Below are 54424 nucleotides of genomic sequence, written 5' to 3' on the forward strand. Positions count from 1 at the left end.
CCCTCGGTCCTTCGGACCACTCCCCCCGCAAGCAGGGGGAGAAAGTGGTTTTGTGAGCCTCGAAGGGCGGAGCAGAAATTGGAGACGGCGGACTTATGTTCGACGCACTGACAGAACGGCTTTCCGGGGTTTTCGACAAGCTCACCGGACGCGGCGCCCTCTCGGAGAAGGACGTCGATGCAGCCCTGCGCGAGATCCGCGTGGCGCTGCTGGAAGCCGATGTCGCGCTGCCCGTGGTCAAGGACTTCGTCAAAACGGTGAAGGAACGCGCCGTCGGCGAGGACGTGATCCGCGCTGTCGCCCCGGGCCAGCAGGTCATCAAGATCGTTCATGATGCGCTGGTCGGCCTGCTCGGTGGCGAAGGCGAGCCGGAAGGCCTGTCGCTGACCGGCGAACCGCCAATCGTTATCCTGATGGCCGGTTTGCAGGGCTCGGGTAAAACCACGACCTCGGCCAAGCTGGCGCGCCGGATCCAGACCCGCGACAAGAAAAAGGTCCTGCTGGCCTCGCTCGATACGCGGCGCCCGGCGGCGATGGAACAGCTGCAGCAGATGGCCGAGCAGGCCGAAGCCGGCTTCCTGCCGATCGTTCAGGGCCAGGGCGCGGTCGATATCGCCAAGCGCGCCGTGCAGGCGGGCCGCCTGCAGGGCTATGACGTGGTGATCCTGGATACCGCTGGCCGGACCTCGATCGATGAAGACCTGATGGCCGAGGCGAAGGCCATTTCCGATGTCTCCAATCCGCGCGAGACGCTACTGGTCGCCGATGCGCTGACCGGTCAGGACGCGGTCGAGACCGCAAGGCGCTTCAACGAGCGCCTTCCGCTGACCGGCCTGGTACTGACCCGGATGGATGGTGATGGCCGCGGCGGTGCGGCGCTCTCCATGCGCCATGTCACCGGCCTGCCGATCAAGTTTGTCGGTGTCTCTGAAAAGGTCGACGGGCTGGATGCGTTTGATGCCAAGCGCATGGCCGGGCGCATCCTTGGCCGCGGCGATATTGTCGCGCTGGTCGAGAAGGCCGCCGAAGAGGTTGATCAGGAAAAGGCCGAACGCCTCGCCCGCAAGATGGCGAAGGGCAAGTTCGACATGGACGACCTCGCCGACCAGCTGAACCAGCTGAAGAAGATGGGCGGTCTGGGCGGCATTATGGGCCTGCTGCCGGGCATGAATAAAAAGATGCAGGCGCAGGCCGCGGCTGCCGGCATGGACGACAATCTGCTGAAACAGCAGACTGCGATCATCTCCTCGATGACGAAGGAAGAGCGCAGGAAGCCGGAACTGATCAAGGCTTCGCGCCGCAAGCGGATTGCCGCCGGTGCCGGGGTCGGCGTGCCCGAGGTCAACAAGCTTCTGAAAATGCACCGCCAGATGGCGGACATGATGAAAAAGGTCGGCAAGAAGGGTCCGAAAGGCCTCCTGTCCGGCTTCACCCCGCCCGGTGGCGGCGGTGGCCCCGATCCGGCGCTGGTCCAGCGCATGAAGGGCGGAAATGCCGGCGGCCTTCCCGGCCTGACCGACAACCAGCAATCTTCTTCCGGCGGATCATCGCTGCCGGGCCTTGGCGGCGGTGCGCTGCAACTGGGTCCGGACGGGCTGCCGATCGGATTTGGCAAGAAATAACTCACGATATCAACTGACTAACTCTCAAGGAAAACCACAATGTCCCTGAAAATCCGTTTGTCGCGTGGCGGCTCCAAGAAACGCCCGTATTACCGCATCGTCGTCGCTGACTCGCGCATGCCGCGCGATGGCCGCTTCATCGAGAAGATCGGGTCCTACAATCCGATGCTCCCGAAGGATGGCGAGCGCGTCCAGATCGACCTGGAAAAGGCCAAGGCCTGGTATGCCAAGGGCGCCCGCCCGACCGATCGCGTTGCCCGCTTCCTGCATGAAGCCGATGGCGAAGCCTTCAAGTGGGAACACGGCAACAACCCGCAAAAAGCCAAGCCGGGTGCCAAGGCCCAGGAACGCCTGGCCGAAAAGGCCGAGAAGGAAGCCGAGCTGAAGGCGGCAGCCGAGGAAGCTGAAGCGGCTGCCAACGCTCCGGCCGAAGAAGAAGCACCGGCCGAGGAAGCCGCTGCTGAAGAGGCTCCGGCCGAGGACGCTGCTGCCGAGGAAGCCCCGGCTGAAGAAGCGGCTGCCGAAGAAGAAAAGACCGAAGGCTAGGGCTGACCCCTGGCCAGATCCGCGCTTTCCCTCCCCCATTGTGGGGAGGGGCAGTTCGGCCCGGCCCTTCGAGGCTGACTGCGTCAGCACCTCAGGGTGACGTGTTTGTTAGACGTATTCTCACCTCATGCTGAGGTGCGAGCGCAAGCGAGCCTCGAAGCACGTGGCAGGACCACACTGATGAAGCCCCAACTCATCACCATTGCCCGCATCAAGGGTGCGCATGGCGTGAAGGGCGAGGCCCGTGTCCAGTCCTTCACCGCTGACCCTGCCGCCTGCTTTACCTACGGCCCCTTCCTGGACCGGGATGGCAAGCCCTTCCTGACACCCGTCAAATGGCGGCCCCAGAAAGACGACTTCATCGTGACCTTCCGCGAGGCGTTGACCCGCGAAGAGGTGGCGGCGCTGCGCGGCCGCGAATTCTGTGTTCCCCGGAATGCCTTGCCCGAGGCCGGGAAGGACGAGTTCTACATTACCGACCTGATCGGGCTGAGGGCGGTCACCTCTGACGGGCAAGCGGCCGGGCGCGTCGTGGCGGTCGAGAATTTCGGGGCGGGAGACCTGCTCGAGATCGAAGGTGATGAGGGGCGTTTCTATGTCGCCTTCACCCGCGCTGACGTGCCGGATGTCGACCTGGCGGGCGGCATTGTCACCATTGTGATGCCGGATACAGACGATACGCCGGAAAACGGCTGACAAGCCTTCCTTTTGCCTGCTAGGGTTGCAGGAGAGGGGAGACACAACATGCTGGCATTGATGATGGCGGCGCTGTTGCAGGCGCAAGCACAGGACGTGATCTGCGAGACCGATCTGAACATCCCGACGGGAAGGCGGCGGCACGATCCGAAAACCTTTACCGTGGAATGCCCGGACTATGGCCTGCGCTATGAGGGGATGCAGGAACAGATCGAGGCCCATTTCGATGCGCTGGACCTCGACTTCCGGCATGCCGACTGGACGCGCTGGCCAACCCGTGTGCGTTTTCGGCTGGATCCCGAGCGGGGCTGGATACCCGACGGGCCGCAAATGATGATCATTTCTCCACCGGAGATGCCGCGCAGTATCACCAATAGCGGATATCGCGACCTGGAATGCATCTGGATGGCCTATCCGGAAGCCGACGGGGTGGTCGAGGTCGAGGACTATCGCTGCCTGCTGGATGGAGAGGCTGTGCCCGAGCGCATGGAACGCCGTGTCCGGCGGGTGTTCGAACAGGCGATGGAAACCTCGCGCATCATGCCGGAAACGCCCGGCGCCTGTGTCCAGGATGTTGTGCGCGTGTCGGCTTTTGTGTTCGACTATCACTATGCTTTCGGCTGGGATGGCGACGGGCCGAGGCGCTCGGCCAATAGCCGGTTCGATCCCCTCTGTCCGCCCGGGGGTATTGACGCCGCGCCGGACAGTGATGACGGAAAACAGGGTTGAGGAGCGTATCAGGTGTTGAGTTTTCTTCCGGTCTTGTTGCTGGCGGTCTCGCTGGATACGCCAGCCATGGCGGACAGTGATGGCAGCGTCTATTGCGATGCGGTCTATCAGACCCGCAATGGACGCACTTTCCGCGTCAGTGTTACCTGCCCCGATGTCGAGCACCGCGAGAGCCTGCAGCGGCAGGCCGAACAGCAGGTGGAAGAGGCCCGTTCCGTGCTGCGCGATGTGTCGATCCGCGATCTGCCGGGCCGGGTTCATTTCCGGCGGGTGGAAACCGCCAACGGGGTGGACTGGCAGGTGCAGCCCGGCGTCATCTCGCGCATCAATGCCTATTATCCGCGCAATCCGGTCCGCGCCAATGTCAGCGCTGCCTGCACGGCGCGCTATGACATCGTCGAGGGTGAGCCGGAGAATATCTGTATTGTCTGCCGCGCGACGGATTTCCGCGGTGATTATATCCGTGAGATGCGGCGGGCGATCCGCCGCTCCTTCTTCGTTGATACAAGCGAGCCGGTGGAACAGGTCTTCAGCGTCGAATTCCCGTTGCCGGACGCGCCGTCGCCCGGCATTCCGCCCGCGCCTGATTGCAGTGAGGACAGTGAATGATCGAAATTGCGCTTGCCCTTCTGATTCAGACCGCGCCGCTGGAGACAGTTTGTGACCTTGATATCAAGACGGCCGGCCTGTCGCGCGCGCGGCGCGTGGTCGAGGCGGATGTGGCCTGTCATGAAAACGTGCCCGGCCGCGATGAGCTGAACCAGCTGGCCGAACGATATGCCGGGCGGCTGAATACACGGCGGTTGCGTTCGGAAAACCTTCTGACATCGCACACGGCCCTGTTCAGCCGCGGCGAGGCGGGTGGCTGGGAGCCCGTACCGGGCCAGGTGGTGATTACCGTGCCCTATGTCTTCCCGCGAGAGCTGATCGATGCGGCGGTTGATACCGTGTCCTGTTCCTGGTCGGCCTATCCCGACCGGACGGGTGCGCCGCGCAATGTGCGCGCGACCTGTTATGTCGACGGGCGGGTGCGGCCGCGCAACCATATCCGGCAGGCTGAGCGCGCCGTTGAGGACATGGTGCGCCAGACCCGATTCTTCCCGGCGGATGTCGATTATTGCTTCCAGGACGAGGTGCGCGTGGTCGCCCCGGTGATCGAGGTGACCGGCGGGCGCTACAATAATGACAATGATATCGAACCCGACATGCGGCCGCTGCCGCAATTGTGCGGGTAGGGGTTGATCACGGCGCTTCTGGTTTCGCTGGCTTTGCAGAGTGTGGCGACAGATGCACGAGAAGTCGAAACCTGCCGCCTGATCCGGACAATTTTGACTGAAGTGGAGCAGCAAAACCCGGGCCGGGATATCGTCATCGATACTCACTTCCGCGGCGCATCGATTGAGATCGATCTCGATGAATTTGTTTTTGGGCGCCATACGCGTTGCGTCGGACGATGTGATCTGCGCGCAATTATTGCCTGGCATGAAGCCTTCAACGCCGCACCGATCCATCAAATCCGTGACGCATTCGGTTCGATTGTCGAAGCCGGTTCTGAGATTGAATGTGAAAGACGCGACGGCGAGCAATGGTCGGACGCCGAGCGGACGATCGCCCGGTATGACATGGTGATGGAATTGGCAGACATGGATAATCATGCAGTCGTTACCGACCCGCCAATCATTATTTCGATCTCGCCGCCCGCGTTTGATTTTGACAGGCAAACGGCGCTGTTCATGGAGAGCTGCCGACTGGTGTTCTATTCGCGCAACGATGATGGTGCTTGGCAACCCTTGGCGCGTTCGATCATGCCGCTGTGCGAAATGCCCTTTTAACCCTCGACTCGCCAAGGCAATCCGGCTCTGCTAAAGGCCGCCACCATGTTTACGGCCAGCGTGCTCACCCTCTTTCCGGATGCGTTTCCGGGCCCTCTTGGCGTCTCCCTGATCGGGACTGCTAAAAACAAGGGCTTATGGGCGCTAGAAACGGTGGACATACGGGAATTTTCCCGTCATAAGCACGCCTCCGTTGACGACACGCCTGCTGGCGGCGGGGCCGGAATGGTCTTGCGCCCGGATGTGGCGGCGGCGGCGATTGATGCGGTGACAGCCTCTGATGAGGAGGAACGGCCGCTGATCTACATGACGCCCCGGGGCCGCCCGATCACCCAGACCCGCGTTCGGGAATGGGCGGATGGGCCCGGTGTCGTTGTGTTTTGTGGGCGTTTTGAAGGGCTCGATGAACGGGTCATCAAGGCGCGCAGGCTGGAAGAGGTCAGCGTCGGTGACGCGGTCCTCGCCGGCGGAGAAGCGGCAGCCATGTGCCTGATCGAGGCGTGTGTGCGGCTGATCCCCGGAGTGCTGGGTGATCCGGCATCGGCCGAGGAAGAAAGTTTCGAGGGCGATCTCCTCGAATACCCTCACTACACGCGGCCGCGTGAATGGGAGGGGGAGGAGATCCCGGAAGTGCTGTTATCCGGTGATCATGGGGCGGTGGCCCGATGGCGGCGGGAAATGGCGGAAAAGACGACGCAGGAACGCCGTCCGGATTTGTGGGAACGCTATATCCGCCGGCAAGGAGAAGACCGATGAACCTCATCGAGAAGATTGAAAACGCCGAAGCCGCCCGTGTGCTCGGTGACAAGGCCCACCCGGATTTCGATCAGGGTGACACGCTGAAAGTTCACGTCCGCATCAAGGAAGGTGAGCGCGAGCGTATCCAGGTGTTCGAAGGCGTTTGCCTCGGCCGCTCGGGTGCCGGCCTGCAGGAAAGCTTCACTGTCCGCAAGATATCCTTCGGTGAAGGCGTGGAGCGTGTCTTCCCGCTGCACTCGCCGAATGTCGAGAAGGTGGAAGTGGTCCGCCGCGGTAATGTCCGCCGCGCCAAGCTGTATTATCTGCGTGGCCGCCGCGGCAAGTCCGCCCGGATCGCCGAGCGCACCACCGGCCGCAATATGGAAAACGGCCGCGAGAAGAAGTCGTAAGACGGCTTTTCCGGGGAAGGCTGTTCCTTCCCGCGCAAAGGTTCGAAGAAGCCCGCCAGCGATGGCGGGCTTTTTTGTTTTTCGTTTCGGTCTTCCTCCCCCGTTCACGGGGGAGGTGGCAGCGAAGCTGACGGAGGGGGCCATCGCCCCCCTCGTCCGTATGGGACACTCCCCCGCAAGCAGGGGGAGAAAAGGCAAGCGCACCCCGCTGCCCCTGCCGGTTGGCCTCGGGACAGCTGCGCGGCACAGTGCGCGCCATGAAACCCTCCCTCCTCATTCTCACCGGGTCCGGCGTGTCGGCGGAAAGCGGACTTGGCACCTTCCGGGATACGGACGGGATCTGGGCGAAATTCGACTGGCAGAAACTGGCAACACCCGAAGGCTTTGCCGAAAGCCCGTCGGAAGTGCACGCCTTCTATAATGCGCGCCGGAAGGGCCTTCTGACGGCGGAACCCAATCCGGCGCACACCGCGTTGGCCCTGCTGGAAGCGGCCTGGGTGCGCTCGGGCGGGGATTTCCTGCTGGTCACCCAGAATATTGATGATCTGCACGAGCGTGCCGGGTCGGAACGCCTGATCCACATGCATGGCGAGCTGCTGCGCTCGCGCTGTGCGGGCTGCGGGGATTTGCGGGCGTGCCGCGAGGATCTGTCGATCATGATGAGCTGCGGGGCGTGCGGCCGGGAAGGCAGTTTGCGCCCGCATGTCGTCTGGTTCGGCGAGGTGCCGCTGGGGCTGGATGAAATCTTCGACCGCCTGTCGTCGGTCACCCATTTTGCCGCGATCGGCACATCGGGTGCGGTCTGGCCGGCCGCCGGCTTTGCCGAGGAGGCCGGGCGCGCCGGTGCCGAAACCTGGGAGCTTTCCCTCGATCCAGGCGAGAGCGGGCACAATTTCAGTCACAGCCAGTATGGCCAGGCGAGCGAGACCGTACCGGACTGGTGTGAGACGATATTGTCGCGGGCCTTTGCCTCATGAGCGAACTGATCCGGCAAGCCCAGTCCGCGCTCAATGCCGGCAATGCCACCGCCGCCCTGCAGGCGTCGCAGGCGGCGGTGCAGGCCAATCCGAATGATGCCAACGCCCATTACCTTGCCGCTGCCGCGCTGCGCATGGCGGGCCGGGCGGGCGAGGCGCTGCGCATCCTGGATTTCCTCAATCAGCGCCTGCCGGGCCAGCCGGACCTGATCAACATGACCGGGCTGTGCCGCCGCGATATGGGCGATGCCAAAGGCGCGATTGCCGACTTCGAACGCGTGATTGCGCTGAACCCCGCACATGCGCCAGCGATGGGCAATCTGGCCGGGCTGCTAGCCGAGACCGAACCGGAAAAGGCGGTGCCGGTGTTTGAAAAGCTGGCGGGGCTGCATCCGCAATCGGCCGAGCCTCTGGCGCTGGCGGCGTCTGTGTGTTTGCGCCTGCGCGACCCCGAGCGGGCAAAGGCCTTTGCTGCGCGCGCTGTGGCGCTGGCACCGGATGCGATGCTGGTGCGCTCGGTGGAAGCCGGAATTGCGCTGGCGGAAGATGATGCCGGGCGTGCGCGGGCCAGACTGGAAACCGTTTTGCCCGGAGCGGCCGGGCCGGTTTCCCAGCTGACGGTTGCCTGGGGCCGGCTGGCCGAAGCCTGTGACCGGCTGAAGGATTATCCTGCCGCATTCGCCGCCTGTCAGTCGGCCAATGAGATCCAGCGGCGCGACTGGGATATCCGCTTTGCCGGTTATGACGGGCCGCGCTCGCTGGCCTCGGCAGAACGGCTGGCGCAATGGTTTGACGCGAATGATCCGGCGCCCGTGGACGCCGCGCAACTGGAGGGGCCGGCACCGGTCTTCCAGGTGGGATTTCCGCGGTCCGGCACGACGCTGCTGGAACAGATGCTGGGTGCGCACCCTGATATCGAGACACTGGAAGAGCAGGATGCGATCGGTCCGGTTATCCGCGGCGTCGGGGACCGCCGCGAACAGCTGGAAAAACTCGGCGCGCTCACACCGGACGCGATCAATGCCATGCGCCGGGATTACTGGCGCCAGGCCCGGACGGAAGGGCCGCCGCAGGCCGGCAAGGTGTTTGTCGACAAATATCCGATGAATCTGGCCTGGCTCGGCCCGCTGATGCGGGTCTTCCCGGATGCGAAGATCATATTCTGCCTGCGCGATCCACGTGATTGCGTGCTCTCGGCGTTCCAGCAGCGTTTTGCCGTAAACCCGGAAATGTACCGGATGCTGAAGATCGACGAGTGTGCCCGGCTCTATGACACCGCTATGCGGGCCGGACAGGCGGCCCTGGCCTCGTCCCATGCCGTGCCGGTGCATCGTCTGCGCTATGAGGATCTGATCGAGGATTATCGCGGCCAGATGACGGCATTATTCGGCTTTCTCGGTCTGGACTGGCATGACGATGTGGCGGGCTATCGCGAGCGCGCAGCGGTGCAGACCATCAAGACGCCATCTGCGCCCCAGGTGGTGAAACCGCTTTACAAGGGCGCGATCGGCAAGTGGAAAAACTACCGGTTTGCGCTGGAGCCGGCCCTGCCGGCGCTGGCGCACTGGATCGAACGCTACGGATATGAGGTCTCATGAGCAGTGATCTTCAATCGGGCTTTGCTGCCCTGCAGACCGGGAATGCCCAGCGGGCGCTGGAGATTGCCCGGGCCGGGGGCGACGATCCCAATGCCCGCTATCTGGAAGGACTGGCGCTGCGCGCGCTGGGTGACAGTCAGGCCGCGCTGGACGTGTTTCGCGCACTCGGCAAGGCGCATCCGCAAGTCGCTGACTTCGCCAATCTGGAAGGATTGTGTGCCGGAGACCTGGATGATGTCGCGGGCGCAAGGGCGGCGTTTGGCCGGGCGGTCGATGCGCATGCGGGCTTTTACAATGCGCCCTTCAATCTGGGCCGCTTGCTGGCCGACAAGGGCGAGTTGGCCGAAGCGGCAGAGGCTTTCCACCAGGCGCTGGCGATCAAGCCGGATCATCTGCCGAGCCTGCGCAATCTGGCGCATGTGCTCGAGCAGGCCCATGCGTATGAGGCCGCAGAAGAGGCCGCCGATGCGGCGTTGAAACTGGCCGGCAGCGATCCGCTGGCGCTGGCGGTGAAGGCAGGAGCCCTGACCCGCAAGCAGGCCTATGGCGAGGCGGCGGATCTGATCACGCGCCAGCTGAAAGCCGATGCGCCGGCCATCAATGCGGCTCTGGCGTTGGGGCGGAAGGGTGAAGCGCTGGAAAAGGACGGCGCGTTCGATGCGGCGTTCGGCGCTTTCGCGGCGGCCAATCAGAAGCTGAAGCAGAAATATGCCGTCCAGTATAATGGCGTCACGAACGGGTTTGCGCTCGACCGCGTGAAGGCGCTGTCGCGCTGGCCGGGCGTGCCGGTCGAGGCGGAGACCGGCTGTGAGGGACCGGCACCGGTTTTCCTCGTCGGCTTTCCGCGCTCGGGCACGACGCTGGTCGAGAATGTGCTCGCCGCCCATCCCGATATCACTACGAGTGACGAGGCCGAACTGTCCGCCCCGCTGATCGAGGCGGCCGGTGATACGCCGGAAGACTGGCTGGCCTTCATGGAGGCCATGCCGGAAAAGCGCGCGGCACTCCGCGCGGCCTACTGGGAGGGCTGGACCGGTGCGAAACCGGGGGCCGGTCAGGTCTTCATAGACAAGCTGCCGCTGAATCTGGCCTATGTGGGCCTTCTGTCGGCGGTTTTCCCGGACGCGAAATTCATTCTCTCCATCCGCGATCCTCGCGATTGCGTCCTGTCAGCCTTCAAACAGCGTTTTGGCATGAATGCCGCCATGTTCCGCATGCTCACCATGCCCGGCGCGGCCTCCTATTACGACGCGGCGATGCTGGCGGGTACTCGGGCGCTGGACCGGGTGCCGCCCGGCCAGCAGCGCCAGGTCAAATACGAGGATTGCGTGGCTGATCTCGAAGGTCAGACCCGGCAGCTGGTGGAATTTCTCGGTCTCGCCTGGAGCGATGATGTGATGGCCTATCGCGAGAAGGCTAAAGCCCGCGCCATCTCCACCCCGTCTGCTTCGCAAGTAGTTCAGCCGGTCTATGACAGCTCGGCCGGCCGCTGGAAGGATTATGCCGGCCCGATGCAAGGCGTCAGGTCGGTACTGGACCCCTGGGCCCAGCGCTGGGGGTATGAGGTCTAGGCGGTTTCTGCCGCGTCCTCGATGGCGTGCATGTCCTCGTCGGAGAGGCCGAAATGATGGCCGATCTCATGGACCAGCACATGGGCGATCAGGAATTTCAGCGAGACATCGCCGCGCTCGGCCCATTCGGCCAGGATCGGCTTGCGGTAGAGCCAGACCTGGTCGGGGAAGGCCATCGGATCGCTGATCGATTTCTGCGTCAGGTCGACTCCCTGGTAGAGGCCCGACAGCTGGTACGGGTTGGTCATCCCGAAATGGTCGAGAATCTCGTGGTCGGCAAAGTCGGCGACACGGATCGAGACATTGCCGCACATGCGGCGGAAGCCTTCGGGCAATTCGTTGAAGGCCTCTTCGGCGAGGCCAGCGAATTCATCAATATCGGGGAGTCTTTGCATGGGTCTGATTTGGGGTGTCCGCCGCGATTTGCCAGAGCGGTGCTTGATTTTGGAACACAAGTGGAACATTGTCCCCGGCATGGACACGCACGCCCTGGCCTCGAACGATAATCCGGCGATTGATGATGCCCGCCTGCTGGCGCGCGGCGCGGCCCGCCTGCTTTATGATCTGGGCTATACGGCCATTCCCGAATTTTCGTTCAAGACCGGGCGGCGGGCAGATCTGTTTGCCATCGGGCCGAAGGGCGAGATGACCGTGGTCGAGATCAAGTCCGGCATGGCGGACTTCCGTGCCGACAATAAATGGATGGAATACTGGGGCTGGTGTGACCGTCTGTATTTCGCCGTCTCCGACCGCTTCCCCCATGATGTGATCCCGTCACAGGCCGGGCTGATCGTGGCCGACGGATTTGGCGCGGCGATTGTCCGCGAAAGCCCGCATGACCCGATCAATGCCGCCCGCCGCAAATCGGTGATGCTGCGGTTTGCCCGCACTGCTGCGGAACGGCTGGGCCGCCTGGGCGATAGCTAGCGCGGGGCGCGCTTGGCGAGGATGCGCTGCAGGGTACGACGGTGCATGTTCAGGCGGCGCGCCGTCTCCGAGACATTGTGATCGCACAATTCGAAAACGCGCTGGATATGCTCCCAGCGGATGCGGTCGGCCGACATCGGGTTTTCCGGCGGTGCCGGCTTGTCACCGGGTGAAAGCAGCGCCTTGACCACATCATCGGCATCGGCCGGCTTGGCCAGATAGTCGATGGCGCCGGATTTCACCGCGGCAACGGCGGTGGCGATATTGCCATAGCCGGTCAGCATGATGGCGCGGCAATCATCGCGCGACGCATGCAGGGCGCGGACAACGTCCAGACCGTCCCCGTCTTCCAGGCGCAAATCAACCACGGCGAAGGCCGGCGGATTGCCACGGGCAATCTCCATGGCCTCGGACACCGTGCCGACCGCCGACACGATGAAGCCACGGCTGGTCATGGCGCGGCCGAGACGGGTGCGGAAAGGCGCGTCGTCATCGACAATCAGCAGTGTCTTGTCTTCCGGCAGGTCGAGTTCGGTCTCGCTCATTTATGGGCCCCCGCTTGATGGTCCGTTTTCTGTTTAGTCCGCTTCTTCAGGGGCTTCCACCTGCTTGCGCGGCCATTCCACATGTATCAGCGCGCCGCCCAGCTCGCCGCCATTGGCAAATCGGGCCCGCCCTCCCAGGCGTTCGATCATGGTGATGGCGATAAAACTGCCCAGGCCAAGCCCGCCGCCCACTTCTCCATTGCGTCTGGATATATATGGCTCGCCGATCCGGCCCAGTACATCGGCGGCAAATCCCTTGCCATCATCATTGATGATGACGCCGATCCCGTCTTCGCTCCAACGGCCTTCAATGAGGACGCGGCCGGCGGCAAACTCGACGGCATTCTCGATCAGGTTGCCCAGCCCGTAGAGGAATTCCGGCTGGCGGGCGATGACCGGCGGTTCGCCTTCGCCCTGCATGCGGATGGTGATGGAGGCACCCAGACCCCGCATCGGGCCGCACACCTCGTCCAGCGCATCACGGAAGGCGATGCGGTCGTGAACCTTGTCGCGGGCTGTCCGCTGGGCCGATAATTGCTGAAGGATGTCGCGGCATCTCTTGGCCTGCGAGACCAGCAATTCGGCATCCTCCCTCAAGGTTTCATCCTTGATCTCGCGTGCCATTTCCTTGGCTGTCAGCTGGATGGTGGCCAAAGGCGTGCCCAGCTCGTGTGCGGCAGCAGCGGCCAGCGAGCCAACGGCCGACAGTTTCTGTTCGCGTGCGAGAATGGCCTGCGTCGCTGTCAGGGCGGCCCCCATGCGCTTGGCCTCATGTCCGATCCGCCAGGCATAGGCGGCGGTAAAGGATACGGCGATGACGAAAGCAACGCCCAGGCCGGCTTCATAAAGCGGCGGCAGGTTGAGGGTCTGTCCGGCAATCCAGGGCAGGGGCAGGGAATAAAGTGACATGGCGCCCATCCCCAGAAGCCCCAGAACCGCCAGGCCGACTGAAAAGCGCGGGGGCAGGGCAGCAACACCGATCGTCACCGGCGCCACCAGCATCACCACGAAGGGGTTTTGCAAACCACCGGTCAGCACCAGAAGCAGGGACAGCTGGATCACATCAAAGGCCAGCTGGGCGAAGGCCTCGTGCTGGGAGGTCAGCTTCTGGATGTCGCGGCTGATGATCAGGCCGAGATTGAGCACCGCACTGGCGGCGACCACAATACAGCACAGCAAAAGCGGCACCTCGAAGCCCAGCACCAGCGTTACGAAGAGCAGGGTGGCGGCCTGTCCGACGACCGCCATCCAGCGCAGAACGATGAGGGTTCGCAGGCGGACCCGGCCGAAGAAAGGGGCGACGCCGGGCGGCGGTGTCGGGCTGTCGAATTCGTAAGACGTCTGCATGTCAGACCTATATCCGCATTGCCCGGGGTCAGGCCAGACAGATTGCACCTTGCTGCATTGCACAATGACCGGTTTGGGGCCATCTTCCCGATCCCTTGAAGCAGGAGACGCGTTTGAATCGGGGTTCTGGCCTTCCGATCTGGGTGATTCCGCTCGCCGCCGGTATCGGCGCGCTGGTTCTCGTTTTTGCGATTCTGATGGTGATGGATGCGCGTCCGCAGCCGGTCTCCGGCGAGGTGGTCTCTACGGGCCGCGCAGATATTGGCGGCCCTTTCACCCTGGTGGATCAGACCGGCGCAACAGTGACCGAGGCCGACTTCCTTGGCCGGCCCATGCTGATCTATTTCGGCTTCACCTATTGCCCGGACATCTGCCCGTTCTCGCTGCAGGTAATGGCAGCAGCGCTGGACCAGCTGCCGGAAGACGAGCGCGCAGAGTTCCAGCCCATCCTGATCACCGTCGACCCGGAACGCGACACGCCCGAACAGCTGGCGCTCTATGTAACCAGTGACGCCTTCCCGGATAATCTGACGGGCCTGACCGGAACGCCGGAACAGATCGCTGCTGCTGCCGCGGAATACCGGGTCATCTACCGCCGCGCGCTGGAAGAAGGCGCTCCGGAAGATGCCTATACGATGGACCATACCTCGCTGATCTATCTGATGGACCGGCAGGGCGAGTTCCATTCCGTCTACGCGCACGGCACGCCGCCGGACGTCCTGGCCGAGGGATTACAAGACTTCCTTGAGGAAAATCCGGGATAATCCCCGGACGAAATAAGGATATTTCCATGCTCTACAGCATGTACGAACTCTCGAGACTGGCCCTGACGCCCTGGCGGGCGGCCGCCAATGCCACGCGCCGCACGCTGCGTGCCCCGTGGAACCCGATGGGCGAGACTCTGGCCGGGCGGACCATGGCCGCAGGCGCGGATCTGTTCGAATCGATGACCCGCAAATACGGCAAGCCGTCCTGGGATCTGCCGACCACGGAGATCAATGGCCAGACGGTGAAGGTGACGCCGGAAATCGCCTGGTCCTCGCCCTGGTGTGATCTGTTGCATTTCAAGCGTGAGGGCGCGCCGCCGGATCAGCCGAAAGTGCTGTTCGTGGCACCGATGTCGGGCCATTACGCGACCCTGCTGCGCGGTACCGTTCGAACCTTCCTGCCGGATGCCGAGGTCTACATCACCGATTGGGCGGATGCGGCCATGGTGCCGCTGACCGAAGGCCGGTTCGATCTCAATGATTATATCGATCATGTCGCCGACATGATCCGGGCGATTGGCGAGGGTGTGCACGTTGTCGCCGTTTGCCAGCCGGGCCCGCCGACACTGGCGGCGATCTCGCTGATGGCCGAGGACAAGGACCCGCTGCGCCCGGCCTCGATGATTTTCATGGGCTCGCCGATCGATGCGCGCTTGTCGCCGACCGTGCCGAACAAGCTGGCCGAGGAAAAACCCTTCGAATGGTTCGAGAACAACGCCATTCACACCGTGCCGGCGCCCTATCCGGGCACGCTGCGCCGGGTCTATCCGGGTTTCCTGCAATTGTCGGGCTTCATGCAGATGAACTGGGAACGTCATGTCGATGCGCACTGGCAATTCTTCAATCATCTGGTCGAGGGCGATGGTGACAGCGCGGAAAAGCACCGCAGCTTCTATGACGAATACCTCGCCGTGATGGATCTGACCGAGGAGTTTTACCTGCAGACCATCACCGACGTCTTCCAGGAACACAAGCTGCCGCGCGGTTTGATGGAGCATCGCGGCCGCAAGGTCGATCCGGGCGCGATCACCGATATCGCGCTGCTGACGGTTGAAGGCGAGAATGACGACATTTCCGGCATCGGCCAGACCCAGGCTGCGCATGATCTTTGCCGCAATCTGCCTGAGAGCCTGCGCATGGACTGGGTCCAGCCGCAGGTCGGCCATTATGGCGTCTTCAATGGCAGCCGGTTCGAGCGCGATATCGCCCCGCGGATGAAGGCCTTCATGGTCGAGACCGGCCGGAAGGCCTAGGGCTTGCGCGGCGACAGAACCGCAAACACCCATCCACCCGCTGCCCCGCCCAGGCCGATGACCGCCAGCCCCCAGACATCGCGCCCGGCAGCGATCGGTGTGATCGTGGAACCGAGAACCGTCTGGTAGAAAAGCTCGATGGCAAAGATCATCACGATGATCATGACATAGCCGGACAGCATGTAGCCGGTCGTCCGCAAGGCTCCGATCCGCCTGGAGATCAGGCGCGCCACCGGGAAGGCGATGGCATAGCCGATCGCCGAAAGCGCGATCAGGGTCGGAGCAAAGCCGTTCAGATCCAGCCAAATCGCCTGCGCCCTTGTGGCCAGCGGAAAGATGGCGCCCGCTGTCTCCAGATAGCGCAGGATAATCTGGGTGGAGAGAATGCTGGTCAGCACCCCGCCCATAAGGGCCGCCATGGCAAAGGCAAAAATGGTGCGGACATTGAAGGCCATGGGCAAACCGGATTTCATCACTATCTTCTTGCGCAGCCTATCCAAGTGAATCGAAGGTGCCAGCATGTTGTTCCGCCTGACCGCCCTTTTCCTGCTCGTCAGCGCCCCGGCTCTGGCCCAGCGCGACCGCCCGAATGAGGTCTTCGACGGGGAGATGGAGGTGATCGCCTCGGGCCTGGTTCATCCCTGGTCGCTGGCTTTCCTGCCGCATGGCGATCTGCTGGTCACCGAGCGCGATGGCCGGTTGCGCCTGATCACCGAAGGCGGTTTGCAGCCCGAAACCGTCAGCGGCGCGCCCGAACCCTATGTCGCCGGACAAGGCGGCATGCTGGACGTGGTGCTGCATCCCGCGTTCGAAACCAATGGCTGGATCTATCTGACCTATGCGAGCGGAAACCGCCGCGCCAATGCGCTGGAGATTGCCCGCGCCCGCTATGCCGATGGCGCGCTGAGGGATCTGGAAGTGATCTTCACGGCCAATATCAACAAGACAACCGATGCCCATTATGGCGGGCGCATGGCTTTTCTGCCGGATGGCACCTTCATCGTGACCATTGGCGAAGGGTTTGATTATCGCGAACAGGCGCAGGACCCGTCCAATCATCTGGGGACAACGGTCCGGCTGAATGATGACGGGTCGATCCCGGACGACAATCCGGTCATCGAAGACGGCGCGCCCGGCGTCTTCTCCTGGGGGCACCGCAATCCGCAGGCCATCCTGCATGATTCCCAAACCGGCCGCGTCATTTCGCACGAGCATGGCCCGCGTGGCGGTGACGAGCTGAACGTGATCGAGGGCGGGGTCAATTATGGCTGGCCGATTGCCACTTTCGGCGTCGATTATTCCGGCGCCATCATTTCGCCTTTCGAGACCTATCCGGGAATGCGCGATCCTTTGCTGGCATGGACGCCCTCCATCGCGCCAGCGGGCATGACGCTCTATCGCGGCGAGATGTTTCCCGAATGGGACGGGGGTCTGCTGATCGCCACCCTGCAGCCGGGCGATGCCGATACACGTTCAGGCCATATCCGCATCATCGACATGGAAGACGGCCTGCCCGTCGGGCAGACCGTCATACTGGGAGAGCTGCAATCACGCATGCGCGATGTCCGTACCGCGCCTGATGGCAGTGTCTATGTTCTGACCGATGCCTATGACGGTGCGGTCATCCGGCTGTTCCGCTAGTCGCCGCTGTCTTCCGGCGGAATGGCCGTGATCGAGATGCCGGCCGCATCATAATCGATATTGCCTTCACCGGCTTGCTCGATGAGGGTGGCCACACTCAGCGGTTCCGGTGGAGCGATCCGCAGTTCGACCGATCCGCCCTCGGCGATAAATGCACTCATTGCGGTGGAGAATTCAGCCAGCAATTCCCGCGGGATTTCCGCCGGCGCTCCCAGCGTTGCCAGAGCGATCAGGCCGCCGGCCTGCATGCGCAGGCTCTCCTTCGGCACACCCTGGGCGGCAGACGCAGCCGTCAGGGCACGGTCCAGCAAGGACTGGTCCTCCAGCCGGAAGACGAAATTATTGAGCACGAGCGGGCGCAGCATGTCCATCATCACGGCCGGATCGCTCTCATCCAGCATCGGACCGGCCCGAAGCGCTCCCAGCGTGTAGGCCATGATACCGGCAATATCGGTTTCCACATCGACGCGGAAGCCATCGCGCATCTCGAAATAATTCTCGCCCGTCGTGTAAGAGCGATCAGTGTCGCGCTCATAGACAGAAGCGCCTGCAGAAACGAACTCCAGCTGCTGGTAGCCCATCAGGCCCAGACCCAGTGCCAGCTGGGCGCCAAACGGGTAATTGGTGTCGGGGGCGATGACCAGCGGGGTCATTTCCCCCGTGCTGACGACCTCATTGCCATTATGGCTGACATCGGCGGTAAACGAGTCGAGGGTCACAACAACGCCGCCGACATTGGCATTGAGGCCGCGGATCTCAGCATGTTCATAGGTATTCAGCGGATCGAAGCCTTCCGGCATTTCCGGCATGTCGGCTGCAATGTCCTCATTCGGCGTGTCCGCCGAGAATGAGGATGACGCCATGGCGAACTGGGCCGCGAACGGATAGGTGATGGCCTCGCCGATATTGTCAGCCGACAATTCCGCCAGGCTGATATTGATGATGCCGACATCGGCACTGGATCCGGCAATGGACAGATTGGTGAGCTCGAACCGGCCAATGGTGTACTCACCGAGATCCTCGATCGCGAACCGGTCGAAGGCGGCGGTGAAATCGTCGGATTCGTCAGCGCCCGTGAAATTAAGACCTTCAATGGCGAACAGGCCATAGGTCCAGTCCTCGCCATTGATATCGTCCTCATCGCCCGTTTCGTTGGAGAATCCGCGGGCAAAGGCCTCGGCCATGGCGGCATTCGGCTGCTCGATCACAAAACGGGTGATCGTGCCTTCGCCTTCACCGTTCTCGTCGCGGATATCGATATTATCGATCGACAGAAGGTCGAAAATGACATTGCCGTCAGCATCAAACCTCGGTGCGGACAGCGTCATGGTTTCGGCATGGACTTCGCCGGCCTCGACCTCGATCTCCATTTCGCCTCCGGCGTCACCGTCCTCCCCGGCCTCGTCGTCACTGTCTTCCGGTGCGCCGTCTTCCATATCGAATGTCACACCGGTGAAGGTGAAAACGCCGTCGTTGAAGCTGCGGCTCTCCCAGCTCACCGCGCCCTGGCCGGATTCGGCGAGGTAAAGAGCGGCCAGAGCGCTTGTCGCTGTGGCCTCGTCGACCTGCGTGGTGACGTTATCGCCGTCCGGTTCCGATCCCTGTTCCGAGCCGCAGGCGGCCAGAGCGAGTGCAGAGACGGTGACGATCAAGGCATTTTTCATGGAGGTTCCCCGGTTTGATAAGGCTGTTCAGGGTCATTCAACCCGTTCGCTGCCCTGTCTGCCAGAGAAAAGTGACGCGGTTAAGGCTGTCCGCCCAGACCGATCCGGTCGAGCAGGCTGGAGATCGGATCGCGGCGATCCTCCTCTTCCGCCTCTTCGACGCGTTCCTGCCAGTTGGCGGGCACGCTGGCCTCGGCCGGCGCGGCGCCCATGAAGGCGCGGAAAATGGCGGCGGGCGGGCCAGACCCGGCGGCCCGGTCGGTCGGTGTGAAATCATCATTGCCGACCCAGACCGCGGCGGTCAGACCGCCGGTATAGCCGGCAATCCAGGCATCGCGATTATCATTGGTGGTGCCGGTCTTGGCTCCCGTGGTGGCGCCGGGAGTGGCGGCAAACCGGGCCGTGCCGCTGCGGGCCGTGGTTTCCAGAAGACGGCGCATCCAGGACAGGGTGCGCTGGTCCAGTACGCGCTCATCATCGGGAATATCACGCTCATACAGCACTTCGCCGTCGACGGTCTCGATCCGGTCGATGGCATGGCTGTAGGCGCGATAGCCGCCATTGGCGAAGGCGGTATAGGCGGTGGCCAGCTCGATCGGGGTGACCTCGAAGGAACCGAGTGCCATGGAACGATCGACACGGATCTCGCTTTCAATGCCCAGACGCCTGGCCAGCTGGGCGATAAAGCCGTGGCCGGTTTCCTCGGCCACCCGTGCCGCGACCACATTGGAGGAGCGGGCAAAGGCGGTTTCCAGCGTCATCGGCCCGGAATACTGGCCATTATAATTCTGCGGTGACCAGTCGCCCCAGGCGACCGGCATGTCATCGCGCACATCTTCGGGGCGCAGCCCGCCTTCGAAAGCGGCAGCATAGACAAAGGCCTTGAAGGCCGAACCGGGCTGGCGCCGGGCCAGAATGGCGCGGTTATAAGGGCTGGTGGCATAATCCACCCCCCCGACAAGCGCTCTTATCGACCCGTCGCCGGACATCGCCACAAGCGCTGCCTGGTCGGCACCGCGGGCTGTCTCCGGATTGGTCATGACGGTGCGGACGGCGTTTTCGGCGGCGCGCTGGGCATCAATGTCCAGCGTAGTGAAAACAACGATGTCGGCTTCGCGGTCACCGGCCAGTTCGCGCGCCTCTTCCTCGATCCAGTCAATGAAGTAGCCCGAGCCCGGTGTCGAAGCGGCGCGGGCGACACGGATCGGGGTTTGGGCCGCCTCGATGCGCTCTTCCTCGGTGATGCTGCCGGTTTCGAACATCAGATCGAGCACGACGGTGGCGCGGGCCGCAGCGCGCTCGAGATCATTCGCGGGAGAATAACGCGAGGGCGCTTTCAACAGGCCGGCCAGAAGCGCGGCTTCACCCAGCGTTACATCGCGCGCCGAGCGGCCGAAATAGCGCTGGGCGGCAGCCTCGACGCCATAGGCGCCGGCACCGAAATAGACCCGGTCGAGATAGAGGGCGAGAATTTCATCCTTGGTGAAACGCTGTTCCAGCTGCCAGGCCAGCACCATTTCCTGGATCTTGCGGACGAAGGTGCGGTCGGAGGTCAGGAAAAGATTCTTGGCCAGCTGCTGGGTGATGGTCGATCCGCCCTGAACCACACTGCCGGCGCGGATATTGGCCCACATGGCGCGGGCAATGCCGCGCAGATCAATTCCTGAATGATCATAGAAACGCCGGTCCTCGACCGAGAGCACGGCATCGATCAGATAGGGCGGCAATTCGTCGACGCTGAGGCTGGCTCCGCGGCTGGCGCCCCGGCGCGCAATGACCCGGCCATCACGATCAAGATAGACCTCACCACCCATGCGGGGCTGGGCAAATTCGATGTCGGAAACATTCGGCAGATCGCGGGTGATAGCGACGAGGAAGGCGGCAACGGCCAGGAAGCCGATCAGTGCCAATGAGAAAATCGCCCGCAGCCAGGAAAAGCGCGGCGCAGAGGATCGCGCCCGCCGCTGTCGCGGCGCGGAAGCCTGGCGTTTTCGCCAGGGGGCAGGCGGTCTTTGCGGGCTCACAGGGCTGATCCCCTCCGGTTCCAAGGTTCAGCGCTTATTCCAGACAAGCTTGATCGCCTGACGGCGTTAAGGCGGCGTGAATGTGGCGAAGACGGCTTGTCGCAGCCAGCCGGTAAACGGGTCAGTTTCCGGGCGCTGACTGGGATCCTTCGAGGCGCTGAATGGCCTGATGGACATGCCGGCGCCCGATCATCACCCGCATCATCAGATACAGAATGGCCAGCATGACGGCTCCCGCCAGAATGCGGTAACCGAGAATGATTCCGGAATATGTCAGATTGCCCGGATTGTTCTCGATTGGTGAGAAGCCGAGGCCGAAGACTTCAAAACTGTCGGCCAGCCCGCCGCGAAGCGCCTGATCAGCGAGGAATATGCCGAGATCGGCATAGCCGAGTTCCTCGACAGGAAGGGCCATTCCGTTCGTAGCGAGGGCTGACGGGCCCGGCAGGAACCAGTCCTGATGAAGGACGAGGGTTGCGATCACCGCTCCGGGAACAATCAGGCCGACAATGATCAATCCGATCGCGCGCATGGCAACGCTTGCCGCGGCCCGGTCGGCATGGCGCCGGAGTTCCGCAATCCGGCGGTCTACGGCTTCCGAGCGGACCGGTGGCGGGCCGGGAAAGCGTCGCAGCACGTCAGCTTCGCTGAAAGTCCGGGCAATCCGCAGCAAAAAGCGGGCGGAGACCAGCGAGACCATCAGCACGCCGGCCAGAACCATCCAGCTATAGACATAATAGGCGGACGTGCTGGTCAGACCCGCGCTGACCTGATCAATGAAGCTGGCGTCCATGTTTCCCCTCCCCAAAGGCCTGCCCTGTCTAGCACATCCCTAACGGGAGGAGGAGCGCCAGTTGCCAAGTTTCCTGACCTGCGCCAAGGTCATAACCGGTTCCCTGTATCGGAGCCGGAGGGGATGTCATGGTAAAGCGTTTAAGCGTACTGGTGCTGGCGATTGCGGGCGCTCTGGCCCTGTCGGGCTGCATCACGCCGTATGAGGGGCGGCCATCGACCTGTGAAGGCAACGGGCCCAGCGATCCGAACTGGCCCTACTGCACGGGCTGACCGTCTGCACGAAGATGAATGCCCGGTGAGTGCGGGCTTCAGTCTTTGCTCAAGCGGGTTTGTGTTCTCTTCCCCTGCAACACAGGGGAGGCCTGACATGAATTTGATACCCGCAGAACTCGACCTGGTGGCGGTGTCCGCCGGTTCCGCCCTCATCATGGGCAGTGTGGTCCGCATTTTCGGTGCACGCTGGCTGTTTTCCATTCTTCGTCATGTCGGCGGTTTTGCCATGCGCCGCCGGGCGGTTTCGACCGCTGTTCTCGGTGCCACGGCTTCGGCCGGCCTGGCGGCCGCCAGCGCATTCGGCCTGCAACCGCCGGAATTTGGCGATGCGGTTGGCTGGTTCCAGTCGCAATTTGCCGGTCTGGATGCGGCCGCCGAGATGTTCGAGGCGATGAACGACTAGACGTCGCCTTCATCCGAATGGATGAATTCGAAGCCCATCTCGCCGCCGCCATAACTGCCATTGGCATAATGGTCGGCGCGATCATTGAACCAGTCGGTCAGATATTCGAACAGCACGTCGTGGAATTCGGTCAGCCGGGCTTCCTCGACCGGAAGGCGGAAGGAGAAATCGCGTCCGCCAATGATGGAAACGTCGAGATCGGGGCCTTCCTTCTCGGCTGAAATCACCACACGTATCCAGTCTCCGCCATCGGATACGCGCACCGCCAGTCCGAAGCGGATCGGCCCCAACGGCAAGAAGCCCTGGCCGGAGACCGAGAAGGCACCCGAGCCATGATCGACGGGAGTAAACGGCCCTTCCGGCGGCACCAGATAGACGCATTTCCTGTCATCTCCGAGATAACGACAGAACCCCGTGGCAACGCGTTCGGCCAGAGACCGGACAAGCGCGTAATTGTCGAGGCTGGCATCGCCATAGCGCCCGGCCGCCTTGGCCAGAACATCAAACCTGGTCGCACTGCTCATCACCGTCTCCCATTCGTTACAAAGTCAGGCTAGCGTGCCGGAAAGGAATTGGGGAGGGCTTCGATGAAACGCTGGCTTGTCATGATCGGTCTGGGCCTTGCGGCCTGTTCCGCTTCGCCGCAGGGGAACTGGAACACGCTGTCGGGTGAGGCTCCGCTGGTGATTGCCCACCGCGGTGCCAGCGGCGAGCTGCCCGAGCACACGCTGGAAGCCTACACGCTGGCCATGGAGCAAGGCGCTGATGTGATCGAGCCGGATCTGGTGGTCACCTCTGACGGGGTGCTGGTCGCCCGGCACGATGCCTATCTGTCGACCACGACGGATGTCGCCAGCCATACTGAATTTGCGGCGCGGCGGCGGGAGATGTTCGGCCGTGATGACTGGTGGGTGTTCGATTTCACCGCCGAGGAATTGCGCTCGCTGCGGGCGGTGCAGCCCCAGGAAGGGCGCGATCCGTCCTATGACGGGCAGTTCCTGATCCCGACCTTTGAGGAAATCCTGACCCTGGTCAATCAGTTCGAGGCGGAGTGTGGCTGTGTCATCGGCATCGAGCCGGAAGTGAAGCATCCTGCCGAGTTTGCCGCTGCCAATCTCGACCCATTGCCGCTGCTGAACCAGGCCCTGCTTGATCATGGGCTCTATGCCGAGGATGCGCCGGTGGTGATCCAGTCCTTCGATGCCGGTTTCCTGGTACGGATGAATGCCGTCGCGCCGGTGCGTCTGGCCATGCTCTATTCCTCGCCGGACGAGGAAGACGGCAATATGAGTGGCTACACGCTGGAGGCCGTGGCCCAGTTTGCCGACGGGCTGGGCGCCAATAAGGCGCTCTTGCTGAACCCGGACGGGACGTCGACCGGGCTTCTGGAACAGGCCCATGCGCTGGGACTGGAAGTGCATGTCTGGACGGTGCGCGATGACCGCGAGCCGCTGGTGGGCGAAACTGTCGAGGATGAGCTGCGCGCGCTCTATGCGCTGGGCGTTGATGCCGTCTTCACCGATTTCCCGGTGACCGCTCTGCGGGTGCGCGACGAGATGTAGGCAAAAGAAAACGGCCGCCGGTTTCCCGGCGGCCGTGTCCTCGTCAGAGACGGTAGTCCGTGATTACTCTGCGTATTGCAGGTTCACAGCCTTCGGACCCTTGCCGCGCTTGTCCGGCTCGGTGTCGAAGGTGACCTTCTGGCCATCTTCCAGACCCGGCAGGCCCGAAGCGTTGACGGCAGAGATGTGAACGAACACGTCCGAGCCACCCTCGTCCGGGGTGATGAAGCCGAAGCCTTTGGAATGATTGAAAAATTTGACCGTACCTGTGGCCATGATAGAGGACCTTCCTCGAAGCGCCGCGCGTCCGCGACATTCGCAAAGGGTTCCGTCAGCGTCCTGTCGGAACAGCGCACTTGCAGTATCGGGGAAAGTCGGAAGTCTTACGTGCCTGATGGCTCAGGTATGCAAATAAAACAGTCTTGTATTTCCGCCGGGCCTGAACAGGCCGCCCGTGCCCGTGCTATATGCCTGAAAACACGGATTCACGCAATGAGAGAAAATGTGACCGCAAAAGGGATGGTTGAATGAACCGCCGCAGGGGATTTCTCGAACGCACCTACCGGGCCCGCGACCGCAAGGCGCGGCAGTCGCGCGATCTGATCAATCCGGCCGCGATGATGCGTCTGGCGGGGCTGGTCGCGGTCATTCTGATCGCGCTCGCCGTCTTCGTCGGCTTTGATGCCGAACGCATGGAAGGCAGCTGGGTGCAACAATTCGCCAGCCTGGAAGGGATCACCCGGCCGGTTCTGTTTGGCGGCTCTATCCTGGAGATTGCGATCATACTGGCGATCGTGGCTTATGCCGGCTTTGCGCTTTGGCGCCTGTCGCAGGCCCGGTCCCGGCCCGATGACGAACCCGGCGGGGACAGCTGATATCAGGGCAAGGCGTTTGCGGGGCTGGACGTTACCGCCTGCCGCTCCCTATATGCGCGTCAGATTGTCAGGAAGGACATTCCCATGGGTTTGAAAGTCGCGGTCTTCGGCGCTACGGGCGCGGTCGGCAAGGAAATGCTGACTATTCTGGATGAGCGCCTGTTTCCGGCAGACGAGATGCATGCGCTGGCGACCCGCAAATCGCTGGGCGTGGAGGTTTCCTATGGCGACCGTGATCTGAAGATCAGGGATGCCGAAACCTTTGACTATTCCAAGGTTGATCTGGTGCTGATGTCGGCGGGTGCCGAGGCTTCGCGCGAATGGGCGCCGAAGATTGCTGCCGCCGGTGCCATGGTGGTCGACAATTCCTCGGCCTGGCGGATGGATCCGGACGTGCCGCTCGTCGTGCCCGAAGTGAACCCCGAGGCGCTGGACGGTGCGGCGTCCAAACGCATCGTCGCCAACCCCAATTGCGCGGCCATCCAGATGCTGGTGGCGTTCAAACCCCTGCATGACAAGGCGAGGATCAGGCGCGCCGCGATTTCGACCTATCAATCGGTCTCCGGGGCCGGCAGCGCCGCCATGGACGAATTGTGGACCCAGACGCGCGGTATCTTCGTCAACGATCCGGTCGAGAAGAACGAATTTTCCAAGCAGATCGCCTTCAATGTGATCCCGCGCATCGGCGATCTCCTGAAAGGTGGCATCACGTCTGAAGAGCAGAAGATCGTCGAGGAAACCCAGAAAATCCTCGACCCGGATGTCCGTATCGCAGCGACCTGTGTGCGCGTTCCGGTCTTTGTCGGTCATGGCGTCTCGGCGCATGTCGAGTTCGAAAACCCGATTTCCGCCAAGGAAGCGCGCGATCTGCTCCGCGAGTCGCCGGGTCTGATGCTGGTCGACAATCGCGAGGATGACGGCTTCGTCACTCCGGTAGAAAGCGTTGGCGAGTTCGCAGTCTTTGTGTCCCGCGTGCGCGAGGATGCCAGCGTCGAGCACGGCCTGTCGATGTGGATCGTCTCCGATAATCTGCGCAAGGGCGCGGCGCTCAATGCGGTGCAGATCGCCGAAGCGCTGAACAATCGCGGCCTGATTGGTTAGAATTCACCGCTGAAACAGAGCGCATGCAATCGTGAAGGGCGCGCTGCAAATATCGGGTCGCGCCCGGGCGCCGCGCTAACTAAATGACCGTCTCTTCCTGGAGACGGTCCGCCATGACGACATCTGCCACATCCCCGGCTCGGGCCGGCCTCGCCGCCGTGGCGTCCTACACGATCTGGGGGCTGTCGCCGATCTTCTACAAGCTGCTGGGCTTTGCCTCGGCCTCGGAGATTGTCCTGCACCGGGCCGTCTGGTCGGTGCCGACCCTGGCCATTTTCATCTGGTTGGCGCGCAGCTGGACTCAGGTCGTTTCCGTCCTGACACGTCCAAAGACGCTGGGCCTTCTGGTCCTGTCCGCCATGCTGATCGCGGCGAACTGGTGGCTCTTCATCTTTGCCGTCAATGCAGACCGCGTTCTGGAAGTTTCGCTGGGCTATTACATCAACCCGCTGGTCAATGTGGCGGTGGGGATCATCGTTTTCCGCGAGGATTTCGGCTGGTGGCGGGCGGCGGCCATTGCGCTGGCCGCGATCGGTGTCATCAACCAGATCCTGACCGTTGGCACACTGCCGCTGATCGCGCTGGCGCTGGCCGGGTCGTTCACCATCTACGCCTATATCCGCAAGACGATCGCGGCGGACGGCCGGGTCGGCCTGTTCATCGAGACGCTGGTCATCTTCCTGCCGTCCATCATTGCGCTGTCCTTCATCGAGACCTCGCCGGAGGGGCATTTCTTCGACGGGCCGCTGCAAGCCTCGCTGCTGATCCTCTCCGGTCCGATGACGGTAGCGCCACTGCTGCTGTTCATCATCGGAGCGCGCGGCCTGCATTTCGCCACTGTCGGGCTTCTGCAATTCATCGCCCCCAGCCTGCAGTTTGCGGTCGGTGTCGCCTATGGCGAACCGTTCTCGCCGGGCCATGCCATCACATTCGGCTTTATCTGGGCGGGTCTGGCGTGCTTTGCTGTCTCCATGATCCGCCGCAGAAAGGCCCTGCCCGCATGACACTTCCCGATCCTGTCCGCCTCAAATCCCATGATATCGAGCTGGCCGTGCGCCTGGGCGGACCCGAGGACGGCATCCCGCTTTTGCTGATCCATGGCTGGCCGGAGCTGTCCTATTCCTGGAAGCCGATCTGGGATCACATGGTGAAGGCCGGTTTCCGGGTCATCGCGCCGGACCTGAAAGGGTTTGGTGACAGTGATGCGCCGGAGGATGTGAAGGCCTACGGCATTGACGAGATGACGGCCGACCTCACCGGCCTGCTCGATACGCTGGGCATCGAGAAGGCCGTCTGGTGCGGGCATGATTGGGGTGGCATCATCATGTGGCAGGCCGCCTGTCTGGTGCCGGAACGTTTCATGGGCGCGATTGGCGTGAACACGCCGCACCTGCCGCGGCCGTCCACCCCGCCGTCGGAAGCCTTCATGGCGATGGGCGGTGAGGATCATTATATCCTGCAATTCCAGGATCCCGAGACGGTGCGAGAAGCCTTTGAAGGCCAGGAGGCGGCCTTCTTCAACTATATCTTCGCGCCGCCCCCACCGCCGGAATTGCTCGACACGCTGTTTCCCGGCGTCACTCACATCATCAAGAATTTCAAGAAGCATCCCGGCCGCGCCGAGACAGATCTGATTGTCGGGCCGAAAGACCGCGCAGTCTATGCCGAAGCCTATGCGAAGACCGGCGCCGTGACGCCTACCCATGTCTACCGCAATTTCGACCGCAACTGGGAACGCATGGGCGGAGTGGACCACCGCCTGTCCATGCCCTGCCTGATGATCGGGGCGGACGCTGATTTCATGCTGCCCCCCATGCTGATGCAATGGATGCCCGCCCTGTGTTCGGATCTGGAAAAGCACGTCCTGGAGGGCTGTGGCCACTGGACGATGTGGGAAAAGCCGGACGAGCTGGCCGCCTATATCGAGGAATGGGCGGTCCGGCGGTTCGGGTGAACCTGTTCTATTTGATGTTCAGGCCCATCCGGGCCTTCACTCCTCGCTTCGCTGCGGACGCGCAGTCGCGCTTTGGGCAGGCTGCGCCTGCCAACCAAGCACCTCACTCTGAGGTGCTCGCGTAAGCGAGCCTCGAAGAAGGCCTCACAAACACCCGTAGACCGCATTGATCAGCGACACGGCGCGGGGATCACCGGCGAGAAACCGGCCCAGCCGATTGGGTGTGAAACTGCCCGAGATATGACGTTCCGGATCAGCAAAGCCACAGGATCCGCCCATTCCATATTGACCAACGGCCAGCGGTTCCGGCCCGAAATGACCTGATGTGCGGTTGCGGATGACACTGATCCCGAAGGACAGATCGAAGGGCAGGACGCGGTCCTGGCGGGCCACCTGCTCGGTCATCAATTCCCCGACCGTCCCTGGCTGAAGCAGGGTTTCGCCCTGCAAACGCCCTTCATTGGCGAAGACCCCCATCAGGGTCGCCAGTGCTGCGGCATTGGAATGGCCGTTGGCGGCCGGAAACTCGGCCTTGCGCCATTCTGTCGTGCCCCGGCGGCCCGGTGTCGACCAGGGCTTGAGGAAGGCCAGTGTATTGAATTCGTTGATTTCCCCGAGATGGGGAGGCTGAGACGGCAGGCGGTGCTCTGCGACCCGCGCATGTTCGCTTTCCGGTGTGCCGACAAAGAAGTCGATACCGCGCGGACCGGCGATCTCGTCCTTGAGAATCTGACCGATTGTGCGGCCATCCGTCCGGCGGGCAATGGCATCGGCAATGAAGCCCGCCGTGATCGGGTGATACCCGGAGCCGTTGCCCGGCGTCCACAGCGGCGCCTGGGCGGCCAGCTTGGCTTCGATGAGCTGGCGATCGAACCAGTCCGTGGCCTCGCCCGGTTCGGACAGGCCGCACAGTCCGCCCTGATAGGACAGGGCCTGGGCGATGCTGATGTCCGCCTTGCCGTTCCGGGCAAACTCCGGCCAGTAGCTGGCGACATTATCGCTGAAGCCGAAATGCCCCCGATCCTTCAGCCAGCCCATGGTGATCGCCGTGATCGGCTTGCTGGCGGAGAAGACGGGCACCAGCGTGTTGTTGGCCCATTCCGTCTCCCGCTTGATGGATGTCCAGCCGGCATGAAGATCAACGACCCGCTCGCCTCCGATTTCGATGGCAAATGCGGCGCCGATCTCGTCCGTGCCGTCCCAGAGGGAGGCAAACATATCGGCAACAGGTTCAAATCCGGGCGCGGTATGGCCCTTGATGTCAGGGGTGTCGGTCATGGGCGGGGAGCTAGGCGTTCAGCGGCAGAAAATCAATCATCGCATCAGGATGGGGCGCGGTCTGGCGGGCGAGAATGTCGGGCAGTTCCGCGCTCTCAACCAGGCGCGCCTTGAGCGCAGTATCCAGCGTGCGGACCATGGCCAGTTCGAAGGCGCTGCCGGGATCGGACCCGGACACCAGCGCGGCCATCAGTTCGGCTGTCAGAAGATCCCCCGTCCCGTTGGGCAAATGGTCGAGCTTCGCGTGCCGGGCAAGAATGGCGGTACCGCCGGAATGATAGGCGGTGCCGAAATCCTCCCCGAATTGGGCCGATGTCATGAAGGTGACCGGAGACAGTTCTTGCGCGGCCGCCATGAACCCTGCGAGCGTCGTGACATCGTTGCCACTCAACCAGCCCAGCTCGAACGCGTTAGGCGTGATCATATCCGCCAGCGGCACCAGATGATCACGGATAGCGGCCGCCACCTCTTCTCCGACATAGAGCTTGCCGTCATCGCCGATGATCGGATCGGCGACGATCAGCGGATTGGGTGACGCCTTGCGGATTTCCTCAATGGCGGCGGCGGCGATCTCCACCTGCCCGGCGCTGGCGAAATAGCCGGTCAGCACGCCGTCGAATTGTGCAAACAGGCCTTGCGCCGCGACACCTTCCAGCATGGCGCCGAACTGTTCATCCGGCACCGGCCCGCCGCCCGGTGTGCCATGGCCGGGATGGCGGCCCAGCAGGATGGTCGGCACGAAAACGGTTTCGATGCCGCGCGCCTCCATCGCGGTGACGCTGACGCGGCCGCCGACCCGGCTGGCTGCAACATGCGAGGAGAGAATCAGGACGCGCTTCATGCGGTCATGTTATAGGCGCGTTGATGACGAGCCCAAGCCCGATTCGACCCATCCGCTCCGCCCTCTTCGTACCGGGATCGCGTCCGCGTGCCATTGAAAAGGCGGCGGGGCTCGGCGCGGACATGCTGATCCTCGATCTGGAGGATGCGGCCGGGCCGGACGAGAAAGCCGATGCGCGCGGCCGTGTGTCCGACGCGCTGGCCCAATGGGCCGGCTGCGGCGCGGTGCGGGCGATTCGCGTCAATGCCATCGGGACGGGGCTGGAGGCGGACGATATCGCCGCAGCAATGGGCGCCGATGCGATTGTCATGCCCAAGGTGGAAGGCGTGGCCGACATCGAGGCCGCCCGCGCATTGATGCCGGATGGTCCGCCGCTCTGGGCGATGATCGAGACCCCGCTGGCCTTGTTCCATCTGCGCGAGATCGGCGAGGCGGCGGGTGCGCTAAATCTTTCCGGCGTGATCGCCGGGACGAATGATCTCTCGAAGGAATTGAAGGCTATGGGCCGGGGGGCGATGACACCGCACCTGGCGCAGATCGTGGCAGCGGGACGCGCTTACGGGCTGACTCCGCTGGATGGCGTCTTCAACGCCTACCAGGATGCGCACGGCTTTGCCGCCGAGGCATCTGAGGGCCGCGCGCTGGGCTTTGCCGGCAAGTCGCTGATCCATCCTTCGCAGGTTCAAGCCGCCAATAAGGCCTTCGGTCCGTTGAATGACGAGATCGATGCGGCGCGCCGGCTGGTGGCGGCTTTTGCCCTTCCGGAGAATGCCGGCAAGGGCGCCATTCCCTTTGAGGGCCGGATGGCCGAACGGCTTCACCTCGCCGAGGCAGAAGCCCTTCTGAAACTGAGTGAGGACTAATCGAATGAGCCTTGTGATCTGGCACAATCCGCGTTGCACGAAATCCCGCGAGACGCTGAAGCTCCTGCAGGAGAATGGCTATGCCCCCGAGGTGCGCGAATATCTGAGCGATGTGCCGGACGTGGCCGAGATGAAAGCGGTGTTGAAGAAGCTGGGCTTTGCCTCGGTGCGCGACTGGATGCGCACCAAGGAGGCCGATTATCGCGCGCTGGGACTCAAGGATGAGAGCGATGAGGACAAGCTGATCGCCGCCATGATCGACAATCCGAAGCTGATCGAGCGCCCGGTGGTCATCAAGGGTGACAAGGCGGCTCTGGGCCGCCCGCCGGAAAGTGTATTGCGCATTCTTTAGCACTTTCACAGCCGTCATCCCTGCGAAAGCAGGGCTGACGATTAATTCAGCTCCCCCGCGGCCCAATCCGCTGCCTCAGCCACCACCGGATCAGGGTCCGAACGCAAGCCCTCCACCAGCGGCAAGAGTCCGGCATCTCCCGAATTCCCCGCCGCGATCAGGCAGTTGCGGATGAAGCGATTGCGGCCGATGCGCTTGACGGGAGAGCCGGAAAACAGCGCGCGGAACGCTTTATCGTCGAGCGCGAGCAGATCGGCGAGCGGCGGGCGTTTCAGATCCTCGCGCGCCACCAGCTTGGCCTCGGACGCGGATTTCGCGAACTTGTTCCATGGACACACGGCCAGACAGTCATCGCAGCCATAGATGCGGTTGCCCATCGGCTTGCGGAATTCTTCCGGGATCGGGCCGGCATGTTCGATGGTGAGATAGGAGATGCAGCGCCGCGCATCGAGCTGATAGGGCGCGGGGAAGGCGCTGGTCGGGCAGATGTCGATACAGGCCGTACAGGCGCCGCAATGATCGTGGCCCGGCGTATCCGGCTCCAGTTCCGCATTGGTCAGCATCACACCGAGGAAGAGCCAGGAGCCATGCTCGCGGCTGACCAGATTGGTGTGCTTGCCCTGCCAGCCCAGCCCGGCCTTTTCCGCCAGCGGCTTTTCCATCAAAGGCGCGGTATCGACGAAAACCTTCACCTCCGCGCCGGTCTCGCGGGCGAAGCGCTGGGCCAGCTGTTTCAGCTTGCCTTTCATCACATCATGATAATCGCGATGGCGGGCATAGACCGAGATATTGCCGGTCGAGGTGTGTTGGAGGTCTTCGAGCGGATCGCTATCCGGCCCGTAATTCAAGGCGACCACCAGCGCGGAGTTCGCCTCTGGCCACATGTTTGTGGGCTGCTTGCGCCGCTCCAGCGTGTCTTCCATCCAGCCCATCGTGCCGTGACGCCCGGCCGCGACGAATTCCTCCAGCCGCCCGGCCGCCGCCCAGGCCTCATCGGCACGGCAAATCCGGACGGCATCAAAGCCGAGGGCGGTGGCGATCTCGTCCGGAGATTTTCTAGAAGTCCAGGTCATCATAATGCTTTGCCGGGGGCAGGCCGGGCAAGCGGTCGGCGAGCAGGCCGCGGAAGGCCGGTCGGCACTTGATCCGCGAATACCAGGTTTTCACCGCCGGAAACTCGTCAAAGGGGAGATCACCGAGATAGTCCGCGCAGGACAGATGCGCCGCGCCGATAATGTCGGCGAGGGTGAAGCGCGGGCCGGCCAGCCCGTCGCGCTCGTCCAGCAGGCCGGCGAGATAATCGAGATGCCAGCGCAGATGATCGCGGCCGTCGCGGATGGCCTGCGGGTCCGGGGCGCCGAGCGACTGGGCGCGCTTTTCCAGCTTTTCGTGCAGGAGATAGGCGTTGACCTCGCCATTGTATTTCACATCGAACCAGCCGATCAGCCGGCGCACCTCGGCGCGCTCGACCGCACCGCGCGGCATTAGCGGCTGTCCGGGATAGGCGTCTTCCAGATATTCCAGCACCGGGCCGATCTCGGCAATGGTCGCGCCATTATCTTCCAGCACGGGCAGGCCGCCGGCCGGGTTCAGCCTGAAAAGCGGCTCGGCGCGCAGCCAGGGCCTGGCCTCTTCCAGATCGACATCCAGCCCCTTTTCCGCCAGCGCGAAACGCGCGGCGCGGGAGGCGGGATCAAGCGGCCAGTGGTGAAGACGTCTCATGGCGGGAAACGCTATTGTGTTTCTTGGCAGAAATTAAGCGCCTTCAACCGCTTCGGGGTCGTCTTTCGACTGGAAGAAGGCCAGCCCGTGCGGCTCGGCTTTCCCGTGCGGGTCCGGGTGGATGATGATGTCGGCGGCCGGGTATTTCTCCAGCAGGCGATTTTCGGCAGCGACGACGATTTCATGCGCGGCTTCGAGCGTCAGCTTCGGGTCGAGATCCATGTGCATCTGGATGTGGATTAGCGGGCCGGCGGCGCGGGTGCGCAGCTGGTGAACATCGATGACCTGATCATCATCGCGGGCGATCTCGATGATTTTCTGGCGTTCGGCATCGGGCAGTTCGCGGTCGAGCAAATGGTCGAGCGCGCCCCGGGCGACGTTCCAGGCGGACCAGAACAGCCAGATCGCCACGCCGCCGCCGACGATCGGGTCGGCCATGGGCAGGGCGAAGAAGGCCGCGGCCGCAACACCGCCGATGACGGCCAGATTGGAGGCGAGGTCCGCCATGTAATGCGCGCGGTCGCCTGATACGGCCACAGAGCCGGTCTGGTTCACGGCGCGGGTCTGGACCCAGACCAGGCCGGCGGTAAGCACGATGGACAGGACCATCACGCCAATAGCCAGCGTGCCATTGGTGACTTCGCGCGGTTCGATGATGTGCTGATAGGCCTCGCGAAGCAGAAGTCCTGCCGACAGGGCGACGAAAAGCGCCTGCAGAAAGCTGGCAAAGGCTTCGGCCTTGCCATGACCGAAGCGATGTTCGGCATCGGCGGGCTCGGCGGCAAATCGCACGGCGAAAAAGGTGATCAGCGAGGCGGCCAGGTCGAGTGCGCTGTCGGCGAGCGAGGCCAGGATGGCCACTGATCCCGACATCAGCCAGGCCACGATTTTGGCAACAACGAGTATCAGGGCGACGGTCACCGACAGGGCGGTGGCCTTGCCGGTGATCTTGCGGGCCTCGCCCGGTGTCAGCCGCCCGGGGCCGGCATCATGGTGTGCGTGATCGTGAGGCATTTCACCGGTTATGGCGCGGTCCGGCGGGCAGCGTCAAACACCTTGTTTGCGACGGATTGTGAGATGCAGCTGCGTTAATCCGGCACTGACCGGGTGGCATGGCCAAGGGAAAGGACTTCCCCGATCCCCGCCCTTTCCCTTCAAGGTTCTTGCAAAAGGCCTGTCCCCCTGACGTGCCATCCGGTCAGCACTCGCCTGTGAAGACATTTGGCTTGCGCCCGGGCGGGCAGTGGGGTGTATATGCGAGACATGAAACACGCACTTCTTGCTCTCGCGCTGGCGGCTCTTGTGTCGGCCTGCGCCTCGAACAACAATGAATCGACCTTCCGTGGCGGAGCCGGCGGTGACGCTGCCTATGGCCGCGGACTGCAGGCGCTGGAGCGCGGCGATCATGCCGAGGCCCACGACTACTTTATCTGTGCGGCCCAGTTCGGCAGCGGCTATGAAGTGGCCTGGTATTATGCCGGCACGACAGCGCTGGAAGTGGCGCGTGCGGGTGGCGATGATGCCGATGAATACCGCGCCACCGGCGAGGAATATCTGACCCGGTCCGGGCTTGCCGGCTGGGGCGCTTCGCAAGCCGCGCTGGCCCGGCATTATCACGAGATCGGCAATCCGCAGGAAGCCGCTTACTGGGCCCTGCTCTACACCAATAATGTTCGCGAAATCTCGCTGGGACTGACGCGTATGGATGATGAAACCATCATCGCCATCCGCGATGGTGTCACAGCCGAGGAGCTGGCCGAGGCCGAGGCGCGGGCGACCCGCTTTGTTCCGGATCCGCTGCCTGTGGGCCGGGCGAGTGCAGAGTGCGCAGAAGCGATCCAGAGTGATCGGGAACGTCCGCAGCGCGCCCGTATCCCGGTCCGCGAACAACGACAGGGACCGCCGCAGCGCCCCGGACAGCGGCCGGGCTCGCCTTACTAGAGCTGGCCGATCTCTCTCAGGCGTGATGTCAGGGACAGCCTGTTCAGCGATTCGATGGGCAGGCTGATGAAGGCTTCAATCCGTCTTTCCAGGGCACGATAGGCGGCGGCGAAAGCCAGCCTGATTTCGGCTTCGCTGCCGGTCGCGGCCGCCGGGTCGGGTAGTCCCCAATGCGCGTTGACGGGCTGGCCCGGCCAGACCGGACACACTTCTGCGCCGGCGCGGTCGCATACGGTAAAGACGAAGTGCATCTGCGGGGCGTCCGCACGATCCGCCGAGAACTCATCCCAGCTTTTGGAGCGCAGTGCGCCCGTCTCATGACCCAGACTGTTCAGCAGAGCCAGGGCTTGTGGATGAACCTTGCCCGCGGGCATGGACCCGGCTGAATACGCCCGGAACCGGCCATCGCCCATCCGGTTGAGCAGGCATTCGGCCACGATGGAGCGAGCCGAATTGCCCGTGCAGAGGAATAGAATATTGTAGGGGTCTGTCATGTCCGCCACCGGTCTGAACCGGTGGCGAGACAACAATCATTCGATCACAGCTTGATGACAGGAACGGCTATTTGCTGCGGGCCTCAGACGGTTTCGAGAACCAGCGCCCGGCGGAAGACGGCAACATCGCCGGAGATCACTTCATCCAGACGCCAAGCCTCGTCATTCTGCATCTGCTTGAACAGGGCCTTGCCGTGTTCGGTGTCCAGCCCGTCGAGATAGAGCGAGCCGCCCGTGCGGATGCGGTGTTCGGCATGGCGGTAATGCGCGGCCAGAACGGCCAGCGAGCTGGTCCGTGACAGCCAGACGGCGTCAACCTCGCCGACATTGCCAGAGCTACCGACATTTTCAAACAGGCGCAGACGGGCTGAGGAACATCCGCGCAGCTGGCAGATCGCCTCAACCAGATCGGCCGCGCCGGAGCTGGCAACGAGGTTCAGATACACACCGCGATCGAGGAAAGCCGCCGAAATGCCGCCGCTGTGACCCAGCTGGAGCACCTTGTCACCAGGATGCGCGGCCTCGGCCAGGAAATCGTCCAGTGCCGCATCCAGCGGACCCCGCTTGCGCAGGGCAGAGCGCTGCATCTTGCGGATCGGCGCAGCGAGGCGGGACAGGAAGGACGGGGCGAAAGCGGTATCGACAGCGGCCATGAGCGTTCCAATCGTGAACAGTGTGTTAAGATCGGATGCTTCCCCCGCAAGGCGAGTGCCAAACCTTGCCAACAGGTTAATGCGGGGGGTGCTTGCGCGGTTCATGAGGGCTGTGATCAATGCGGTATGGACTATGCCTATGCGCCTCCGGATGACGATATGAGCCGTCACATTGTTGACCGGTTGATCGAGGAGCGCGCGCCGAAACTGACGCAGCGCGAAAAGGTCTGGTCGCTGATCAAGGCGATCGGCTATCCGTTGCTGGGTTACAGGAAGGCGGTTCAGATCGCGGATGCGATTGCGGATTTGCCGGGAACCGGAACCCTTGAATGGGTGAGCGATTATCTCTCGCTGAAGCCGTCACCGGAAAATCTCGACCAGATTCCCGAAACCGGCGGCTGTGTGGTGATCGCCAATCATCCCGGCGGGATTGCCGATGGCGTGGCGGTCTGGGAGGCGCTGCGCCAACGGCGCCCGGATGTCTGTTTCTTTGCCAATAGGGATGCGCTGCGCGTCAGCCCCGGCCTGTCCGAGCTGATCATCCCGGTAGAGTGGCGGCAGAATTTCCGCAGCCGGGAAAATGCCCGCGAGACGTTGAAATCAGCGCTCGATGCCTTCCGCTCTGACCGGTGTGTGGTGATCTTCCCGGCCGGCCGCATGGCGGAGTGGAGCTGGAAAGAATGGCGGTTGCGCGAAAAGCCCTGGATGCCGACCGCGGTCAGCTTTGCCCGGCGTTTCGGCCAGCCGATCATTCCGCTGGGCGTGCGCCAGCGCATGCCGGTTCTCTATTACGCGCTGGCCCAGATCCATGTCGAACTGAAGGACATGACGGTCTTCCAGGGCTTTATCGGCAAGAAGGGCGCGCACTATCCCTTGCGCTTCGGCCAGCCGATCGACCCCAAATCCCTGCCGGAAAGCGAGGCCGAGGCGACGGAACTGATCCGGGATGCGTGTGAGCGCCTCGCCTGGGGGCGTTAGCCCTCGCGCTCGACCATCAGCTGCTTGATGCCGGCGATGGCCTCGGCCGGGTTCAGACCCTTGGGGCAGACCTGCGCGCAATTCATGATGGTGTGGCAGCGATAGAGCTTGAACGGGTCTTCCAGCGCATCCAGGCGCTCGCCGGTCATTTCATCGCGGCTGTCGGAAATCCAGCGATAGGCCTGTAGCAGGGCGGCCGGGCCGAGATATTTGTCGGAATTCCACCAGTAGGACGGGCAGGCGGTCGAGCAGGACGCGCACATGATGCACTCATAGAGCCCGTCGACCTCCGAGCGGTCCTCGTCGGACTGGCGCCATTCCTTTTCCGGCTCGGCGGTCTTGGTCTGCAGATAGGGCTGCACGAAAGCGTGCTGGGCGTAGAAATCGGTAAGGTCCGGGATCAGGTCCTTGACCACGGGCTGGTGCGGCAGCGGGGCGATGGTGATGTCGCCCTTCACCTCGTCCATGCCCTTGGTGCAGGCAATCGTGTTGCGGCCGCCAATATTCATCGCGCACGATCCGCACACCCCCTCGCGGCAGGATCGGCGGAAGGCCAGCGTCGAATCGACATTGTTCTTGATCCACAACAGGGCATCGAGAACCATTGGTCCGCAATCATCGAGATCGACCGTATAGGTGTCCCAGCGCGGATTACCGCCGGCTTCCGGGTCATAGCGGTAGACCTTGAAAGTGCGGGTGTTCTTCGCCCCATCCGGATTGGGCCAGGTCTTGCCCTTCTTCGGCTGGGATCCACGCGGCAAGGCGAGTTCGACCATGATCAGTCTCCGGTGTCCTAGTAAACCCGAGCCTTGGGCTCGATATAGGCGATGTCGTTGGACAGGGTGAAGGTATGCACGCCGCGATAGCCGAGGCGGACATTGCCGGCCTCGTCACACCAGGCCAGCGTGTGCTTCATCCAGTTTTCGTCATCGCGATCGGCGAAGTCCTCGCGGGCATGGGCGCCGCGGCTTTCCTCGCGGGCGACGGCTCCGTTCACGGTGACGGCGGCCTGGGCGACGAGATTGTCCAGCTCCAGCGTTTCCATGAGGTCGGTATTCCAGACCATGGTGCGGTCGGAGACATGGATGTCCGGCAGGCCGGCATAGACCTGCTTGATGCGCTCCACGCCTTCGCTCATCACCTCGCCGGTGCGGAAGACAGCGCAGTTTTCCTGCATGGCGCGCTGCATGTCATCGCGCAGTTTCGCCGTCGGCGTCTTGCCCTTGGCGTTGCGGTATTTGTCGAGGCGGGCCAGCGTGTTGTCGCCTGCGCCCTTGGGCAGGTCGGGCTGGCTGGACGCCGCATCCACCGTATCGCCGACGCGCAAGCCGGCGGCGCGGCCGAAGACGACCAAATCGATCAGCGAGTTCGAGCCGAGGCGATTGGCGCCATGCACCGAGACGCAGGCGGCTTCGCCCACAGCCATCAGGCCCGGCACGGTGATCTCCTCGCCTTGTTTGTTCACGGTCAGGACCTCGCCGTGATAATTGGTCGGGATACCGCCCATATTATAGTGCACGGTCGGCAGGACCGGGATCGGATCGCGGGTCACATCGACGCCGGCAAACACGCGCGCGCTCTCGGAAATGCCGGGCAGGCGCTTGTGAATGATGTCCGGATCGAGGTGATCGAGATGGAGGTAGATATGATCCTTCTTCGGACCGACACCGCGGCCCTCGCGGATCTCCACCGTCATCGAGCGTGAAACCACGTCGCGGCTCGCCAAATCCTTGGCGGACGGGGCATAGCGCTCCATGAAACGCTCGCCCTCGGAATTGGTCAGATAGCCGCCTTCACCGCGTACGCCCTCGGTGATGAGCACGCCGGCGCCATAGATGCCGGTGGGGTGGAATTGCACGAATTCCATGTCCTGCAGGGGCAGGCCGGCGCGCAGCACCATGGCATTGCCATCACCCGTACAGGTATGCGCCGAGGTGCAGGAGAAATAGGCGCGGCCATAACCGCCGGTGGCCAGAATGACCGACTTGGCGCGGAAGCGGTGCAGCGTGCCATCATCCAGCTTCCAGGCGGTGATGCCGCGGCAGACACCGTCATCATCCATGATCAGGTCGAGGGCGAAATACTCGATGAAGAATTCCGTCTCTTCCTTGACGCACTGACCATAGAGCGTGTGCAGGATGGCGTGACCGGTGCGGTCGGCGGCCGCGCAGGTGCGCTGGACCGGGCCTTCGCCGAAATTGCGGGTCATGCCGCCGAAGGCGCGCTGATAGATCTTGCCTTCCTCGGTGCGCGAGAAGGGCACACCCCAGTGCTCCAGCTCGTAAACGGCATCCGGCGCATTGCGGCAGAGATATTCGATCGCGTCCTGGTCGCCCAGCCAGTCCGAGCCCTTGACGGTGTCGTACATGTGCCAGCGCCAGTCATCCTCGCCCATATTGCCCAGCGAGGCGGAAATGCCGCCCTGTGCGGCGACGGTGTGAGAGCGGGTCGGGAAGACCTTGGAGATGCAGGCTGTCTTCAGGCCGGACTGGGCCGCGCCCAGTGCCGCGCGCAGACCGGCGCCGCCAGCCCCGACAACAACAACATCATAGGTGTGATCGATCCAGGTGTATTCGGACATGTCTCTTCGTTTTCCCGTTCTAACCGGTCACGGCGAGGCGGATCAGCGCATAGGCGCCGGCCAGCCAGAGCCCGTAGGTGATCAGCGTATTGCCGATCAGAAGACCCATCTTCATCGCCGTTCCATGGATGTAGTCCTCGACGACGACCTGCAAACCCAGGCGCATGTGATAGAGCGTCGCACTCATCGTGATCAGCGTCAGCAGGGCACCCCAGGCCGAACCAAAGAAGGCGCGGCTGGCGGCCGGATCGGGCGCGCCCGATTGCGACAGGCAGATCATGAAGAGCGGCAGGGCGATCACCAGCGCGATCGCTGACACGCGCTGGGCAACAAAATGATGGACGCCGGACTTGGCCGAGCCCAGACGGTTGATGCGCTTGGCGGGGGTGACCATGCTCATGATGCGCCTCCCGAAAGGGCAAAGAACCAGATCAGCGCCGGCGGCACGAAAGACAGGGCGATGATCAGGATGGAGCGCATGTTCGATCCGGCCGGATCAAAGCCCTTGCCGATATCCCAGGCCAGATGGCGGATGCCGTTCAGCAGATGATAGCTGGCCGACCAGGTCAGCACGATCAGGCCGATTGCCGTCAGCCAGGACAGCGACCCGCTGGTGAAGATGGCGACCGCGTCTTCCGCGCCCGAGGCCAGCAGGACCAGCCAGACGGTCAGCGCGATGGCGCCGATATAGTTCACGATGCCGGAGAAGCGGTGGAGAATGGACGACAGCATGGTCGCATGCCACCGCCACACCGAAAGGTGGGGTGACAGCGGCCGCGTATCAGAGGTTCCGCTGGCCATTTGGTGTTCCCTGATCAGACAATTCCCAGTTCGGCGCAGACAATAAGCTGCGCCGGTCTCAAATCAATGCGGGGATGCGGCTTGAAGTGTTTTGATTCCCGAGTGGTATGGCTAGGCTGACGCCGGATGTGATGGATGAAGCCAAATGCCCTTACACAAAGTCTATGCAGCACTTGAGGCCAAGGGTTGGAAACTCTGCCGGGACGAAACCGGCGACCGTTATGCCAGATTGATCCTTCCGGACCGGGGCGCAGAGCTGATCTGCGACCTGCCCCATGGCCGGCAGTTTCGCTGTTGCTGGAGCGTCAGCGACGAAACTTTCACGCGAGCCTGCGATCACATCCATGAAGGTTTCGGCTTCCCCGTGTTTCTCGAACAATGGCAGCAAATCGCGTCGCTGGACGACATTGAAGGCACCATCAAGGCTGGAACGGAATGGGCCCTCAGTCGGGACATGCAAGCCCTAATCCGATGTCTGGCGGATGCGCCCACAAACCTTCCCGGACTGGCCGCATTGATGCATCTGGCAAGCTTGGCGGTTCTGGGACGAAGCGACACACTCAAGGACTATAGATCAACCTTCGCTACGGGTGACCGGCTCGGCATGCCTCCATACATCAAGGAAGACTATCTGGATCGTACAATCGAATTCGCAGAAAATATGAAGTCGGGCGGCTGACCATCACTCCATCCGCAGGCTCTCCGGCAGGCGTTCCTCGATGACATTTCCGTCCTCGACATAGACCACACCGCCTTTCATCACGAAGTCGACGCTTTGCAGGAGGGAGGGATAGGTCAGGAGATCGCCGTCGACGGCGATGATGTCGGCATACATGCCTTCCTGCACGCGGCCCCATTCATTCTGAACGCCCATCAGGACGGACGGCCAGTAGGTGGCCGAGCGGATGACATCCATCACCGGCACGTCCAGTTCGCGCGTCCAGATATCGATCTCGTTCCAGGTGGACTGGCAGTGGAATTTGGTCGGAATACCTGAATCCGTGCCGATCAGCATAACCACGCCCGCCTCGCGCAATTGCTCGAACTTGCGCGCCAGTGTCGGGCGGCGCAGCGGGGTGAGCTGCATGTATTCCAGCCGCTCGACATGTTCCAGCGAGCCTTCAATGTCGGCGATCGTGTCCGGCTGCAGGCCGCGATGCCAGCAGGTATTGTCCAGCCGTTCGGGATTATCGCGGGTGCGCTCGTAATTCCACAGGCCTTCAATGGTCGGCGTCCAGTAGAGCGGTCCGCCGCGCACGCGGCCCTGCGAGGTGCGGCGGCGCAGCGCCTCGATCACTTCGGGCGGATATTCCGGCGCGGTGGTGAGGCCGGTATGCTCGAAATTATCCACCCCGACTTCCAGGCCGACAAGGATTTCATCGGCGCGGTGCGAGTGACCAACGACCCGCAGGCCGTGGGCATGGGCCTCGTCCACCAGGGCGCGGACGGTTTCCAGTTCCATCTCGTCCTGATCGACCAGCTTGATGACATCGACACCGGCCTCGGCCAGTTCGCGCACGCGGGCGCGGGCCTCGCGGACCGAGGAAATGCCCCACCGGTAATTCTCGGTGCCCGGATAGGGTTCGTTCTGCAGGAAGGGACCGGAGACAAAGAGGCGCGGGCCGGGCAGCTCACCGGCATTGATGCGGTCGCGGATGGAGAGGCTTTCTTCCAGCGGCGCGCCCAGATCGCGGGCCGTGGTGACCCCGGCCAGCAAGAGCTGGACCGCCGAGGCCGGCATGATCTCGTCTTCCAGACGGTCGGCATAGGTCGGGTGCCAGTGCGAATAATCGGCATGGCCGGTCAGCATGAGGTGGGCGTGCATCTCCCACAGGCCCGGCAGGACGGTCATGCCCTCGGTGGAGATGATCTCATAGCCTTCCGGCACAGCCAGTGAATCCTGATTGCCGACCGCGGTGATGCGTTCGCCCTCAACAAGGATGACCGAGTTGAGGATGGGCGGGCCGCCATTGCCGTCAATCAGCGTGCCGCCGACCAGCGCCTGCCGGTCCTGCGCAGCCGCTGTGGCGGCGAAGGTCAGACTGAGTGTGATCGCAAGCGAACGGATAATCATGATGGCCCCTCCCAAGGTTTGTCGGAAGGCTAGCGCCGCAATCTGATTCGTCAAAAGCAATCTTCTTGGCCATGTTATGCGTAAACAGGACAATTACCGTCTGAGGAGCCACGCCATGACCATTACCCAACCCGCCGCAGTTGTCACAGGCGCTTCGACCGGGATCGGCGAGGCCACGACCCGCGTGCTGATCCAGGAGGGCTGGCATGTCTTTGCCGGTGTCCGCAAACCGTCCGATGCCGAACGGCTGAAGCAGGCTTTCGGCGATGCCGTGACGCCGCTCACCATGGAAGTTACCGATACCGCTTCCATGCAGGCGGCGGGCGACGAGGTGCGCAAGGCTCTGGGCGGGCAGACGTTGCGCGGCCTGGTCTGCAATGCCGGTGTCGCTGTCTCCGGTCCCTTACTGCATATCCCGATCGAGGAGGTCGAGCGCCAGCTGGACATCAATGTGCTGGGCGTTCTGCGGACCGTGCAGGCCTTCGGGCCGCTGCTCGGCGCGGATCAGAGCCTGTCCGGCGATAAGGGCCGCGTGGTAATGATGTCGTCGGTGGCCGGTGTGATGGGCATGCCCTTTGTCGGCCCGTATGCCGCGTCCAAGCATGCGGTCGAGGGCCTGTCGAAATCCCTGCGCAAGGAGCTGAATCTCTACGGGATCGGCGTGCATGTGATCGGGCCGGGCGCTGTGGCAACACCGATCTGGGACAAGGCGGACGATAATTCCGAGATCGAGAATTATCGCGGCTCGGACTATGAAACCTCCATGCAGCGTGTCCTCAACTGGATGCTGGATCGCGGGCCAAAAGGCCTGCCGCCGGAACAGATCGGCCGCCGCGTGCATCATTGCCTGACGGCGGCCAATCCGAAGAACCGCTATGCGGAAGTGCCCGAGCGTTTCCAGAACTGGACAATGCCGCGCCTCTTGCCGGAGAAAGTTGTCGACAAGCAGATCGCCAAGCGCCTCGCCCTGCGGCCGGAAGATCTGAAACGCAGCTAAGGGCTGACAAGCCGCAAATCCGCACTAGTCTCCCCGGAAAGTATTTGGGGAGAGAACACATGCTGCGTGCACTTCTGGTTTCCGGTCTTGTCCTGTCGGCTCCGGCCTTCGCCGATGATGCCGAGGATTTCGAGACGCTGATTGCGGATTTCGAGGCCTTCGAAAATCGCGAGGATCCGGAGGAGAACCCGGAATTTGCCCGCCGCTGGGGCGATCTCTCGCCGGAAGCGCTGGCCGAGGCGCGAGAGGCCGAAGCCGGTTTCCTCGAGCGCCTGCAGGACATTGATGAAAGCGCCCTGCCCGAAGACCAGATCGTGAATTATGCGACGCTGGACTATGTGCTGCGATTCCGGGTCGAGCTCGCCCAATATGACATGCAGCGCGCACCGTTCTCGAATGATAGCGGCTTCTTCTCCACCCCGCTCTATGCCGCGTCCTCGGCGCGTCCGCGCACGGTCGAGGCGGCGGAGAACTGGATTGCCCGGCTGGAGGATATCCCGCGCTATCTCGATCAGAACATTTACTGGATGCGCCAGGGCATTGAAGACGGTTACACCCAGCCACAAAACATCATTGGCGGTGTGCGCGACCAGATCGCGGCCATCGCCGCGATGAGCGTTGAAGAGACCGGCATGGTCGCCCCGATCGAGAATCTGCCGGCGACGGTCTCCGAGGTCGAGCGCGCCCGCCTGATCGCGGCTGCGACGGTTGCCGTCGAAAATGTCGTCCTGCCGGCCTATGCCGACCTTCTGACCTTCATGGACGAGGAATATGTGCCGGCGGCCCGCGAGGATCTGGGGATTTCCTCGGTCCCGAACGGCCGCGCGCAATACCAGGCGCTGGTGCGCTTCCACACCACGCTGGATACCTCGCCGGAAGAGGTGCACCAGCGCGGTCTGGCCGAAGTGGCGCGTATCCGCGGCGAGATGGAGGAGATCATCGAGGAGGTCGGTTTCGAGGGCACATTCGCCGAATTCCTCGACTTCCTGCGGACCGATCCGCAATTCTACGCCGAGACCGAAGAGGAGCTGATGATGTATGCGTCCTGGCTGGCCAAGCGCGCCGATGATGCCATGCCGCGTTTCTTCGGCCGCTTGCCGCGCCTGTCCTATGGCGTGCGCCCGGTGCCGGCCTCGATGGCGCCGACCTATACGACGGGCCGCTACTGGCCGGGCTCGCTGGAGAATGGCGTGGCCGGCGGCTACATGGTGAACACCTATAATCTCTCCCAGCGTCCGCTCTACAATCTGCCAGCCCTGACTGTGCACGAAGCCGTGCCGGGTCACCATCACCAGATCGCGCTGGCGCAGGAGCTGGAGGATGTGCCGGACTTCCGCCGCAACACCTATATCACCGCCTTCGGTGAGGGCTGGGGCCTCTACACGGAGTTTCTCGCCGAGGAAATGGGCATGTATTCAACGCCCTATGACCAGTTCGGCCGGCTGACCTACGAGATGTGGCGGGCCTGCCGTCTCGTCGTCGATACCGGCATTCATTACATGGGCTGGACGCGGGAGCAGGCCGAGGCGTGCTTCCTCGAAAACTCCGCCCTGGCGCCGCACAATATCCGCACCGAAGTGTCGCGCTATATTTCCTGGCCGGGCCAGGCGCTGGCCTACAAGACCGGCGAGATGCTGATGCGCGATCTGCGGTCCCGCGCCGAGGAGCGTCTGGGTGCCCATTTCGACATCCGTGATTTCCATGACGAGCTGCTCAGCGAAGGCGCTGTGCCGCTGGGTTATCTGGAAGACCGGACCGAAGCCTGGATCGAGGAAACGCTGGAAGCAGCAGAAGCCGACGAGGACGCGGAGGACTAGCGTCCCGTCCGGCGGGCCTCAAGGATGTGACCGCGGATGAGGAGGACGGAGACCGCTTCCTCGTCCGTGCCGGCCAGTTCCAGCGCGCGCTGCATGTCGCGCTCGGCAGCATCCAGATCACCCAGCTCCAGCCGGGCTTCAGCGCGCGAGCGCCAGCCTTCATAATTGCGCGGATCGTAATTGATCGCCTGGGCGGCATCGGCCTCTGCAGCGGCCCATTCGCCCATGCCGGCTGCGGCGCGGGCACGGCCTAGCCAGAGCGGGGCGGATTGCGGCGACATTTCCACGGCGCGGGAATAGGCGCGGCGGGCTTCTTCGGGATGACCGACCGTCATCCAGGCTTCGCCGGCTTCGGCGAGGTAAACAATTTTCATGGTGGTGGGGCCGCCATCAGGGGCTTCGGCCAGCGCTTGCAGGCGGAAGGCGCCTTCTTCTTCCTCACCGAGCGCAATCAGGGCGCGGCCAACGCAATGCCGGGCCGGCCAGCCGCCGCCTTCGAATTGCCAGGCCAGACCATCCTCATAGGCCATGTCCGGATCCGCTTCGATGCGTTCAAGACAGGCTTCATAGCGCGCGGTGTCGCGCGCCTGCGCAAAACCGGCCGACGCAAAGGCCAAGGCCGCCGTGCTGGCAAAAAGAATACGCTTCATGTCCAGAGCTCCCACTCGCCCATTGGAGACAGCATAGGCACGGCCTAGATTGGCGTCCATGTCATACACCCGCTCAGCCTTGTTATTGGGTTACGGCTATGTCGCAAAAGCCACGGCACCGCTTCTGGCGAAGGCCGGGTTTTCGCTCGCCGGAACCACCCGATCCGGAGAGAAAGCCGAGCAGATGCAGGCGGACGGTATTGCTCCGCTGGTCAATCCGGATGCGGAGGCCTTGCGCGCGGCGATGATGGCGGCAACGCATATCCTGGTCTCTGTGCCACCGGGCCCCGAGGGCGATCCGGTACTGGCAATGGCCGGGCAGCCGGATCTGCCGCGCCTGGAATGGCTGGGTTATCTCTCGACAACCGGTGTTTATGGCGATGCAGGCGGCGGCCGCGTAGATGAGACCACGCCGCCTGCGCCCGCCGATGAACGCTCGCGAAGGCGGCTGGCGGCCGAAAGAGGCTGGCAGGCCCTGTCGGACAGGACGCGGATTTTCCGCCTGTCCGGGATTTATGGTCCGGGACGCTCGGCGCTGGACCGGCTGAAGGACGGAAAGGCCCGGCGGATCATCAAGCCCGGGCAGGTCTTCTCGCGCATTCATGTGGACGATATTGCGGCCACGCTGATGGCCTCGATAGCCCGTCCGGATGTGCCGGGCCCGTTCAATCTGGCGGATGCCGCACCGCGCCCGCAGGCCGATGTGGTGGCGTATGCGGCCGGGCTGCTTGGTATCGAGCCTCCGCCCGAAGAGGACTTCGCTACAGCCGAAATGAGCCCGATGATGCGCAGTTTCTATGCGTCCTCTCGGCGTGTCTCCGGCGAAGCCACGCGAAAGGCGCTGGGGGTCGAGCTTGAATACCCGTCCTATCGTGAAGGGCTGAGCGCGATCTATGCCGCCTCGACCTGACGGACGAGCCGCTCGGTTGTAACGATCAACCGGGCCAGATCGGTTTCGGTCGACAGGCGGTGGTCGCCATTCTTGATCAGGGTCAGGACGACATTCTCGCTGGAGACCAGGTCGACACAGCGCTGGGCGTGCTGCCAGGGCACGCTGTCATCCTTCATGCCCTGCAGAATGCGCACCGGACCCTCATAGGCCAGGGGCTCGCCCAGCACTGACCAGTTCTTGCCGTCCTCGATCAGTTTCCGGGTGACGATGAAAATCTCGTCATCATAGGCAGAGGGTTCCTCGAACTTGCCCTCTTCCATGATCTGCCGGCGGACATCTTCTGAGAAGTTCGGCCACATAAGCTCGGACGTGAAATCGGGTGCCGGAGCGATCAGAAGCATGCCGCCGATCCGTTCCGGACGGGCCTTGGCGGCCAGCAGGCTGATCCAGCCGCCCATGGAAGAGCCGACAAGGATTTGCGGGCCCTCGGTCAGTTCATCAATCACAGCCAGCGCATCCTCGCGCCAGCGTCCGATGGTGCCATCCTCGAAGTTGCCGGATGATTGGCCATGCCCGAAATAGTCGAAGCGGAGCATGCCGCGGCCGGATTCCCGCGCCCATTCATCGAGCACAAGTGCCTTGGTGCCGTCCATGTCCGACTTGAATCCGCCGAGCCAGACCAGGCTGGCCTTGCCGGGCTGCGCCGCGCGTTCGACATAGGCGATCCTCTCGCCATCCGGCCGATCAAGAAACTGGATGTCCGGGGCGTTTGTCATGGTCCTGATCCTGTGAAACAAGTTGGCGCGACCTTTCCCGCAGAGTGGCGAACAAGGTCAAGTCCGAGAGAGCGTGTTCGCGCATGAAAGTTCTGCAAATCATCCCCCAGCTCGAAACCGGCGGCGCCGAGCGTACCACGATCGAGGTGGCGCAGGCGCTTGTTCAGGGCGGACATGAGGCGCTGGTGGCCAGTGAGGGCGGTGCCATGGAGGCCGATTTGGCCGAAGCGGGTGCCGAGCTGATCCGTCTGCCAATGGCGACGAAGAACGTTTTCAAGGCCTGGTCCAATGCCGGGGCGCTGAAACGGCTGATCAGGTCCCGGGGGATCGACATCGTGCATGCCCGGTCGCGGGCGCCGGCCTGGTCGGCTTTCAAGGCGGCGCGCGAGACCCACACGCCGTTCGTGACGACCTATCACGGCACCTATAATGCGAAATCATCGCTGAAGCGGTTCTACAATTCGGTAATGGCGCGGGGTGACCGGGTGATCGCCAATTCCGAATTCATCCGCGACCATATCGTGGCGGAGCACGGTCTGTCAGAGGACAGGATCACGGTCATTCCGCGTGGCGTGGATGCCGGGCGTTTCGAGATGACAGAGGCCGTTCGCCAGCGCGGGCGCGATCTCGCCGCCCAATGGTCCCTGCCTGACGGGGCCTTCATCGCCATCCTGCCGGCGCGGCTGACGCGATGGAAGGGCCAGCTTGTAGCGATCGAGGCGATGGGACGGCTGAAAGCCATGGGGGCCGAACTGCCGCTGCTCCTGCTGGTGGGAAGCGATCAGGGACGGTTCGCCTTCCAGGATGAGCTCAAGCTCGCCATAGATCGTTTCGGACTGGATAATTATGTCCGGATCACCGGTCATTGCGGCGATATGCCGGCGGCCTTCTCGCTTGCGGATGTCGCGCTCAACCCCTCCACAGACCCGGAAGCCTTCGGGCGGACGGCGGCTGAAGCCAGTGCCGCCGGCCTGCCAGTGATCGTTTCAGATCATGGGGGTGCGCGCGAGGTGGTCGAGCACGCGGTGACGGGTTGGCGGACGCTGCCGGGCGATGCAGCCGAACTGGCAAAAACATTGCAGTCTGTCATGATGCTTGATACGGCCGCCCGAAACGCCATGGGCGTAGCAGGGCGGGCACGTATTCTCGAACGGTTTACGGTTTCCGCATTACAGGAATCGACGTTGCGGGTTTACCGCGAACTTCTAGAGTAGGGCGATGGAGCAGACGGCCAAAGACATCATCTATGTCCTGTTATGGGGCGATTTGCCGTCGACCGTTCGCGGGCTGGCTTCCTGCCAGCGTATTCGCGAGACTTATCCCCGCGCCAAGCTGATCCTGCTGACGGCACCGGACTATGAAGCCCTGCTGAAGCACTGTCCCTATTTCAGCCAGATCGAGACCGATGCCACGGCAACGGGGGCGATGGCAAAGCTGACGGCCAAGCGGATCAAGGCGGTAAAGCCGAAAATGATCTATGATCTGGTCGGCGATGCCGATGCGCGCCGCATCAAGGGCGGGCTGCGCTTTTCCCGGATCAAATGGATCGATGCGGCACCCCGTATCCGCGAAGGGGAACACCCGGTCGAAGCGGCGGCCGCAGCGCTGGGCCGTACCGGCATGGGCCCGGATCAATTCCGGCTCGGCGAGGCGCCTTCGCCGGACGTATCCTGGGTGGACTATCTGGCGCGCAATTCACGCATGCTGGAACCGGAATATTTCGGCCTGAACGGGTCGTTTGTCCTGCTGGCGCCGGCAGGCGAAGAAGTGAAACCCAATCTGCGCTGGCCGCGCGAACGCTGGGCCTCGCTGGCCGAGGCCCTGATTGCCGAGGGGCTTATCCCCGCCATTGTCGGGGGACCGTCAGCGCGCGATACGGGCCGCTTTGTTGCCGAGACGGTTCGCGAGGCGCGTGATCTGACAGGCAAGGCCAAGCTGGTCCAGCTGGCCGGGCTGGCGCGCCGGACGCGGTTCGTTTTCGGTGAGGATACCGACCTGCTGCACCTGCTGGTCGCGGCCGGACCACCGGCGGCCGGCCTGTACCCGGATGGCGAGCCGCTGGAATTGAAGGCGCCGCGCGGTGCCTCGCCTGTGGTGTTGTTGCATGCGCCGGTTCTGGCCCAGCTGACGGCATCCGAGGCGCTCCAGGCAATGCGTGTGGCCGGCGGATTCGAGGAATCACCGCGTGCGGCTTGATTTTCCGGCTGTGACCCCCATAACACTCCCCGCTGCGGAGCGGGCGGAGGGCTGTCACACAGGCGTCGCCTTTTTCCTTATCTGTGGTATTTTTCCTGTTCTGGCTATTAGTGGAGAAGTTACATAGCTCGCCGACCTTTTGCTGCACCGCCTCCTAAAAAGGAGGGGCCCCGCGTCAATCATGATATTCGTGTTCCCCGTGTTCTGCTGATCGATGAGAATGGCGAAAAGCAGGGCATCATGCCTGTTGACGCTGCCATCGAGGCGGCTGAAGAGGCGGGGCTCGACCTTGTAGAAGTGTCGCCGAACGCTGATCCTCCCGTCTGCAAGATCCTGGATTACGGCAAGCTGAAATACCAGGAACAGAAGAAAAAGGCGGAAGCCCGCAAGAAGCAGAAGACCCAGGATATCAAGGAGATCAAGCTCCGTCCGAACATCGATATCCACGATTACCAGGTCAAGACCAAGGCCATGACCCGTTTCTTCGAGGATGGCGACAAGGTGAAGGTCACCCTGCGGTTCCGCGGCCGTGAAATGGCGCACCAGGACCGGGGCATGGAAGTGATGAACCGGGTCAAGGAAGATTTCGCCGCGCTGGCCAAGGTTGAGTTCGAGCCGAAACTTGAAGGCCGGCAGATGACCATGGTTCTCGCACCGCGCTAATTTTCGGCCAATTACTCGCCCAATACGCGAATTATGGCAGGAATCTGGCAGATTCCTGCCTCTGCGACGATTTTTCCGTTCAAGCAGGGTTCACGCATGAACGGGTTTTAATGTTAGTCTCCATAGCGAGAGGGGTCCGGGGAGGTCCAGGCCCACTCCCGCACCGGTCCCGATGGTCGGGAGCGGTCGATCAACAGGGGACATGAATATGCTTCGTAAACTTTCCATTTCCGCCGCCGTCTCTGCTCTGGCCGTGATGGCCATGACCGGTGCGGCCGAGGCTCAGGACTGGCGCCTGAACCCGACTTATGGCGGTGTCACCCTCAGCTCCGGCTACACACCGGACCCGTATCTGGTGAACTTGCAGTCGGGCGGCTCGATCAACGCCTCACAATCCATCGGCGGCAATTGCCGTGGTTATGTGGCCAATGCCCCGGATTTCCGGCTGCAATATCGCGCGGGCAACATCCTGCCGCTGATTATCTCGGTCAGCTCCAGCTCGGACACCACGCTGGTGATCAATGCGCCTGATGGCCGCTGGTACTGCGATGATGATGGCGGGCAGGGTCTGAATCCGTCGCTGCGCTGGAACAGCCCGATGTCGGGTCAATACGACATCTATGTCGGCACCTACGGTTCGGCTTCTTACCGGAACGCTACTCTGTCGATTTCCGAGCTCAGCTCCTACTAGAACCAACCCGATCCGGGAGAAGAAACCATGAAAACCATCCTTCCGGCTCTGGGCGTGGCGGTCATTGCCGCCGCGTCCGCAGCCGCACAAAGCGTCTCGCTAGCACCAAGCTACGGGTCGATCACACTGGATTCCGGTTTCCTGCCGGATCCTTACAGCGTTCAGATGCGCGCGGGTGGCAACATCTCCGTCAGCAGCAATGTCAACGGAAGCGGTGTCTGCCGCGGCTATATCGCTGATGCGCCGGACTTCAATCTGTACTATGGCGCCGGTCAGTTTGAACTCTTCCTGTCGGCCATCTCGCAAACCGATACCACGCTGGTCGTCCGCGATCCGCGCGGCAACTGGTTCTGCGATGATGACGGTGGAGAAGGCCTGAATCCGGGCATCAATATCGACCGTCCGGCCTCGGGTCTCTACTCGGTCTGGGTGGGGACCTATTCCTCCTCAGCCGGCCTGCCGCCGGCGACGCTCTATGTCTCCGAGATCGGATTTGGTCCGCGCCCGCAAGGTATTGGCCTGAACCCGTCGCTTGCGTCCAACTATGGCAGTCAGACCCTGCAGACCGGTTTTGTGCCTGATCCCGTGAACGTTTCCATTGCCGCTGGTGGTGATGTGGACGTCAGCGAGAGTGGGCTGGAAGGCTGCTGGGGTTATGCGACCGCAGCGCCGGACTATGAGCTGACCTATGCGGCCGGCAATACGTTCGACCTCTATCTGTCGGCCACCTCCAGCCGCGACACGGTGATCATCGTGAATGCACCGGATGGCAGCTGGCATTGCAATGATGACGGGGCCGAAGGCCTCAATCCGGGCCTGATGTTCGAGAACCCGCAATCGGGCGTCTACGACATCTGGGTCGGCACCTACTCGTCCTCTGCAGGAACACCTCCGGCCACGCTCCACATCTCGGAGCTGGGCTTTGGTGGCGAGTCCGCACCGCAGCCAACCGGCCTGCTCGACTATAACCTGCCGTCAAACTATGGCTCGGTATCGCTGAACAGCGGTTTCCTGCCGGATCCGTACAATGTGCAGATCGCTGCCGGCGGCAATATCGATGTCAGCGAGACCGGTCTGCCGGGTTGCTGGGGTTACGCCACGTCCGCACCGGACTATGAGCTGACCTATTCGGCCGGCAATGCGTTCGATCTCTACCTGTCAGCCACGTCCAGCCGTGACACGGTGATCATCGTGAATGCGCCGGATGGAACCTGGCATTGCAATGATGACGGGGCTGAAGGTCTCAATCCGGGCCTGATGTTCGAGAACCCGCAATCGGGCGTCTATGATATCTGGGTCGGCACCTACTCGTCCTCTGCCGGAACGCCTCCGGCGACGCTCCACATCTCGGAGCTGAGCTTCGGCGGTCAGACCGTTCCGCAGCAGTCCAACATGCTCGACTTCTCGCTGCCGTCGAACTACGGCTCGGTATCGCTGAACAGCGGCTTCCTGCCGGATCCGTACAATGTGCAGATCGCTGCCGGCGGCAATGTCGATGTGCGTGACAACGGACCGGATGGTTGCTGGGGCTATGCCACGGCTGCCCCGGATTTCGAGCTGACCTATGCGGCCGGCAATACGTTCGACCTCTATCTGTCGGCCACCTCCAGCCGCGACACGGTGATTATCGTGAATGCACCGGATGGCAGCTGGCATTGCAATGATGACGGGGCTGAAGGGCTCAATCCGGGCCTGATGTTCGAGAACCCGCAATCGGGCGTCTATGACATCTGGGTCGGAACCTACTCGTCCTCTGCAGGAACGCCTCCGGCCACCCTGCATATTTCCGAGATCGAGTTCGGCGACAACTAGCCACTTGTCGTGGCGGAATGCGAAAGGGCGGCCTTCGGGCCGCCTTTTTTGCTGTGAAGAACAGGCCGGCCGTCTTTCCTTCTGGCAGATGTTATATTATATCATCACCGCACTCGAACGTAGGCCGTCATGACTCATCGTACCAAATCCTTGCTGGATGTTTCCGGCGCCAGCCTTTCGGTGGTCTGCCTGCTGCATTGTCTGGCCCTGCCGACGGCGGCGGTTGCGGCTCCCGCACTGGCCCCGGAGCTGGCAGAACGCATGTCGCTGGTGGACGGGCGAGCCCATCTCATCCTTTTCCTGATTGCCGCACCGGTGACGGTGCTGGCCTTTTTCTGGGGTGAGAAAGCGATGCGTGCCGGCAAATGGACGATGGGCGTTGCAGGAACCGGCCTTGCCCTGATGCTGGCAGGTGCCTCACATCTGATTGCGCAGCCCGGCGAAACCGTCCTGACCGTGACCGGTGTCAGTCTGCTGATTGCGGCTCATATTGCCAATTGGCACCGCCGCCAGAGCGAAGGTCATGACCATGCCCGCGAATGCGGCATGTGTGAGGACTAGTCCAGCTTCCGCCGCGAGATCATCCGCCCCAGCCAGGGGAAAAGCAGGATAAAGCCGAACAGGCTCATCGCCAGGGCAATCACCGACGACCAGACCAGCAGCGGATGGTTGAAGTGCGAGCGGTCGCCATAATCCATGATGTGTAGCATCCAGAAGAAATCATAGAAGCGCCAGGCATCATTGCGTCGGGCCACCACTTCGCCTGTAGCGGTACTGACATAGAGGCGCGTGCCTTCACCATCTGCGAAATCCACGCGGAAAGTTGGTGTGTCGCGCCGCGATTCCCAGGTGGGCTCGGCAAAGAAGGTGACTGCTTCGATGTCCGGATCCCCGGCATAATCGGCGCGGGCGACTGCGATCGCTGTTTCCTCGTCAATTGGTGACAGGAGATCCCCCGAGACGGCATCGGCAATCAGCGAGGCTTCTCCGTTTCGGCCGAATTCATAGACGGTCCGGCCCAGCCAGGTACGCAATTCGACGCTTGAAGGCTCGATGCCGGCTTCAGCGGCAATATCCGCTGGGGAGCGCACGCCGGTCAGATCCAGCCCCGCAACAGGCTCGGCGATATTGTGTTCGCCCCGCACCTGCTCGATGGGGATGGCGCTCATCACCACACCGCCGGCAACCCAGGCCAGGACTTGCAGGCCGATGATCAGGGCCGCCCATTTGTGCAATCTGATCAGCCAGCGGATGAAAGGACGCATTATTCTGCCGCTTCCGGCTCGGCCTCGATCACGGTCAGACCACTCTCGCCCATCGTGGCGGTAATGGTCAGAGCCGCGCCCGGCTCGAACAGGGTCATGTCCACGCCCTCGGCGATGGAAAATTCCATCACCATCGCCGGCATGCCCAGTTCCGGCAAAGCCTCATGGCGTAACAGCGCGGTACGGGCATTGGCGTCAGACGTGCGGACATCGGCCGCGGCAGTCGACCGGGCGGCC

Annotated in this window: 62 protein-coding genes (1 of these 62 cut by a window edge); 37 read left to right on the top strand and 25 right to left on the bottom strand. The window is 62.8% G+C overall.

Features of this window, described 5'->3' with window-relative positions:
* The first annotated feature begins 95 nt into the window (after positions 1-95).
* From ffh to V0U79_RS13005, 12 genes are all read left to right on the top strand, one after another.
* Positions 96-1622 carry a signal recognition particle protein gene (ffh, locus tag V0U79_RS12950; RefSeq protein ID WP_330199930.1) on the top strand — a complete coding sequence of 509 codons (1527 nt, stop codon included), beginning with the start codon at positions 96-98 and terminating at the stop codon, positions 1620-1622.
* A gap of 39 nt (positions 1623-1661) precedes the next feature.
* On the top strand, positions 1662-2168 hold the full coding sequence (gene rpsP, locus V0U79_RS13720; protein WP_373696475.1) for a 30S ribosomal protein S16: 507 nt from the start codon (positions 1662-1664) through the stop codon (positions 2166-2168).
* 180 nt (positions 2169-2348) lie between these two features.
* Positions 2349-2864 carry a ribosome maturation factor RimM gene (gene rimM / locus V0U79_RS12960; protein ID WP_330199931.1) on the top strand — a complete coding sequence of 172 codons (516 nt, stop codon included), beginning with the start codon at positions 2349-2351 and terminating at the stop codon, positions 2862-2864.
* A gap of 48 nt (positions 2865-2912) precedes the next feature.
* The gene (locus V0U79_RS12965; RefSeq protein ID WP_330199932.1) at positions 2913-3593 is read left to right on the top strand and encodes a hypothetical protein; all 681 of its coding nucleotides are present in this window, start codon (positions 2913-2915) and stop codon (positions 3591-3593) included.
* 12 nt (positions 3594-3605) lie between these two features.
* Entirely contained in the window at positions 3606-4202 is a 597-nt protein-coding gene (locus V0U79_RS12970; protein ID WP_330199933.1) for a hypothetical protein, read from the top strand.
* On the top strand, positions 4199-4828 hold the full coding sequence (locus tag V0U79_RS12975; protein WP_330199934.1) for a hypothetical protein: 630 nt from the start codon (positions 4199-4201) through the stop codon (positions 4826-4828). The genes V0U79_RS12970 and V0U79_RS12975 overlap by 4 nt, the downstream gene beginning before the upstream one ends.
* A gap of 3 nt (positions 4829-4831) precedes the next feature.
* Positions 4832-5425: a hypothetical protein gene (locus V0U79_RS12980; protein WP_330199935.1), complete on the top strand. Its 594-nt coding sequence runs from the start codon at positions 4832-4834 to the stop codon at positions 5423-5425.
* Between the two features lie 45 nt (positions 5426-5470).
* Positions 5471-6181, top strand: a complete 711-nt coding sequence (gene trmD, locus V0U79_RS12985; RefSeq protein ID WP_330199936.1) for a tRNA (guanosine(37)-N1)-methyltransferase TrmD — start codon at positions 5471-5473, stop codon at positions 6179-6181.
* Positions 6178-6573: a 50S ribosomal protein L19 gene (rplS, locus tag V0U79_RS12990; protein ID WP_330199937.1), complete on the top strand. Its 396-nt coding sequence runs from the start codon at positions 6178-6180 to the stop codon at positions 6571-6573. The genes trmD and rplS overlap by 4 nt, the downstream gene beginning before the upstream one ends.
* 236 nt (positions 6574-6809) lie before the next feature.
* Positions 6810-7550 (top strand): NAD-dependent deacylase, encoded by a 741-nt coding sequence (locus V0U79_RS12995; protein ID WP_373696477.1) that lies wholly within the window; start codon positions 6810-6812, stop codon positions 7548-7550.
* Positions 7547-9148: a tetratricopeptide repeat-containing sulfotransferase family protein gene (locus tag V0U79_RS13000; protein WP_330199939.1), complete on the top strand. Its 1602-nt coding sequence runs from the start codon at positions 7547-7549 to the stop codon at positions 9146-9148. The genes V0U79_RS12995 and V0U79_RS13000 overlap by 4 nt, the downstream gene beginning before the upstream one ends.
* Entirely contained in the window at positions 9145-10719 is a 1575-nt protein-coding gene (locus V0U79_RS13005; protein ID WP_330199940.1) for a tetratricopeptide repeat-containing sulfotransferase family protein, read from the top strand. The genes V0U79_RS13000 and V0U79_RS13005 overlap by 4 nt, the downstream gene beginning before the upstream one ends.
* On the opposite strand, the gene V0U79_RS13010 is transcribed toward V0U79_RS13005, so the two are convergent.
* On the bottom strand, positions 10716-11114 hold the full coding sequence (locus V0U79_RS13010) for a metallopeptidase family protein (protein ID WP_330199941.1): 399 nt from the start codon (positions 11112-11114) through the stop codon (positions 10716-10718). The two genes, V0U79_RS13005 and V0U79_RS13010, sit on opposite strands and share 4 nt — an antisense overlap.
* Between V0U79_RS13010 and V0U79_RS13015 the strand changes: the two genes are divergently transcribed.
* Entirely contained in the window at positions 11113-11646 is a 534-nt protein-coding gene (locus tag V0U79_RS13015; protein WP_330199942.1) for an MmcB family DNA repair protein, read from the top strand. The genes V0U79_RS13010 and V0U79_RS13015 overlap by 2 nt on opposite strands.
* Here V0U79_RS13015 and V0U79_RS13020 read toward each other — a convergent pair.
* Together V0U79_RS13020 and V0U79_RS13025 are read right to left on the bottom strand one after the other, a co-directional pair.
* On the bottom strand, positions 11643-12191 hold the full coding sequence (locus V0U79_RS13020; RefSeq protein WP_330199943.1) for an ActR/PrrA/RegA family redox response regulator transcription factor: 549 nt from the start codon (positions 12189-12191) through the stop codon (positions 11643-11645). The genes V0U79_RS13015 and V0U79_RS13020 overlap by 4 nt on opposite strands.
* A gap of 33 nt (positions 12192-12224) precedes the next feature.
* Positions 12225-13538, bottom strand: a complete 1314-nt coding sequence (locus V0U79_RS13025; RefSeq protein ID WP_330199944.1) for an ActS/PrrB/RegB family redox-sensitive histidine kinase — start codon at positions 13536-13538, stop codon at positions 12225-12227.
* A gap of 113 nt (positions 13539-13651) precedes the next feature.
* Between V0U79_RS13025 and V0U79_RS13030 the strand changes: the two genes are divergently transcribed.
* Both V0U79_RS13030 and V0U79_RS13035 read left to right on the top strand, forming a co-directional pair.
* Complete coding sequence (locus V0U79_RS13030; RefSeq protein WP_330199945.1) at positions 13652-14302, top strand: SCO family protein; 651 nt, start codon at positions 13652-13654, stop codon at positions 14300-14302.
* A 26-nt stretch (positions 14303-14328) separates the two neighbouring features.
* Positions 14329-15558 carry a polyhydroxyalkanoate depolymerase gene (locus tag V0U79_RS13035; protein WP_330199946.1) on the top strand — a complete coding sequence of 410 codons (1230 nt, stop codon included), beginning with the start codon at positions 14329-14331 and terminating at the stop codon, positions 15556-15558.
* Here V0U79_RS13035 and V0U79_RS13040 read toward each other — a convergent pair.
* Positions 15555-16031 carry a hypothetical protein gene (locus V0U79_RS13040; protein WP_330199947.1) on the bottom strand — a complete coding sequence of 159 codons (477 nt, stop codon included), beginning with the start codon at positions 16029-16031 and terminating at the stop codon, positions 15555-15557. The two genes, V0U79_RS13035 and V0U79_RS13040, sit on opposite strands and share 4 nt — an antisense overlap.
* 46 nt (positions 16032-16077) lie before the next feature.
* Between V0U79_RS13040 and V0U79_RS13045 the strand changes: the two genes are divergently transcribed.
* On the top strand, positions 16078-17199 hold the full coding sequence (locus V0U79_RS13045) for a PQQ-dependent sugar dehydrogenase (RefSeq protein ID WP_330199948.1): 1122 nt from the start codon (positions 16078-16080) through the stop codon (positions 17197-17199).
* Here the strand turns inward: V0U79_RS13045 and V0U79_RS13050 are convergent.
* The 3 genes from V0U79_RS13050 to V0U79_RS13060 form a co-directional block, all read right to left on the bottom strand.
* Positions 17196-18863, bottom strand: coding sequence for an aq_1923 C-terminal domain (locus V0U79_RS13050; protein ID WP_330199949.1), 1668 nt, complete (start codon positions 18861-18863; stop codon positions 17196-17198). The two genes, V0U79_RS13045 and V0U79_RS13050, sit on opposite strands and share 4 nt — an antisense overlap.
* An 80-nt stretch (positions 18864-18943) precedes the next feature.
* Complete coding sequence (locus V0U79_RS13055) at positions 18944-20773, bottom strand: transglycosylase domain-containing protein (RefSeq protein WP_330199950.1); 1830 nt, start codon at positions 20771-20773, stop codon at positions 18944-18946.
* 235 nt (positions 20774-21008) lie between these two features.
* Positions 21009-21680, bottom strand: a complete 672-nt coding sequence (locus tag V0U79_RS13060; protein ID WP_330199951.1) for a hypothetical protein — start codon at positions 21678-21680, stop codon at positions 21009-21011.
* 128 nt (positions 21681-21808) lie between these two features.
* Between V0U79_RS13060 and V0U79_RS13065 the strand changes: the two genes are divergently transcribed.
* Positions 21809-21952: a hypothetical protein gene (locus V0U79_RS13065; RefSeq protein WP_330199952.1), complete on the top strand. Its 144-nt coding sequence runs from the start codon at positions 21809-21811 to the stop codon at positions 21950-21952.
* 97 nt (positions 21953-22049) lie between these two features.
* A complete protein-coding gene (locus tag V0U79_RS13070) occupies positions 22050-22358 on the top strand; it encodes a hypothetical protein (RefSeq protein WP_330199953.1) in 309 nt (102 codons plus the stop codon).
* Here the strand turns inward: V0U79_RS13070 and V0U79_RS13075 are convergent.
* Positions 22355-22882 carry a hypothetical protein gene (locus V0U79_RS13075; protein ID WP_330199954.1) on the bottom strand — a complete coding sequence of 176 codons (528 nt, stop codon included), beginning with the start codon at positions 22880-22882 and terminating at the stop codon, positions 22355-22357. The genes V0U79_RS13070 and V0U79_RS13075 overlap by 4 nt on opposite strands.
* 63 nt (positions 22883-22945) lie before the next feature.
* On the opposite strand from V0U79_RS13075, the gene V0U79_RS13080 reads away from it, so the two are divergent.
* Positions 22946-23920, top strand: a complete 975-nt coding sequence (locus V0U79_RS13080; protein ID WP_330199955.1) for a glycerophosphodiester phosphodiesterase family protein — start codon at positions 22946-22948, stop codon at positions 23918-23920.
* Positions 23921-23983: 63 nt separating this feature from the next.
* Here the strand turns inward: V0U79_RS13080 and V0U79_RS13085 are convergent, their stop codons facing one another.
* Positions 23984-24199: a cold-shock protein gene (locus tag V0U79_RS13085; RefSeq protein ID WP_373696478.1), complete on the bottom strand. Its 216-nt coding sequence runs from the start codon at positions 24197-24199 to the stop codon at positions 23984-23986.
* A gap of 248 nt (positions 24200-24447) precedes the next feature.
* Between V0U79_RS13085 and V0U79_RS13090 the strand changes: the two genes are divergently transcribed.
* The 4 genes from V0U79_RS13090 (at position 24448) to V0U79_RS13105 (ending at position 27850) form a co-directional block, all read left to right on the top strand.
* A complete protein-coding gene (locus V0U79_RS13090; protein ID WP_330199957.1) occupies positions 24448-24795 on the top strand; it encodes a hypothetical protein in 348 nt (115 codons plus the stop codon).
* A gap of 84 nt (positions 24796-24879) precedes the next feature.
* Positions 24880-25896 carry an aspartate-semialdehyde dehydrogenase gene (locus tag V0U79_RS13095; protein ID WP_330199958.1) on the top strand — a complete coding sequence of 339 codons (1017 nt, stop codon included), beginning with the start codon at positions 24880-24882 and terminating at the stop codon, positions 25894-25896.
* A 113-nt stretch (positions 25897-26009) separates the two neighbouring features.
* On the top strand, positions 26010-26900 hold the full coding sequence (rarD, locus tag V0U79_RS13100; protein WP_330199959.1) for an EamA family transporter RarD: 891 nt from the start codon (positions 26010-26012) through the stop codon (positions 26898-26900).
* Positions 26897-27850, top strand: a complete 954-nt coding sequence (locus V0U79_RS13105; RefSeq protein WP_330199960.1) for an alpha/beta fold hydrolase — start codon at positions 26897-26899, stop codon at positions 27848-27850. The genes rarD and V0U79_RS13105 overlap by 4 nt, the downstream gene beginning before the upstream one ends.
* Positions 27851-27994: 144 nt before the next feature.
* On the opposite strand, the gene V0U79_RS13110 is transcribed toward V0U79_RS13105, so the two are convergent.
* Positions 27995-29128, bottom strand: coding sequence for a serine hydrolase domain-containing protein (locus V0U79_RS13110; protein WP_330199961.1), 1134 nt, complete (start codon positions 29126-29128; stop codon positions 27995-27997).
* 10 nt (positions 29129-29138) lie between these two features.
* A complete protein-coding gene (locus tag V0U79_RS13115) occupies positions 29139-29969 on the bottom strand; it encodes a bifunctional hydroxymethylpyrimidine kinase/phosphomethylpyrimidine kinase (RefSeq protein ID WP_330199962.1) in 831 nt (276 codons plus the stop codon).
* A 23-nt stretch (positions 29970-29992) separates the two neighbouring features.
* On the opposite strand from V0U79_RS13115, the gene V0U79_RS13120 reads away from it, so the two are divergent.
* Both V0U79_RS13120 and arsC read left to right on the top strand, forming a co-directional pair.
* Positions 29993-30832, top strand: coding sequence for an HpcH/HpaI aldolase/citrate lyase family protein (locus V0U79_RS13120; RefSeq protein WP_330199963.1), 840 nt, complete (start codon positions 29993-29995; stop codon positions 30830-30832).
* Between the two features lie 4 nt (positions 30833-30836).
* Positions 30837-31184, top strand: coding sequence for an arsenate reductase (glutaredoxin) (gene arsC, locus V0U79_RS13125; RefSeq protein WP_330199964.1), 348 nt, complete (start codon positions 30837-30839; stop codon positions 31182-31184).
* Between the two features lie 41 nt (positions 31185-31225).
* Here arsC and queG read toward each other — a convergent pair whose 3' ends face one another.
* Genes queG through V0U79_RS13140 form a run of 3 tightly spaced genes read right to left on the bottom strand, consistent with a single transcriptional unit; the run spans position 31226 to position 33920 of the window.
* Entirely contained in the window at positions 31226-32260 is a 1035-nt protein-coding gene (queG, locus tag V0U79_RS13130; protein WP_330199965.1) for a tRNA epoxyqueuosine(34) reductase QueG, read from the bottom strand.
* Positions 32241-32906 carry an FtsZ-binding protein FzlA gene (gene fzlA / locus V0U79_RS13135; RefSeq protein WP_330199966.1) on the bottom strand — a complete coding sequence of 222 codons (666 nt, stop codon included), beginning with the start codon at positions 32904-32906 and terminating at the stop codon, positions 32241-32243. The genes queG and fzlA overlap by 20 nt, the downstream gene beginning before the upstream one ends.
* Before the next feature lie 33 nt (positions 32907-32939).
* Positions 32940-33920, bottom strand: a complete 981-nt coding sequence (locus V0U79_RS13140) for a cation diffusion facilitator family transporter (RefSeq protein WP_330199967.1) — start codon at positions 33918-33920, stop codon at positions 32940-32942.
* Between the two features lie 249 nt (positions 33921-34169).
* On the opposite strand from V0U79_RS13140, the gene V0U79_RS13145 reads away from it, so the two are divergent.
* Positions 34170-34847, top strand: coding sequence for a hypothetical protein (locus V0U79_RS13145; RefSeq protein ID WP_330199968.1), 678 nt, complete (start codon positions 34170-34172; stop codon positions 34845-34847).
* On the opposite strand, the gene V0U79_RS13150 is transcribed toward V0U79_RS13145, so the two are convergent.
* Together V0U79_RS13150 and V0U79_RS13155 are read right to left on the bottom strand one after the other, a co-directional pair.
* Entirely contained in the window at positions 34844-35341 is a 498-nt protein-coding gene (locus V0U79_RS13150) for an arsenate reductase ArsC (protein WP_330199969.1), read from the bottom strand. The two genes, V0U79_RS13145 and V0U79_RS13150, sit on opposite strands and share 4 nt — an antisense overlap.
* 83 nt (positions 35342-35424) lie before the next feature.
* Positions 35425-35994 carry a hypothetical protein gene (locus V0U79_RS13155; protein WP_330199970.1) on the bottom strand — a complete coding sequence of 190 codons (570 nt, stop codon included), beginning with the start codon at positions 35992-35994 and terminating at the stop codon, positions 35425-35427.
* 159 nt (positions 35995-36153) lie between these two features.
* Here V0U79_RS13155 and V0U79_RS13160 point away from each other — a divergent pair, with 159 nt between their 5' ends.
* Positions 36154-36972 carry a 1-acyl-sn-glycerol-3-phosphate acyltransferase gene (locus tag V0U79_RS13160; RefSeq protein ID WP_330199971.1) on the top strand — a complete coding sequence of 273 codons (819 nt, stop codon included), beginning with the start codon at positions 36154-36156 and terminating at the stop codon, positions 36970-36972.
* Here V0U79_RS13160 and V0U79_RS13165 read toward each other — a convergent pair.
* The 4 genes from V0U79_RS13165 to sdhC are packed head-to-tail and all read right to left on the bottom strand — an operon-like array spanning position 36969 to position 40354.
* Positions 36969-37748 (bottom strand): succinate dehydrogenase iron-sulfur subunit, encoded by a 780-nt coding sequence (locus V0U79_RS13165; protein WP_330199972.1) that lies wholly within the window; start codon positions 37746-37748, stop codon positions 36969-36971. The two genes, V0U79_RS13160 and V0U79_RS13165, sit on opposite strands and share 4 nt — an antisense overlap.
* Before the next feature lie 17 nt (positions 37749-37765).
* Positions 37766-39553, bottom strand: coding sequence for a succinate dehydrogenase flavoprotein subunit (gene sdhA, locus V0U79_RS13170; protein WP_330199973.1), 1788 nt, complete (start codon positions 39551-39553; stop codon positions 37766-37768).
* Between the two features lie 19 nt (positions 39554-39572).
* Positions 39573-39953 carry a succinate dehydrogenase, hydrophobic membrane anchor protein gene (gene sdhD, locus V0U79_RS13175; protein ID WP_330199974.1) on the bottom strand — a complete coding sequence of 127 codons (381 nt, stop codon included), beginning with the start codon at positions 39951-39953 and terminating at the stop codon, positions 39573-39575.
* Positions 39950-40354 carry a succinate dehydrogenase, cytochrome b556 subunit gene (gene sdhC / locus V0U79_RS13180; protein WP_330199975.1) on the bottom strand — a complete coding sequence of 135 codons (405 nt, stop codon included), beginning with the start codon at positions 40352-40354 and terminating at the stop codon, positions 39950-39952. Before sdhC ends, sdhD begins: the two co-directional genes overlap by 4 nt.
* 145 nt (positions 40355-40499) lie before the next feature.
* Between sdhC and V0U79_RS13185 the strand changes: the two genes are divergently transcribed.
* On the top strand, positions 40500-41033 hold the full coding sequence (locus tag V0U79_RS13185; protein ID WP_330199976.1) for a DUF6990 domain-containing protein: 534 nt from the start codon (positions 40500-40502) through the stop codon (positions 41031-41033).
* Between the two features lie 3 nt (positions 41034-41036).
* On the opposite strand, the gene V0U79_RS13190 is transcribed toward V0U79_RS13185, so the two are convergent.
* Complete coding sequence (locus tag V0U79_RS13190) at positions 41037-42428, bottom strand: amidohydrolase family protein (protein WP_330199977.1); 1392 nt, start codon at positions 42426-42428, stop codon at positions 41037-41039.
* A 115-nt stretch (positions 42429-42543) separates the two neighbouring features.
* Here V0U79_RS13190 and V0U79_RS13195 point away from each other — a divergent pair, with 115 nt between their 5' ends.
* Both V0U79_RS13195 and V0U79_RS13200 read left to right on the top strand, forming a co-directional pair.
* Positions 42544-43425, top strand: a complete 882-nt coding sequence (locus V0U79_RS13195; protein WP_330199978.1) for an SDR family NAD(P)-dependent oxidoreductase — start codon at positions 42544-42546, stop codon at positions 43423-43425.
* Positions 43426-43484: 59 nt separating this feature from the next.
* Entirely contained in the window at positions 43485-45242 is a 1758-nt protein-coding gene (locus V0U79_RS13200; RefSeq protein ID WP_330199979.1) for a DUF885 domain-containing protein, read from the top strand.
* Here V0U79_RS13200 and V0U79_RS13205 read toward each other — a convergent pair.
* Positions 45239-45892: a tetratricopeptide repeat protein gene (locus V0U79_RS13205; RefSeq protein WP_330199980.1), complete on the bottom strand. Its 654-nt coding sequence runs from the start codon at positions 45890-45892 to the stop codon at positions 45239-45241. The two genes, V0U79_RS13200 and V0U79_RS13205, sit on opposite strands and share 4 nt — an antisense overlap.
* A 58-nt stretch (positions 45893-45950) precedes the next feature.
* Here V0U79_RS13205 and V0U79_RS13210 point away from each other — a divergent pair, with 58 nt between their 5' ends.
* Positions 45951-46802 carry an SDR family oxidoreductase gene (locus V0U79_RS13210; RefSeq protein WP_330199981.1) on the top strand — a complete coding sequence of 284 codons (852 nt, stop codon included), beginning with the start codon at positions 45951-45953 and terminating at the stop codon, positions 46800-46802.
* Here V0U79_RS13210 and V0U79_RS13215 read toward each other — a convergent pair.
* Entirely contained in the window at positions 46784-47560 is a 777-nt protein-coding gene (locus V0U79_RS13215; protein ID WP_330199982.1) for an alpha/beta hydrolase, read from the bottom strand. The two genes, V0U79_RS13210 and V0U79_RS13215, sit on opposite strands and share 19 nt — an antisense overlap.
* Positions 47561-47643: 83 nt before the next feature.
* Here V0U79_RS13215 and V0U79_RS13220 point away from each other — a divergent pair, with 83 nt between their 5' ends.
* The 6 genes from V0U79_RS13220 (at position 47644) to V0U79_RS13245 (ending at position 53483) form a co-directional block, all read left to right on the top strand.
* Positions 47644-48774 carry a glycosyltransferase family 4 protein gene (locus V0U79_RS13220; RefSeq protein ID WP_330199983.1) on the top strand — a complete coding sequence of 377 codons (1131 nt, stop codon included), beginning with the start codon at positions 47644-47646 and terminating at the stop codon, positions 48772-48774.
* Positions 48775-48778: 4 nt separating this feature from the next.
* Positions 48779-49756, top strand: coding sequence for a glycosyltransferase family 9 protein (locus V0U79_RS13225; protein WP_330199984.1), 978 nt, complete (start codon positions 48779-48781; stop codon positions 49754-49756).
* 123 nt (positions 49757-49879) lie between these two features.
* A complete protein-coding gene (gene infC / locus V0U79_RS13230) occupies positions 49880-50419 on the top strand; it encodes a translation initiation factor IF-3 (protein WP_330199999.1) in 540 nt (179 codons plus the stop codon).
* 208 nt (positions 50420-50627) lie between these two features.
* Positions 50628-51110, top strand: coding sequence for a peptidase S1 (locus V0U79_RS13235; RefSeq protein ID WP_330199985.1), 483 nt, complete (start codon positions 50628-50630; stop codon positions 51108-51110).
* A gap of 27 nt (positions 51111-51137) precedes the next feature.
* Complete coding sequence (locus V0U79_RS13240; RefSeq protein ID WP_330199986.1) at positions 51138-52922, top strand: hypothetical protein; 1785 nt, start codon at positions 51138-51140, stop codon at positions 52920-52922.
* Between the two features lie 129 nt (positions 52923-53051).
* Complete coding sequence (locus V0U79_RS13245; protein WP_330199987.1) at positions 53052-53483, top strand: MerC domain-containing protein; 432 nt, start codon at positions 53052-53054, stop codon at positions 53481-53483.
* On the opposite strand, the gene V0U79_RS13250 is transcribed toward V0U79_RS13245, so the two are convergent.
* Positions 53480-54187: a PepSY domain-containing protein gene (locus V0U79_RS13250; RefSeq protein ID WP_330199988.1), complete on the bottom strand. Its 708-nt coding sequence runs from the start codon at positions 54185-54187 to the stop codon at positions 53480-53482. The genes V0U79_RS13245 and V0U79_RS13250 overlap by 4 nt on opposite strands.
* Positions 54187-54424, bottom strand: the 3' portion of a protein-coding gene (locus V0U79_RS13255; RefSeq protein WP_330199989.1) for a copper-binding protein. It continues 86 nt past the right edge of the window; 238 of the gene's 324 nt are visible here — the last part of the coding sequence; its start codon lies off the right edge, out of view; its stop codon occupies positions 54187-54189. The genes V0U79_RS13250 and V0U79_RS13255 overlap by 1 nt, the downstream gene beginning before the upstream one ends.

It is taken from the genome of Hyphobacterium lacteum (genome assembly GCF_036330345.1).
In the GTDB taxonomy this organism is placed as follows: Bacteria; Pseudomonadota; Alphaproteobacteria; order Caulobacterales; family Maricaulaceae; genus Hyphobacterium; species Hyphobacterium lacteum.

Coding starts and splice junctions, on each gene's coding strand:
- ffh (WP_330199930.1), top strand. CDS start 96: ATGTTCGACGCACTGACAGAACGGCTTTCCGGGGTTTTCGACAAGCTC.
- rpsP (WP_373696475.1), top strand. CDS start 1,662: ATGTCCCTGAAAATCCGTTTGTCGCGTGGCGGCTCCAAGAAACGCCCG.
- rimM (WP_330199931.1), top strand. CDS start 2,349: ATGAAGCCCCAACTCATCACCATTGCCCGCATCAAGGGTGCGCATGGC.
- V0U79_RS12965 (WP_330199932.1), top strand. CDS start 2,913: ATGCTGGCATTGATGATGGCGGCGCTGTTGCAGGCGCAAGCACAGGAC.
- V0U79_RS12975 (WP_330199934.1), top strand. CDS start 4,199: ATGATCGAAATTGCGCTTGCCCTTCTGATTCAGACCGCGCCGCTGGAG.
- trmD (WP_330199936.1), top strand. CDS start 5,471: ATGTTTACGGCCAGCGTGCTCACCCTCTTTCCGGATGCGTTTCCGGGC.
- rplS (WP_330199937.1), top strand. CDS start 6,178: ATGAACCTCATCGAGAAGATTGAAAACGCCGAAGCCGCCCGTGTGCTC.
- V0U79_RS13000 (WP_330199939.1), top strand. CDS start 7,547: ATGAGCGAACTGATCCGGCAAGCCCAGTCCGCGCTCAATGCCGGCAAT.
- V0U79_RS13005 (WP_330199940.1), top strand. CDS start 9,145: ATGAGCAGTGATCTTCAATCGGGCTTTGCTGCCCTGCAGACCGGGAAT.
- V0U79_RS13015 (WP_330199942.1), top strand. CDS start 11,113: ATGGGTCTGATTTGGGGTGTCCGCCGCGATTTGCCAGAGCGGTGCTTG.
- V0U79_RS13010 (WP_330199941.1), bottom strand. CDS start 11,114: ATGCAAAGACTCCCCGATATTGATGAATTCGCTGGCCTCGCCGAAGAG.
- V0U79_RS13020 (WP_330199943.1), bottom strand. CDS start 12,191: ATGAGCGAGACCGAACTCGACCTGCCGGAAGACAAGACACTGCTGATT.
- V0U79_RS13025 (WP_330199944.1), bottom strand. CDS start 13,538: ATGCAGACGTCTTACGAATTCGACAGCCCGACACCGCCGCCCGGCGTC.
- V0U79_RS13035 (WP_330199946.1), top strand. CDS start 14,329: ATGCTCTACAGCATGTACGAACTCTCGAGACTGGCCCTGACGCCCTGG.
- V0U79_RS13040 (WP_330199947.1), bottom strand. CDS start 16,031: ATGAAATCCGGTTTGCCCATGGCCTTCAATGTCCGCACCATTTTTGCC.
- V0U79_RS13045 (WP_330199948.1), top strand. CDS start 16,078: ATGTTGTTCCGCCTGACCGCCCTTTTCCTGCTCGTCAGCGCCCCGGCT.
- V0U79_RS13050 (WP_330199949.1), bottom strand. CDS start 18,863: ATGAAAAATGCCTTGATCGTCACCGTCTCTGCACTCGCTCTGGCCGCC.
- V0U79_RS13060 (WP_330199951.1), bottom strand. CDS start 21,680: ATGGACGCCAGCTTCATTGATCAGGTCAGCGCGGGTCTGACCAGCACG.
- V0U79_RS13065 (WP_330199952.1), top strand. CDS start 21,809: ATGGTAAAGCGTTTAAGCGTACTGGTGCTGGCGATTGCGGGCGCTCTG.
- V0U79_RS13070 (WP_330199953.1), top strand. CDS start 22,050: ATGAATTTGATACCCGCAGAACTCGACCTGGTGGCGGTGTCCGCCGGT.
- V0U79_RS13075 (WP_330199954.1), bottom strand. CDS start 22,882: ATGAGCAGTGCGACCAGGTTTGATGTTCTGGCCAAGGCGGCCGGGCGC.
- V0U79_RS13080 (WP_330199955.1), top strand. CDS start 22,946: ATGAAACGCTGGCTTGTCATGATCGGTCTGGGCCTTGCGGCCTGTTCC.
- V0U79_RS13090 (WP_330199957.1), top strand. CDS start 24,448: ATGAACCGCCGCAGGGGATTTCTCGAACGCACCTACCGGGCCCGCGAC.
- V0U79_RS13095 (WP_330199958.1), top strand. CDS start 24,880: ATGGGTTTGAAAGTCGCGGTCTTCGGCGCTACGGGCGCGGTCGGCAAG.
- rarD (WP_330199959.1), top strand. CDS start 26,010: ATGACGACATCTGCCACATCCCCGGCTCGGGCCGGCCTCGCCGCCGTG.
- V0U79_RS13105 (WP_330199960.1), top strand. CDS start 26,897: ATGACACTTCCCGATCCTGTCCGCCTCAAATCCCATGATATCGAGCTG.
- V0U79_RS13110 (WP_330199961.1), bottom strand. CDS start 29,128: ATGACCGACACCCCTGACATCAAGGGCCATACCGCGCCCGGATTTGAA.
- V0U79_RS13115 (WP_330199962.1), bottom strand. CDS start 29,969: ATGAAGCGCGTCCTGATTCTCTCCTCGCATGTTGCAGCCAGCCGGGTC.
- V0U79_RS13120 (WP_330199963.1), top strand. CDS start 29,993: ATGACGAGCCCAAGCCCGATTCGACCCATCCGCTCCGCCCTCTTCGTA.
- arsC (WP_330199964.1), top strand. CDS start 30,837: ATGAGCCTTGTGATCTGGCACAATCCGCGTTGCACGAAATCCCGCGAG.
- queG (WP_330199965.1), bottom strand. CDS start 32,260: ATGATGACCTGGACTTCTAGAAAATCTCCGGACGAGATCGCCACCGCC.
- fzlA (WP_330199966.1), bottom strand. CDS start 32,906: ATGAGACGTCTTCACCACTGGCCGCTTGATCCCGCCTCCCGCGCCGCG.
- V0U79_RS13140 (WP_330199967.1), bottom strand. CDS start 33,920: ATGCCTCACGATCACGCACACCATGATGCCGGCCCCGGGCGGCTGACA.
- V0U79_RS13145 (WP_330199968.1), top strand. CDS start 34,170: ATGAAACACGCACTTCTTGCTCTCGCGCTGGCGGCTCTTGTGTCGGCC.
- V0U79_RS13150 (WP_330199969.1), bottom strand. CDS start 35,341: ATGACAGACCCCTACAATATTCTATTCCTCTGCACGGGCAATTCGGCT.
- V0U79_RS13155 (WP_330199970.1), bottom strand. CDS start 35,994: ATGGCCGCTGTCGATACCGCTTTCGCCCCGTCCTTCCTGTCCCGCCTC.
- V0U79_RS13160 (WP_330199971.1), top strand. CDS start 36,154: ATGAGCCGTCACATTGTTGACCGGTTGATCGAGGAGCGCGCGCCGAAA.
- V0U79_RS13165 (WP_330199972.1), bottom strand. CDS start 37,748: ATGGTCGAACTCGCCTTGCCGCGTGGATCCCAGCCGAAGAAGGGCAAG.
- sdhA (WP_330199973.1), bottom strand. CDS start 39,553: ATGTCCGAATACACCTGGATCGATCACACCTATGATGTTGTTGTTGTC.
- sdhD (WP_330199974.1), bottom strand. CDS start 39,953: ATGAGCATGGTCACCCCCGCCAAGCGCATCAACCGTCTGGGCTCGGCC.
- sdhC (WP_330199975.1), bottom strand. CDS start 40,354: ATGGCCAGCGGAACCTCTGATACGCGGCCGCTGTCACCCCACCTTTCG.
- V0U79_RS13185 (WP_330199976.1), top strand. CDS start 40,500: ATGCCCTTACACAAAGTCTATGCAGCACTTGAGGCCAAGGGTTGGAAA.
- V0U79_RS13190 (WP_330199977.1), bottom strand. CDS start 42,428: ATGATTATCCGTTCGCTTGCGATCACACTCAGTCTGACCTTCGCCGCC.
- V0U79_RS13195 (WP_330199978.1), top strand. CDS start 42,544: ATGACCATTACCCAACCCGCCGCAGTTGTCACAGGCGCTTCGACCGGG.
- V0U79_RS13200 (WP_330199979.1), top strand. CDS start 43,485: ATGCTGCGTGCACTTCTGGTTTCCGGTCTTGTCCTGTCGGCTCCGGCC.
- V0U79_RS13205 (WP_330199980.1), bottom strand. CDS start 45,892: ATGAAGCGTATTCTTTTTGCCAGCACGGCGGCCTTGGCCTTTGCGTCG.
- V0U79_RS13210 (WP_330199981.1), top strand. CDS start 45,951: ATGTCATACACCCGCTCAGCCTTGTTATTGGGTTACGGCTATGTCGCA.
- V0U79_RS13215 (WP_330199982.1), bottom strand. CDS start 47,560: ATGACAAACGCCCCGGACATCCAGTTTCTTGATCGGCCGGATGGCGAG.
- V0U79_RS13220 (WP_330199983.1), top strand. CDS start 47,644: ATGAAAGTTCTGCAAATCATCCCCCAGCTCGAAACCGGCGGCGCCGAG.
- V0U79_RS13225 (WP_330199984.1), top strand. CDS start 48,779: ATGGAGCAGACGGCCAAAGACATCATCTATGTCCTGTTATGGGGCGAT.
- V0U79_RS13235 (WP_330199985.1), top strand. CDS start 50,628: ATGCTTCGTAAACTTTCCATTTCCGCCGCCGTCTCTGCTCTGGCCGTG.
- V0U79_RS13240 (WP_330199986.1), top strand. CDS start 51,138: ATGAAAACCATCCTTCCGGCTCTGGGCGTGGCGGTCATTGCCGCCGCG.
- V0U79_RS13245 (WP_330199987.1), top strand. CDS start 53,052: ATGACTCATCGTACCAAATCCTTGCTGGATGTTTCCGGCGCCAGCCTT.
- V0U79_RS13250 (WP_330199988.1), bottom strand. CDS start 54,187: ATGCGTCCTTTCATCCGCTGGCTGATCAGATTGCACAAATGGGCGGCC.